Source organism: Nocardia pseudovaccinii NBRC 100343 (assembly GCF_001613225.1).
In the GTDB taxonomy this organism is placed as follows: Bacteria; Actinomycetota; Actinomycetes; order Mycobacteriales; family Mycobacteriaceae; genus Nocardia; species Nocardia pseudovaccinii.
On record NZ_BDBY01000026.1, the window covers coordinates 1 to 57,671 of the forward strand.

The 57,671-nt window shown below is 65.8% G+C and carries 51 protein-coding genes and 1 pseudogene (1 of these 52 running past the window's edge); 31 read left to right on the top strand and 21 right to left on the bottom strand.

Features of this window, described 5'->3' with window-relative positions:
• The coding region (gene rfbC / locus NP3_RS02885) for a dTDP-4-dehydrorhamnose 3,5-epimerase (protein WP_063037583.1) at window positions 1-533 on the bottom strand (533 nt) is incomplete at its 3' end.
• A 14-nt stretch (window positions 534-547) separates the two neighbouring features.
• Between rfbC and NP3_RS02890 the strand changes: the two genes are divergently transcribed.
• The 5 genes from NP3_RS02890 (at window position 548) to NP3_RS02910 (ending at window position 8,772) form a co-directional block, all read left to right on the top strand.
• Window positions 548-1,657 carry a class I SAM-dependent methyltransferase gene (locus tag NP3_RS02890; RefSeq protein WP_063037480.1) on the top strand — a complete coding sequence of 370 codons (1,110 nt, stop codon included), beginning with the start codon at window positions 548-550 and terminating at the stop codon, window positions 1,655-1,657.
• A 99-nt stretch (window positions 1,658-1,756) separates the two neighbouring features.
• On the top strand, window positions 1,757-2,392 hold the full coding sequence (locus NP3_RS02895) for an MspA family porin (RefSeq protein WP_063037482.1): 636 nt from the start codon (window positions 1,757-1,759) through the stop codon (window positions 2,390-2,392).
• Between the two features lie 184 nt (window positions 2,393-2,576).
• A complete protein-coding gene (locus NP3_RS02900) occupies window positions 2,577-4,244 on the top strand; it encodes a fatty acyl-AMP ligase (protein WP_063037484.1) in 1,668 nt (555 codons plus the stop codon).
• 14 nt (window positions 4,245-4,258) lie between these two features.
• A complete protein-coding gene (locus NP3_RS02905) occupies window positions 4,259-4,528 on the top strand; it encodes an acyl carrier protein (protein WP_063037486.1) in 270 nt (89 codons plus the stop codon).
• Window positions 4,525-8,772 (top strand): type I polyketide synthase, encoded by a 4,248-nt coding sequence (locus tag NP3_RS02910; protein ID WP_063037488.1) that lies wholly within the window; start codon window positions 4,525-4,527, stop codon window positions 8,770-8,772. The genes NP3_RS02905 and NP3_RS02910 overlap by 4 nt, the downstream gene beginning before the upstream one ends.
• Here NP3_RS02910 and NP3_RS50220 read toward each other — a convergent pair.
• The 4 genes from NP3_RS50220 to NP3_RS02930 all read right to left on the bottom strand — a co-directional run bounded on the left by NP3_RS50220 (window position 8,740) and on the right by NP3_RS02930 (window position 13,520).
• The gene (locus NP3_RS50220; RefSeq protein WP_245720779.1) at window positions 8,740-9,903 is read right to left on the bottom strand and encodes a hypothetical protein; all 1,164 of its coding nucleotides are present in this window, start codon (window positions 9,901-9,903) and stop codon (window positions 8,740-8,742) included. The two genes, NP3_RS02910 and NP3_RS50220, sit on opposite strands and share 33 nt — an antisense overlap.
• Window positions 9,904-9,935: 32 nt before the next feature.
• Entirely contained in the window at window positions 9,936-11,171 is a 1,236-nt protein-coding gene (trpB, locus tag NP3_RS02920) for a tryptophan synthase subunit beta (RefSeq protein ID WP_063037489.1), read from the bottom strand.
• A gap of 154 nt (window positions 11,172-11,325) precedes the next feature.
• Complete coding sequence (locus NP3_RS02925; protein ID WP_157124023.1) at window positions 11,326-12,165, bottom strand: glycosyltransferase family 2 protein; 840 nt, start codon at window positions 12,163-12,165, stop codon at window positions 11,326-11,328.
• 2 nt (window positions 12,166-12,167) lie between these two features.
• Window positions 12,168-13,520 (bottom strand): polysaccharide pyruvyl transferase family protein, encoded by a 1,353-nt coding sequence (locus tag NP3_RS02930; RefSeq protein ID WP_063037491.1) that lies wholly within the window; start codon window positions 13,518-13,520, stop codon window positions 12,168-12,170.
• Between the two features lie 163 nt (window positions 13,521-13,683).
• Between NP3_RS02930 and NP3_RS02935 the strand changes: the two genes are divergently transcribed.
• From NP3_RS02935 to NP3_RS02990, 12 genes and pseudogenes are all read left to right on the top strand, one after another.
• Window positions 13,684-14,586: a helix-turn-helix domain-containing protein gene (locus tag NP3_RS02935; RefSeq protein WP_169814433.1), complete on the top strand. Its 903-nt coding sequence runs from the start codon at window positions 13,684-13,686 to the stop codon at window positions 14,584-14,586.
• Window positions 14,529-15,116 (top strand): RNA-guided endonuclease InsQ/TnpB family protein, encoded by a 588-nt coding sequence (locus tag NP3_RS51365; RefSeq protein WP_084508074.1) that lies wholly within the window; start codon window positions 14,529-14,531, stop codon window positions 15,114-15,116. The genes NP3_RS02935 and NP3_RS51365 overlap by 58 nt, the downstream gene beginning before the upstream one ends.
• Window positions 15,117-15,270: 154 nt before the next feature.
• On the top strand, window positions 15,271-16,347 hold the full coding sequence (locus tag NP3_RS02945; protein WP_063037501.1) for a glycosyltransferase family 4 protein: 1,077 nt from the start codon (window positions 15,271-15,273) through the stop codon (window positions 16,345-16,347).
• Window positions 16,344-17,504, top strand: a pseudogene (locus NP3_RS02950) (glycosyltransferase family 4 protein); the annotation flags it as partial. The gene NP3_RS02945 and the pseudogene NP3_RS02950, both read left to right, overlap by 4 nt.
• 106 nt (window positions 17,505-17,610) lie before the next feature.
• On the top strand, window positions 17,611-19,023 hold the full coding sequence (locus NP3_RS02955) for a lipopolysaccharide biosynthesis protein (protein WP_084508078.1): 1,413 nt from the start codon (window positions 17,611-17,613) through the stop codon (window positions 19,021-19,023).
• Window positions 19,020-20,033, top strand: a complete 1,014-nt coding sequence (locus NP3_RS02960) for a CgeB family protein (protein WP_063037503.1) — start codon at window positions 19,020-19,022, stop codon at window positions 20,031-20,033. The genes NP3_RS02955 and NP3_RS02960 overlap by 4 nt, the downstream gene beginning before the upstream one ends.
• 76 nt (window positions 20,034-20,109) lie before the next feature.
• Window positions 20,110-21,492, top strand: a complete 1,383-nt coding sequence (locus NP3_RS02965) for a hypothetical protein (RefSeq protein ID WP_174566164.1) — start codon at window positions 20,110-20,112, stop codon at window positions 21,490-21,492.
• The gene (locus tag NP3_RS02970) at window positions 21,483-22,802 is read left to right on the top strand and encodes a Wzz/FepE/Etk N-terminal domain-containing protein (protein ID WP_063037505.1); all 1,320 of its coding nucleotides are present in this window, start codon (window positions 21,483-21,485) and stop codon (window positions 22,800-22,802) included. Before NP3_RS02965 ends, NP3_RS02970 begins: the two co-directional genes overlap by 10 nt.
• Complete coding sequence (locus NP3_RS02975) at window positions 22,799-24,154, top strand: glycosyl hydrolase family 28-related protein (RefSeq protein ID WP_063037507.1); 1,356 nt, start codon at window positions 22,799-22,801, stop codon at window positions 24,152-24,154. The genes NP3_RS02970 and NP3_RS02975 overlap by 4 nt, the downstream gene beginning before the upstream one ends.
• A 2-nt stretch (window positions 24,155-24,156) precedes the next feature.
• Window positions 24,157-25,482: a GNAT family N-acetyltransferase gene (locus NP3_RS02980; protein ID WP_063037508.1), complete on the top strand. Its 1,326-nt coding sequence runs from the start codon at window positions 24,157-24,159 to the stop codon at window positions 25,480-25,482.
• A 122-nt stretch (window positions 25,483-25,604) separates the two neighbouring features.
• A complete protein-coding gene (locus NP3_RS02985) occupies window positions 25,605-26,993 on the top strand; it encodes a glutamate-1-semialdehyde 2,1-aminomutase (protein ID WP_063037588.1) in 1,389 nt (462 codons plus the stop codon).
• Window positions 26,990-28,126, top strand: coding sequence for a glycosyltransferase (locus NP3_RS02990; RefSeq protein WP_063037509.1), 1,137 nt, complete (start codon window positions 26,990-26,992; stop codon window positions 28,124-28,126). Before NP3_RS02985 ends, NP3_RS02990 begins: the two co-directional genes overlap by 4 nt.
• A 153-nt stretch (window positions 28,127-28,279) precedes the next feature.
• On the opposite strand, the gene NP3_RS02995 is transcribed toward NP3_RS02990, so the two are convergent.
• Window positions 28,280-28,810, bottom strand: a complete 531-nt coding sequence (locus tag NP3_RS02995; protein WP_245720780.1) for a sigma-70 family RNA polymerase sigma factor — start codon at window positions 28,808-28,810, stop codon at window positions 28,280-28,282.
• 328 nt (window positions 28,811-29,138) lie between these two features.
• Window positions 29,139-29,858: a GAF and ANTAR domain-containing protein gene (locus NP3_RS03000; RefSeq protein ID WP_063824644.1), complete on the bottom strand. Its 720-nt coding sequence runs from the start codon at window positions 29,856-29,858 to the stop codon at window positions 29,139-29,141.
• Between the two features lie 330 nt (window positions 29,859-30,188).
• On the opposite strand from NP3_RS03000, the gene NP3_RS03005 reads away from it, so the two are divergent.
• Window positions 30,189-30,950 (top strand): GAF and ANTAR domain-containing protein, encoded by a 762-nt coding sequence (locus NP3_RS03005; protein WP_063037511.1) that lies wholly within the window; start codon window positions 30,189-30,191, stop codon window positions 30,948-30,950.
• Window position 30,951: 1 nt separating this feature from the next.
• On the opposite strand, the gene NP3_RS03010 is transcribed toward NP3_RS03005, so the two are convergent.
• From NP3_RS03010 to NP3_RS03030, 5 genes are all read right to left on the bottom strand, one after another.
• Window positions 30,952-31,593, bottom strand: a complete 642-nt coding sequence (locus tag NP3_RS03010; protein ID WP_157124025.1) for a GAF and ANTAR domain-containing protein — start codon at window positions 31,591-31,593, stop codon at window positions 30,952-30,954.
• Window positions 31,594-31,900: 307 nt separating this feature from the next.
• A complete protein-coding gene (locus NP3_RS03015; protein WP_063037515.1) occupies window positions 31,901-33,934 on the bottom strand; it encodes an SDR family oxidoreductase in 2,034 nt (677 codons plus the stop codon).
• Window positions 33,935-34,239: 305 nt separating this feature from the next.
• On the bottom strand, window positions 34,240-35,940 hold the full coding sequence (locus NP3_RS03020; protein ID WP_063037517.1) for a bifunctional metallophosphatase/5'-nucleotidase: 1,701 nt from the start codon (window positions 35,938-35,940) through the stop codon (window positions 34,240-34,242).
• A 99-nt stretch (window positions 35,941-36,039) separates the two neighbouring features.
• Entirely contained in the window at window positions 36,040-36,699 is a 660-nt protein-coding gene (locus tag NP3_RS03025; protein WP_063037590.1) for a cutinase family protein, read from the bottom strand.
• A gap of 183 nt (window positions 36,700-36,882) precedes the next feature.
• Window positions 36,883-37,932, bottom strand: coding sequence for a zinc-binding alcohol dehydrogenase family protein (locus tag NP3_RS03030; RefSeq protein WP_063037591.1), 1,050 nt, complete (start codon window positions 37,930-37,932; stop codon window positions 36,883-36,885).
• A 191-nt stretch (window positions 37,933-38,123) separates the two neighbouring features.
• Between NP3_RS03030 and NP3_RS03035 the strand changes: the two genes are divergently transcribed.
• Together NP3_RS03035 and NP3_RS03040 are read left to right on the top strand one after the other, a co-directional pair.
• Window positions 38,124-38,735: a TetR/AcrR family transcriptional regulator gene (locus NP3_RS03035; protein WP_063037592.1), complete on the top strand. Its 612-nt coding sequence runs from the start codon at window positions 38,124-38,126 to the stop codon at window positions 38,733-38,735.
• Window positions 38,732-40,423: an FAD-binding dehydrogenase gene (locus tag NP3_RS03040; protein ID WP_063037519.1), complete on the top strand. Its 1,692-nt coding sequence runs from the start codon at window positions 38,732-38,734 to the stop codon at window positions 40,421-40,423. Before NP3_RS03035 ends, NP3_RS03040 begins: the two co-directional genes overlap by 4 nt.
• Window positions 40,424-40,560: 137 nt before the next feature.
• On the opposite strand, the gene NP3_RS03045 is transcribed toward NP3_RS03040, so the two are convergent.
• The 3 genes from NP3_RS03045 to NP3_RS03055 form a co-directional block, all read right to left on the bottom strand.
• Window positions 40,561-41,496: an expansin EXLX1 family cellulose-binding protein gene (locus tag NP3_RS03045; RefSeq protein WP_063037521.1), complete on the bottom strand. Its 936-nt coding sequence runs from the start codon at window positions 41,494-41,496 to the stop codon at window positions 40,561-40,563.
• A 158-nt stretch (window positions 41,497-41,654) separates the two neighbouring features.
• On the bottom strand, window positions 41,655-42,908 hold the full coding sequence (locus NP3_RS03050; protein ID WP_063037523.1) for a bifunctional 3,4-dihydroxy-2-butanone-4-phosphate synthase/GTP cyclohydrolase II: 1,254 nt from the start codon (window positions 42,906-42,908) through the stop codon (window positions 41,655-41,657).
• Window positions 42,909-42,968: 60 nt separating this feature from the next.
• Entirely contained in the window at window positions 42,969-43,601 is a 633-nt protein-coding gene (locus NP3_RS03055) for a PadR family transcriptional regulator (RefSeq protein ID WP_245720782.1), read from the bottom strand.
• Between the two features lie 100 nt (window positions 43,602-43,701).
• Here NP3_RS03055 and hemC point away from each other — a divergent pair, with 100 nt between their 5' ends.
• Window positions 43,702-44,631, top strand: coding sequence for a hydroxymethylbilane synthase (gene hemC, locus NP3_RS03060; protein ID WP_063037527.1), 930 nt, complete (start codon window positions 43,702-43,704; stop codon window positions 44,629-44,631).
• A 14-nt stretch (window positions 44,632-44,645) separates the two neighbouring features.
• On the opposite strand, the gene NP3_RS03065 is transcribed toward hemC, so the two are convergent.
• The gene (locus tag NP3_RS03065) at window positions 44,646-45,791 is read right to left on the bottom strand and encodes an acyl-CoA dehydrogenase family protein (RefSeq protein ID WP_063037528.1); all 1,146 of its coding nucleotides are present in this window, start codon (window positions 45,789-45,791) and stop codon (window positions 44,646-44,648) included.
• 137 nt (window positions 45,792-45,928) lie between these two features.
• Window positions 45,929-46,771 (bottom strand): IclR family transcriptional regulator, encoded by an 843-nt coding sequence (locus NP3_RS03070; protein ID WP_063037530.1) that lies wholly within the window; start codon window positions 46,769-46,771, stop codon window positions 45,929-45,931.
• Between the two features lie 241 nt (window positions 46,772-47,012).
• Here NP3_RS03070 and NP3_RS03075 point away from each other — a divergent pair, with 241 nt between their 5' ends.
• The 6 genes from NP3_RS03075 to NP3_RS03100 all read left to right on the top strand — a co-directional run bounded on the left by NP3_RS03075 (window position 47,013) and on the right by NP3_RS03100 (window position 51,882).
• On the top strand, window positions 47,013-47,489 hold the full coding sequence (locus tag NP3_RS03075; protein WP_063037532.1) for a flavin reductase family protein: 477 nt from the start codon (window positions 47,013-47,015) through the stop codon (window positions 47,487-47,489).
• 89 nt (window positions 47,490-47,578) lie between these two features.
• Window positions 47,579-48,712 (top strand): 3-ketosteroid-9-alpha-monooxygenase, oxygenase component, encoded by a 1,134-nt coding sequence (locus NP3_RS03080; RefSeq protein WP_063037534.1) that lies wholly within the window; start codon window positions 47,579-47,581, stop codon window positions 48,710-48,712.
• Window positions 48,713-48,723: 11 nt separating this feature from the next.
• Window positions 48,724-48,951 carry a hypothetical protein gene (locus NP3_RS03085; RefSeq protein ID WP_063037536.1) on the top strand — a complete coding sequence of 76 codons (228 nt, stop codon included), beginning with the start codon at window positions 48,724-48,726 and terminating at the stop codon, window positions 48,949-48,951.
• Window positions 48,948-49,952: a ferredoxin--NADP reductase gene (locus NP3_RS03090; protein WP_063037538.1), complete on the top strand. Its 1,005-nt coding sequence runs from the start codon at window positions 48,948-48,950 to the stop codon at window positions 49,950-49,952. The genes NP3_RS03085 and NP3_RS03090 overlap by 4 nt, the downstream gene beginning before the upstream one ends.
• A gap of 7 nt (window positions 49,953-49,959) precedes the next feature.
• Complete coding sequence (locus NP3_RS03095) at window positions 49,960-50,847, top strand: VOC family protein (protein ID WP_063037593.1); 888 nt, start codon at window positions 49,960-49,962, stop codon at window positions 50,845-50,847.
• 72 nt (window positions 50,848-50,919) lie between these two features.
• Entirely contained in the window at window positions 50,920-51,882 is a 963-nt protein-coding gene (locus NP3_RS03100) for an NAD(P)H-dependent flavin oxidoreductase (RefSeq protein ID WP_063037540.1), read from the top strand.
• Here NP3_RS03100 and NP3_RS03105 read toward each other — a convergent pair.
• Window positions 51,879-52,130 (bottom strand): three-helix bundle dimerization domain-containing protein, encoded by a 252-nt coding sequence (locus NP3_RS03105; RefSeq protein ID WP_157124031.1) that lies wholly within the window; start codon window positions 52,128-52,130, stop codon window positions 51,879-51,881. The two genes, NP3_RS03100 and NP3_RS03105, sit on opposite strands and share 4 nt — an antisense overlap.
• Window positions 52,131-52,299: 169 nt before the next feature.
• Here NP3_RS03105 and NP3_RS03110 point away from each other — a divergent pair, with 169 nt between their 5' ends.
• The 3 genes from NP3_RS03110 (at window position 52,300) to NP3_RS03120 (ending at window position 54,308) form a co-directional block, all read left to right on the top strand.
• Window positions 52,300-52,662 (top strand): hypothetical protein, encoded by a 363-nt coding sequence (locus NP3_RS03110; protein ID WP_063037544.1) that lies wholly within the window; start codon window positions 52,300-52,302, stop codon window positions 52,660-52,662.
• Window positions 52,663-52,706: 44 nt separating this feature from the next.
• On the top strand, window positions 52,707-53,183 hold the full coding sequence (locus tag NP3_RS03115; RefSeq protein WP_063037546.1) for a nuclear transport factor 2 family protein: 477 nt from the start codon (window positions 52,707-52,709) through the stop codon (window positions 53,181-53,183).
• 78 nt (window positions 53,184-53,261) lie between these two features.
• Window positions 53,262-54,308, top strand: a complete 1,047-nt coding sequence (locus NP3_RS03120; protein WP_063037549.1) for an aminotransferase class V-fold PLP-dependent enzyme — start codon at window positions 53,262-53,264, stop codon at window positions 54,306-54,308.
• A gap of 79 nt (window positions 54,309-54,387) precedes the next feature.
• On the opposite strand, the gene NP3_RS03125 is transcribed toward NP3_RS03120, so the two are convergent.
• Window positions 54,388-55,461 carry an NAD(P)H-dependent amine dehydrogenase family protein gene (locus NP3_RS03125; RefSeq protein WP_063037551.1) on the bottom strand — a complete coding sequence of 358 codons (1,074 nt, stop codon included), beginning with the start codon at window positions 55,459-55,461 and terminating at the stop codon, window positions 54,388-54,390.
• 76 nt (window positions 55,462-55,537) lie between these two features.
• Window positions 55,538-56,332, bottom strand: coding sequence for an SDR family oxidoreductase (locus tag NP3_RS03130; protein ID WP_063037553.1), 795 nt, complete (start codon window positions 56,330-56,332; stop codon window positions 55,538-55,540).
• Window positions 56,333-56,422: 90 nt separating this feature from the next.
• On the opposite strand from NP3_RS03130, the gene NP3_RS03135 reads away from it, so the two are divergent.
• Window positions 56,423-57,289 (top strand): helix-turn-helix domain-containing protein, encoded by an 867-nt coding sequence (locus NP3_RS03135; protein WP_063037555.1) that lies wholly within the window; start codon window positions 56,423-56,425, stop codon window positions 57,287-57,289.
• 1 nt (window position 57,290) lies between these two features.
• Here the strand turns inward: NP3_RS03135 and NP3_RS03140 are convergent, their stop codons facing one another.
• Window positions 57,291-57,671: the end of a TAXI family TRAP transporter solute-binding subunit gene (locus tag NP3_RS03140; protein ID WP_063037557.1), read on the bottom strand. The gene runs 615 nt beyond the window's last position; only the last 381 of its 996 coding nucleotides appear in the window; its start codon lies beyond the right edge, outside the window — the gene reads right to left on this strand; the stop codon is at window positions 57,291-57,293.

Genomic DNA, 57,671 nt, shown 5'->3' on the forward strand with positions numbered 1-57,671 from the left:
TGGCGCCAACTACCGGCAGCTCGATCGCGGGCCGAGACCACGGTGACCGGCAGCGGCCAGGCGATGGCCAGTTCCGGATCGTCGTAGGCGACGCCGATATCCTCGGTCGGATCGTGCGGACGGTCGATCCGGTAGCAGACGTCGGCGGCCGCGGTGAGCGCCTGGAAGCCGTGCAGGAAGCCCGGCGGCACGTAGAGTTGCCGAAATTCGGTGTCGTCGAGTCGAAATGCCTGCTGCCGCCCGAAACTCGGCGAATCCGGCCGGATATCGACCAGCACGTCGTACACCGCGCCGTGCGCGCAGCGCACCAGCTTCGCCTCACCGCGCCTGGATCGTCCGTGCATGCCCCGGATGACTCCGCGTGCCGAACGGGATTGCGAATCCTGCACGAATGCGGCCGCCGTACCGGGTGCGCCGAGGTGGGCGTCGAACTCCGTGGCGTCGAAGGTGCGGGTGAACAGGCCGCGGTCGTCCCGGAAGGGTTCGGGCACCAGCACCAGGACATCGGCGAGATCGGTGTGTTCGATGCGCACCAGGCCATCGTGTCATGAACGGCGCGGTCCCGGGCCGCGGTTGCCGCGGCTGCTCGAGTTCCGAACTCACCCCGGTGCTCGATCTCGGCAAAGTTCCTGCCGCCGACCACTTTCCGCTCGCGGGCAGTGCGATCGAAACCACCGAGACCGCGCATCCGCTGCGCATGGATGTCTGCGGCGCCTGCGGGCTGGCGCAATTGGCCGATGACGACACCCGCACCGCTGAGCCGCGCGGTATCGAGCCGCAGGCGCTGCGCGATCAGGCCGCCGACGCGGTGGCACGGGTGGCGCGCGCCGGGCTGTTGCGCGGGCGGACCGTGCGCGAATTCGGCAGTCCGCACGGCGGTACCTGGCTGCCATTGCTCGCGGGGCGCGGGTTCGAATCCGCCGACGGGGTCGCCGATGTAGTGCTCGACTGCTTCGGCATCATGCACGAGCCGGATCAGCGGGCCGCCTTCGCGCAGCGGGCCGCGGCGACCGCACCGACGGGTCTGCTGCTGCTCCAGTACCACTCGCTGGCCACGATTGTCGCCGGTGGTCAGTGGAATGCATTGCGGCACGGGCATTTCGCGTACTACTCGCTCGGCGCACTGCGCCGATTGCTCGAGGCCGCCGGGATGAGTGTGGCGACGGCGTGGGAATTCGACCTGTACGGCGGCACCGTCCTGATCGGCGCGGTGCACGGCGCGGTCGAACCGGACGGTTCGGTGCGCGCGATTCGCGCCGCCGAAGCCGAGTACACCGATCTCGTTGCGCTACAGGGCCTTCAGCGCACGACCGACGAGCATGCCCGACTCCTGCGCCGCTGGCTCGAGGCGATGGCGGCGCGCCGCAGACGGGTGTACGCCTATGGGGCGGCGTCGCGCGCGGTCGCGCTCTTCAGCATTGCCGGAGTGCACCGCGGACTGATCGCCGCGGTTGCCGATGCCTCACCGGCCAAACAGGGCCGCCGGATGCCGGGCACCGACATCCCGATCATCTCTCCGGCCGAACTCGTCTCCGCCCGACCGGATTTCGTGCTGCTGACATTGCGCGATCTGCTCACGGAGGTCCGTGCCAGGTTTCCCGAGCTCGACGGCCGCTGGGTCGTCGACGACCCGGCTGGCCCCTCGGAAGGGCGGTGAACATATGCCGTGAGTTCGCCGTCGTAGCGGGATCGGCGTCGGCGTTGCGCGTTTTGCTGTAGAGACATCTGTTATTGGGGAACCTGAGGGGAAATACTGATGAGGGAGAACACACTCCGTAGCCGGAGTCTGCGCGCGTTCATACTGGCCTCGGTAACGGCTTCGGGTCTGGCCTTTACCACCGGCGCCGCATCCGCGGCGATCGATAGCACCAGTCAGATCGTCGATCGGCAGGATCGGACGGTCGAGGCGATTCAATCCGATACCCGGATCGATTTCGTTCCACCGCTGGACGGCAATCCGCTGACCCGCGAGTGGTTCCACAACGGGGAGGCCTCCTACCGCATCTCCGGACCGAACGCCCAGGACTGGTCGGGCCACATCACGGTGGGATACCAGGTCGGATATCCGGCCACGGTAAACGGCCGGATCCGGTTCCAGTGGTACACGCCGGACCTCGGTCTCGATCTCGGTGGCGCCGACGGATCGGTGCTCAAGCTCAACGGACTGATTCCGCGCGCGGGCGTCGAGCTCGAGGTTGGTTTCGGGCCCGGCATCCAGACCTTCGAATGCACGGGCGGCGACGTCTCCGGCTCGGAGGGCTTCATCCGGATGTCCGGCTTCCACGGTACCGTCACCGGCGTGCTCGGTCAGACGACCATTCGCCCGTTCGTGCGGGTGATCAGCGCCAACGGAGATGCGGTGTACACCTACGGCACGCTCTGGACCATCTGAGTCCGCAGTGCTCAGCAGTGTGGCGTCCGGTCATCGGGCGCCACACTGCTGTGTGGGCACCCTGGGGTGAGAATTGCCCACCCTCGGGTTTGCTGGGCGATCCCTGAGGTCTCTGTTCCGCGGGGCGCGGACACCGGAAAGTTGTTCGTGTTCCCGTTTCCGATCTCCCGGAGGAATCCCCTGTATGCAGCCGAGCTACGTTCACCAAGTCCGTCGGCAGGTATGCGAATACGGGGATACGAGGTCGTACACCTATCTGCGTGAGGTCGGTCGCGAGTTCGTCGAGGAGATCGTCACCTACCGCGAACTCGATCGCGATGCCAGGGCCGTGGCCGCTTGGCTGGCGACACGTCGAGAAGCCGAGCAGCCGGTCGTGCTGCTCTATCAGGACGGCATGGCCTTTCTACGGGCTTTTCTCGGTTGTTTGTACGCCGGTGTCGTGGCCGTCCCGGCGCCGCTGCCGCACTACGAGAGCAGCGCGCAGCGGGTTCGCGGCATAATCGCGGACTCCGGTGCCCAGCTGGTGCTCACCAGCGCCGATGTGCGACCGCTGGTCGTGGCGGCCACCACGGCGACCGTCGTCGCCACCGACGATCCGCTCGGCGACCCGGACGCCTGGCGCATGCCCGACATCGATTCCGCGACGATCGCCTTCCTGCAGTACACATCGGGTTCGACGGGCACACCGAAGGGTGTCGTCGTGACGCACGGCAACCTCATGCACAACGAGGCCGCCATCATGGCGATCGGACTGGGTGAATCGACGACCGCCGTCAGCTGGATCCCGCATTTCCACGATATGGGGCTGATCGGCCTGCTGCTCGCGGTGGTCTACGGCGGCGGGAATCTCGTATTCATGGCGCCGACGACCTTCCTGAAGCGTCCGGTCCGCTGGCTGCAGGCCATCGACAAATACCGGGCAACCATCACTGCCGCACCGAATTTCGCGTACGACCTGATCCTCCGGCGGGTCAGCGACGAGCAGTTGGCCGAACTCGATCTCAGCACCCTGACGATCGCGCTGTGCGGGGCCGAGCCGGTCCGTGAGCGGACCGTGACGGCGGTGCTCGAGCGGTTCGCGCCGACGGGTCTGCGGCCCACGGCATTCCTGCCCGCGTACGGCCTCGCCGAAGTGACATTGCTGGCCAGCGTCGGAGCGGTCGATGCGGCACCGGTCTATCTGGACTCCGAAAGCGGCGCCCGGCTCGTCGGTTGCGGTTCGCCCGCCCGCGGTCTCGATATCCGCATCGTCGACCCGGACACGCGAGAGCAGTTGCCGGACAACACGGTCGGCGAAATCTGGATCCGAGGTGACAGTGTCGCCGCAGGCTATTGGAACCGTCCCGCCGAGACCGTGGACACCTTCGACGCCCATATCGGCACCGAGGGACCATTCCTGCGCACCGGTGACCTCGGTCTGCTGCGCGATAACGAGTTGTTCGTCACGGGTCGCCGCAAGGACCTGTTGATCATCAACGGCCGCAATGTCTATCCCCAGGATGTCGAAGAACTGGTGCAAGAGCTGCATCCCGCGCTCGCCGACAGTGCCGGAGTGGCCGTCGCCGTGGACGCGGGCGGCAGGGAGCGAATGGTCGTGGTGCAGGGCGTGCAGCCCGCACGGCTCGCTGGCTCGACGCTGGCCGAGCTGACCTCCTCGATCAAGGTCGCCGTGGCACGTGGCTTCGATGTGCCCGCGCCGAATGTCGTTCTGGTAGAGCGCCGTGCGGTGCATCGCACCACCAGCGGCAAGGTGCAGCGCGGCTCGATGCGCGATGCGTTCCTCCAGCACCGCATCGAGGGCGTACTGCACGAGGATCTCGAACCGGCACTGAACCGAGCACTGACCGTCTGAATCAGGAGTCGAACTTGTTCACCACCAACACCTTTGCCCGCTCGACCACGATCGAGGGCTGGCTCGTGACGCGCATCGCCGACTACACCAACCGTGCCCCGCACCAGGTGGACCCGGCCGTGCCGCTCGCCGAACTCGGTCTCGACTCCGTTTCCGCGGTGAGTCTGTGCGGCGAGATCGAGGACCGCTGGCAGCTCGATCTCGACCCGACCATGGTTTTCGACTACCCCACCATCACCGATATCGCCGAATTTCTGACCACCGAACTCGCCGAAGTCGCATGACGGATATCGCCATCGTCGGACTGGATTGCCGATTTCCGCAGGCAGCGGATCCCAATGCGCTGTGGCAGATGCTGATCGACGGACGCGACGCCATCGCGGAGGTGCCCGCGAACCGCTGGCATGCCGACGACCTCCACGACCCCGCCGGTGGACCCGGCACCATCAACACCCGCAGCGGCGGATTCATCGAAGACGCGGACGCATTCGACCACGAATTCTTCGGCATCGCGCCGCGCGAGGCCGAGGCGATGGATCCGCAACAGCGCCTGCTGCTGCAGGCCACCTGGCGCGCCTTCGAGGACGCCACTCTCGATCCGCGAGCCCAGTCCGGTTCGCGCACCGGAGTTTTCGTCGGTGTGATGGCCAACGAGTGGGCGAATCTGCAGATGAGCGACTATGCCGCGATCACACCGCAGCACGGTTCGGGCAACGGGTATTTCATGACCGCGAACCGGCTGTCCTATCAACTCGATCTCCGCGGTCCGAGTATCGCGGTCGATACCGCCTGTTCGTCATCGCTGGTCGCCATCCATCTCGCCTGTGGTGCACTGGCTTCCGGCGAATGCGATCAGGCGGTCGCCGGTGGCGTGAACCTTGTTCTCACCCCGGCCGTCGGCGTGTTCTACACCCAGGCGGGCCTGTCCGCGCCCGATGCCCGCTGTAAACCGTTCAGCGGCAATGCCGATGGGATCGTGCGCGGTGAGGGCGTCGCCGTGCTCGTGCTGCGGCGCCTGGCCGATGCGGTGGCCGAGGGTCTGCCGGTCTACGCGGTGATCAAAGGCAGCGCGGTCAATTCCGACGGCCGCAGCAACGGCATCACCGCGCCGAACCGGTGGGCACAGCAGCAGGTCATCACCGAGGCGTATCAGCGGGCCGGTGTGCGGCCGGAAGACGTGGACTTCATCGAAGCACACGGCACCGGAACGATTCTCGGTGACATGATCGAGGTCAAGGCGCTCGGCGCCCTGCACGGGGCGAACCGTGCCGAACCCTGCGGGATCGGATCCATCAAGGGCAATCTCGGCCATACCGAGGGCGCTGCGGGCGTCGCCGGACTGATCAAGGTCGCGCTCGGCCTGCACCACGGTGTGGTCGCGCCGACGAGATTCGCCGAACAGGAAAACCCCCGGCTGCGGATGAGTCACCATGGTCTGCGCCTGGTCGCGGAACCGATGCCGCTGCACGGACCGGCGCTCGGCGGGGTCAGCAGCTTCGGGATCGGCGGCACGAATGCGCACATCGTGCTGGCGAGCGCACCCGCGAAGCAAGCTCCGACTGCGGCCGGTGGTGGCGTACTCACGCTGTCGTCGAATGATCAGGAAGGACTGCGACGCAACGCGCTTCGACTCGCCGACGCGTTGGCGACGGTACCGGAGGATCGGTTCGCACAGCTGTGCTGGACCAGCAACCAGGTCAAGTCTTCCGGCCGCACGCGAATGGCGATTGTCGCGGCCGATCGTGGCGACGCTATCGCACGCCTGCGGGGCGAACCCGAAATCGGTGTGGCACAAGCGGTCGGCACCGGTTGGATGTTCACCGGTCAGGGCTCGCAATTCGCCGGTATGGCACGGGCATTGGACGCGGCGAACCCGTCGTTCCAGCACGCCCTGTGGGCGGTCGACGATTGCATGATCGACCACCTGGGTCGCTCGGTGCGCGACCTGCTGCTCGATGAGAGCACCGATATCGACCGCACCGACCTCGCACAACCCGCCATCTTCGCGATGGAATACGCACTCGCTCGGACACTCGCCGACGCGGGCGTGCGGCCCGCATGGCTCATCGGGCACAGCATCGGCGAATTCGCGGCCGCGGCCGTCGCGGGAGTTTTCGACCTCGACGACGCGTGTCGGCTCGTGGTCGCGCGCGGACGGCTGATGCAGCAGTTGCCCACGGGCGGCGCGATGCTCGCGGTACGCGCGGCCGAGGACGGGGTGGCCGATCTCCTCGCCGAGGAACCCTTGGTTGCGCTCGCCGCCGTCAATGGTGCGGCAGATCTCGTGCTCTCGGGTCCGGTCGCGGCGATCGAGCGGATCCGCGCGGCACTCGACGCACGTGCGGTGATCACGAAGGCGCTCAATGTTTCCCATGCGTTCCACAGCCCGCTGATGGAGCCGATGCTGGCGGAGTTCGAGGCCATCGCCCGGGACTGCGTCTATCGTGCACCGAATATTCCCGTCTATTCGACCGTGCGCGGCCGCCTGCTCGATGCTTGCGAGCTCATGGACGCCGCGTACTGGACCGAACACGTCTGTGCCACTGTCAGATTCGCCGACGCGGTAGCGGGAGCACTAGGCACCGAGCCCAGCCATATCATCGAGGTCGGCCCGCGAAAGGTGCTGGCGGCGCTGGTCGGCCGGATTCGGCCCGAGCTGGCGGCGCGCTGCCTCGCGCCAAGCCCCGGACCGGGTGCGACCGGCGCCGAATTCGCGCAGACCCTTGCCGCGCTGTACCGCGACGGATTCGCCCCCGATTGGGATCGACTCTACGCATCGGCGCAACGAGTCCGTCGCCGCCTGCCGACCTACGAGTTCTCGACCGAACACCGATTCTGGGTCGAACCCCCCACCCACACAACGACTTCCACAACACCTGAGGCAACAACCACTATGGATCAATTGATCGCACTCTTCCGCGAGCAGGCCGCCGTATTGGCCAGTGTCGCGACGGGATCCACCGAGATCCGGACACCGGACACCGAGCGATCGTCGGTCAGCCCGGAGGCGGTCGCCGCCATTGTGCGCGCGGAGGTGGCCCGGGTCAGCGGCTTCCCCGCCGACCTGTTGCGGGACGACCGGACGATCACCGACGGCGTCGGACTCGATTCGATCATGCTCACCGACCTGTTCGGCGGACTCGTCCGCAAACTTCCCGGACTGACCATCGATCCGAGCTGGTTCACGGCGACGACGACCCTGGGTGATGTCATCGGCTATGTCGCGGATCAGGTCACCGGTGCGCCCGCGCCCGCCGCGCCGGAACCCGAGCGCGCAACCGTCGCGCCGGAGTATCGGATCTCCGACTTCGCCGAGGTGCGGGCGATCGCGGATCGGCTTTCAGGCGGCGAGGCGCTCGGGCTGTCGAATCCGTATTTCCTGATCAACGACGGCGTCACCCGGGACACCTCGGTGATCGACGGCGCGCCGGTGCTCAACTTCTCCAGCTACAACTACTTGGGCCTGTCCGGTCATCCGGCGGTCGTGACGGCAGTTCAGGATTCGGTCGCGCGCTACGGCAGTTCGTGTTCGGCCAGCCGCGTGCTCTCCGGTGAGAAGCCGGTGCACCGCGAACTGGAGGCCGAACTCGCCGGATTGCTCGGCACCGAGGATGCGATCGCACTCGTCGGCGGCCATTCGACGAACGTCACAATCATCGGGCACATTGTCGGGCCGGAGGATCTGGTGATCCACGACAGCCTCGCGCACGACAGCATCCTGCAGGGCTGCAAACTCTCCGGTGCGACGCGGCGGCCGTTCCCGCACAACGACCATGCGGCACTGGACCAGTTGCTCACCGATATCCGGCACCAGTATCGCCGTGTGCTGATCCTGATCGAGGGTGTTTACAGCCAGGACGGCGATATTCCGGATCTGCCCGCGATCATCGAGGTCAAGCGGAAGCATCAGGCGCTGTTGATGATCGATGAGGCGCACAGCATCGGTGTGCTCGGCGAACACGGTGGCGGGATCGGCGAATACTTCGGCGTCGATCGCGGCGATGTCGAATTGTGGTCGGGCACCATATCGAAGGCGCTGGCCGGCTGCGGTGGTTATGTGGCGGGCAGCGCCGAGCTGATCCGCTTCCTCAAATACACCACACCGGGATTCGTCTACAGCGTCGGCATGACCCCGATGAACGCGGCCGCATCGGCGGCCGCGATCCGTCAGCTGCGCACCGACCGCACACCGCTGGATCGCCTGCGGCACAACGCACAACTGTTCCTGCGCCTGGCTCGCGATGCCGGTATCGACACCGGTGACAGCGCGGACACACCGATCATCCCGTGCATCATCGGCGACTCGATGCGGACGCTGACACTGTCGAACGCGCTGCTGCGCCGCGGCATCAACGTCAACCCGATTCTGTACCCTGCGGTCCCGGAAAACCTTGCCCGCCTGCGGTTCTTCGTCACCGCATGCCACACCGAGGACCAGATTCGCGACACGGTGAAGATCCTCGCGGAGGAGTTGGCCCTGCTTCGGTCAGCTCGCTCAGCGGAACTCGCTGCTGATTTCGGCGAATAGTACCGGGGCGTCGGCACCGAAGGTGAGTGCGGCGGTATGCAGTGCGGCTATCGCTGCGGCCAAAGCGTCCGGGTTCGTCGCGTGCTCGATGACGCTCAATGCGAAGTAGGGGCGATGCACGGGACCGTTATCGAAGGGATTCGCCTGCGAACGCGTCGACTCGACGATCGTTGCGACGAGTTGCCGCGAATTGTTCTCGACGGGTCCGAACTCCTCCTCGTCCAGACGCTCGAAGGCGGACGGCATGTCATCGAACGGTGCGGGTAGCGGTTTCCCATCGCCCAATGCGGTCAACGCCTCTGCCACCCAGGGTCTTTCGGCGATACCGGCCAACTCGCACGCCTTGATCGCGCACCGTCGAGCCAGCCCTCGCAAGCTCGGCTCATCCATGGCGGCGATCGCCTCGGCGAGCGGACGGTCGAAGCGAGCCAGCTCCGCCGCCGAGAAGTATTCGCGCAATTCCGGTATCGGATCGCCGCCCCATGCCACGCGCTGGGCCGCCGCAGCCTGCGCCTCGAGGTCAGCGACCTCGACGCGCCGGGCACCGGTGGAGTCCATGACGACAATCCACTGCGGCTCCGTGGATTCCTCCGCCGCGGTCGGCTCGGGTATCGGCACGTTTTCCGGGATGCCGTATCCCGGCATATCCCACTGTCGGTGCGGCAGCAGATCGCCACCATCATCGGGCCACAACCGAATCCGCCAGATATCACCCGGCGTCGTGGTCCCCGGCCATCCGTAGTTCACGAATCCGCGACCGCTGACTTCGATCAAATAGTCGCCGGACGGTATCGGACACGGGTCTGCCCACATATCGATTGACGAAATGCTCAGTGCACCACCGGAATCCACCCGCAGTCGACCTTCGCACACCTGCTGCCAGTCGTCGCGATCGTTCGGCGGCCTGCCATCCCACACCTGCACCGCGATCGACATCTCGAAATTGTTCTGATGCGGGCTCAGCACGAGCAGTGCGGCACCGTCGCCCGCGCACGGCCGCTGCGCCAATGCCTGATCGAGCAGGTCGGGCTCGGTATCCGGATCGCCGAGACCGCCGTCTATGCAGAACTGACCGTAGTCCATCATCAGCTCGACGGTGTGCTCGGCAATTCGGTTCGCCCCGTTTGTCATTCGGCCATCCTGGCATCCGTCGGGCGAATCGGTTATCCCGGCAGTCGCTGCGCCGCGATGGCGAGATCCTTATCGCCGCGCCCGGAGAGGCCGAGTACCACGATCGAGTCGGCGGGCAGATCACCGCGTTCGGCCAGTTCGAGGACATACCCGACGGCGTGGGCGGATTCGAGGGCGGCAATGATGCCTTCGGTGCGCGTCAGCGCGTGTAGACCGCGCAGAGCCACGGCGTCGGTGGCGGTGCGGTAGGTGACGCGACCGATGTCCTTGAGGTAGCTGAGTTCCGGGCCGACGCCCGGATAGTCGAGGCCCGCGGCGATGCTGTGAGTCGGCGTGACCTGTCCGTCGTCGTCCTGCAGCAGATAGCTGTAGGCGCCGTCCATTTCGCCGGGACTGCCCGCGCTGAGGGTGGCGGCGTGAACCCCGGTTTCGACACCGAGGCCCGCGGCCTCGACACCGATCAACCGAACGTCCGGTTCATCGACGAAGGGGTGGAACAGGCCGATGGCATTGCTGCCGCCGCCGACACACGCCACGAGGTAATCCGGTAGTCGGCCTTCGGATTTCAGGATCTGCAGCCGGGTCTCGCGGCCGATGACGGTTTGCAGATCGCGCACGATCATCGGATACGGTGCGGGCCCGGCCGAGGTGCCGAACAGGTAGTGCGTGGTGTCGAGGTTCGACACCCAATCGCGCACCGATTCGCTGATGGCCTCCTTGAGTCTGCGGCTGCCGGTCTCCACCGGACGCACCTCGGCGCCGAGCAGCGTCATCCGCATGACATTGGAGGCCTGGCGATGCATATCGTGTGCACCCATATAGATGACGCACGCCATGCCGAGCATCGCGCAGACGGTCGCCACCGCGACTCCGTGCTGACCGGCGCCGGTCTCGGCGATGATCCGGGTCTTGCCCATCCGCTTGGCCAGCAATCCCTGGCCCAGTGCGTTATTGATTTTGTGCGCACCGGTATGGGTCATATCCTCGCGTTTCAGATAGACCCGCACGCCTGGCACCGCGAGCAACTCCGCGAAGCGCGGCACTTGATGCAATAGCGTGGGACGGCCGACCCGGGTGCGGAGCAATTCGCGGAGTTCGTCGCGGAATCCGGCGTCGGTCCGCGCCAGCGCATACGTCTGTTCCAATTCCAACAGCGCGGCCATCAGACCTTCGGGAACGTACCTGCCGCCGAACTCACCGAACCGCCCGCGCTCGTCCGGAAGTGTGCTGGATAGCAACGCGCCCCGCGACACATGATCAATAACCATCCACACCAACGCTTCCTGCCGCGAGTCCCCAGCAACCTGTCTACTTCGACTCGCCGCAGGGCGCGCGCCCGCAACGGATTAGTTAACAGTCTCTTTAGTTTGCCGAATCGGGATTCACCACATCGGCAGTCCGGCGAAACTGCCAGTTCATGTGTCAGACCAGCAAATCCGGGCGGTTGCGGACGGTGGCTACGGTACGGACGCGCAGGCGATGCAGTGCCGCCTTGGCGAGGCGGGCATCACCGGCGAGCACATCGCCGCGGTGAACCAGATCCGGGTAGTCGTTGGCGATGCGGTGATGGAAGCGATACATATCGGTCAGTTTGCTGACGGTGGAGGTCTGGCTGCACAGGTTGAACGACGAATTGCGCCAGGCGGCCAGAATTTCGGTCATGCCGAAGAAGGCGCCGAAGGACGAGACCCGCGCGAACAGGTCGACGTCCATGGGAAAGACCAGGTCACCGCGCAAACCGCCGACGCGGTCGTAGTGCTCGCGGTAGAACATGGCCGCCGCTGTCGGTCCGAAGTCGGCGGGGCCGCGGCGCACGATGGTGCGCGCCAAGGCACGTGGGGTCTGTCTGCCGAGCAGCCCGGCCAATCCGAGTTCGGTCTCCAGCACCTCCCCCGCCTCATCGATCACCTCGAAACGGCTGGAGGAGATGGCGATCGACGGATCGGTCATCACCTCGAGTTGGGTGGTGATCGCACCGGGACGCAGTACATCGTCTGCGCAGACGACCTTGACGAATTTCCCGGCGCAAGCTCGGATCGCCTTGTCCCAGTTGTCGCCGATGGCCAGCACGGTGTCGTTGCGCAGCAATCGGATTCGTGGATCGTCGAACGATCTCGCCACCTCCGACGTATCATCGGTACTCGCATTGTCCAGGACGACCAGTTCGAATTCCGCATCCTGATCGAGGATCGATCGCAGGGTTGTGGCTAGCGTCCGGCCGGAGTTGTAGGCCGGAACGCAGACCGACAGCGTCGTCACCACAGCTATCCCCCTGATCGTGGGACCGGCCGAACCGGTCCGTTTTCCACCAATCCGAATACGCGCGCCAAACCACTCCGGCCCGCATCGATCTGTTCGACGGCCCGCTGTTGCAGAGGATCCCGGAGCGCAGGTGCATCGTCCCACAGCTCATCCAGCGCCATGGTCAATTCCTGTTCCAGTTCGGGATCGTTCAGATGCACCACGCGCAGTCCGGTCCCGAACATCTGCGCCAGCCCGTGGAATTTGTCGTCGTAATACTCCGAGGCGGTGATACCGACCGCCGGAATCCCCTGGGACAGCGCGAAGACCGCCAGATGATAGGCACTGGTCACCAATACGCGACACCGCCCGACCTGCCGGGCCACATCCGCCGGGGTGCCACCGCGACCGACCGGTGGCAGCGCCTTGTCCGCCCCAGCCAGCAGCGGCAACGTCGAAAGCCGGTCCTCCGAGGCGTATTCGGAGATGATCAGCGGCACCAGCCCGGCATCCAACTCCGCGGCGCGAGTGCGCACCACCTGCCCGACGATCCCCTGGGCTTCGAGGCTGACCTTCGCATAATCCGCGACACGCAGACAGACGCCGATCTCGGTGCCGATCCTGGCATCGCGACTGCGATAGGCGAATTCGACCGCATCGTCACCGGTGACCAGCACCCGATCCGACTCGACGCCGAATTTACCGAGCAACTCCGGGCCGCGCCGCCCTTCGCGCAGCGCGACGAAATCGACCTTCGGCAGCACCTCCTCGGCTCGGCGGACCAGATATGGGTCGCGCATCGGTCCCATGCCCTGACCGATCAGCGCCGACGGGATGCGGCGTGCGGAGGCGTATTCGAGCAGGTTGAGGGTGCGGTGCGCCTGATAGCGGTCGACATCGGTCATATAGCCGCCGCCGATCGCGAGTACCAGCGAGGCCTGTTCGACCGCCGCCGGAATCTCCACCGGGAATTCGAGTTCCGGTGCTACCGGATTCGTCGCGGCATCATCGGACTCGCCACGACCCCGGGTGCGGATGGCGCGCAGCCGATCCTTCGGTCCATCCGTGGTCGCCCGCCACCACAATGCCGCCGGGCCAACCACTTTCGTGCCCGCGGTGCGCGATAGCACTCCAAGCCAGCCGTCGGATCCCCAGCGCCAATCGGGCCCGCAGATCGGCTCGACCTCCGGCATCAGCCCCTGTAGTACGCCGGGTTGGTGGGTCAGCACACCGATGCGCGCCCGCGGCCAATGCGCGCGGATCCGCTCGACGGTGACCACCATCATCGCGATATCGCCGCGATTGCGCAGCCAGTACTCGCCGTTCTCGACGAGCACCCGGATCTCACGTTCGGCGATATCGATGTGCTCAGTCACAGACCCCTTGGTCCCCACTGTTCTAGTCCCTCCCGCTGGTCCCCCGCGGGTCGGTCCGTGCCCGGCACGAACTCGTGTGAAATCTACCCCACTCGATCGATGTGGGCCAGCACGCCAGAACTGTCGCCGGAACTTGTCGGTGGCTTGTGCGATGCTGCGTTTCATGGTGCGGCACACCTGCTTTCAGTTCTGTCTCGACCCGACGGTCGAGCAGCACACGGCGCTTGCCCGGCACGCGGGTGCTGCTCGGTTGGCATACAACCAGTGCTTGGCTGCGGTGAAATCCGCGCTGACCGCGCGAGATTCCAATCCAGAGGTGGTGGTGCCGTGGTCGGGTTTCGATCTGATCAACCACATCAACACCTGGAAGAAGTCCGAGGCTGCCGGACGCATGTTCCCCGTCGACTCAGGCGGGGTGGCGACGGTAGTGGTGACGGGGCTGGCCTGGCGACATGAGGTGTGCCAGCAGGTGTTCGAGGAAGCCGCAGTCGACTGCGGGCGAGCGCTGGCAGGTTGGTCGGCCTCACGTTCGGGTATCCGGCGTGGACGCCGGGTCGGGTTCCCGCGGTTCAAGAAGAAAACCGATACCACCCAACGATTCCGGATTCGTAACAGGAATTCATCGCGTGGGCGGTCATCGATCAAAGTCGGGGACCGCGCAATTACCCGGTCGATCACGCTACCGGTGCTCGGAACGATCCGGGTCCGCGAGGATACTCGCCGACTGCGCCGGATGCTGGCCAGCGGGCGCGCGAAGATCCTTTTCGTCACCGTCACGCGCCGGGCGGGCCGCTGGCATGTCAGTGTGAATGTCGAAGCCGCCGATCTGCACTCGGATCGACGGCACCCACCACGCGCGCCGCAGGATCACGGTGGGTGGGTCGGGACCGATCGTGGCCTGTCGGTGTTTCTTGTCGCCGCCACCAGTGACGGCCGCGAACTCGATCGCGTCATCGACGCCCCACGCGCCCTGGCGGCGGGACTGCGGCGGCAGCGCCGCCTGGCCAAATCCGTGGCGCGAAAACGCAGGGGTCCAACAACCGGCGCCGGGCCACCGCACGATTAGCACGGCACCACACCCATGTCGCTGCCCGGCGGCGGCATTTTCTACACGAGGTCTCCACCCGCCTGGTCAATACCCACGACCGGCTGGTCCTGGAAGACCTCAATACCGCCGGAATGCTGGCCAATAGGCATCTTTCCCGTGCCATCAGCGATGCCGGATGGGGTGAGTTCGCCCGCCTGGTGAGCTATAAACAGCAATGGCGCGGCGGACAAGTACTGTTCGCGGATCGCTGGTTTCCGTCCAGTCGCATGTGTTCTCGTTGCGGAACTCGCAATCGCATACTGACGCTGGCGGATCGGGTCTTCGCCTGCGACTGCGGTCACCGCCTCGATCGTGATCTCAACGCCGCGATCAATCTCGCCGCCTGGGGCGAGAAACATCATCAAACCCAGGCCCGGGAGCCCGAAGCGCGAGCCCCGGTCATCAATGTCCGCCGACGAGACGGCGCTGGCCCACACTCCGGTGTGGGTGAAACCGTCCCGGATGACGCGGAAACCGACACCCTCACCACATCCGTGGCGGTGGTCTAGGACACCCGAAAAGGGTGGCGTTATCCAATCATCCAGTTGGATGACACGCTGTAGACTGTTGCGCGGGAAGCGAGTTCAGGTAGCGGACTCGCCCCGGCATCGCCAAGAGTAGGGGGCCGCGGTGACGCCAGCAACCGGGGCATTGCGCGTCCATATGACGGGTTCAGAATGGTTTTCGGTAGCCCCCGGCGGACTCAATCGTTATTTCACCGAACTATTCCACGCACTCGCACGGCAACCGGCCGTACAGGTTTCGGCGTCGGCATTCGGCACGACCGGTGCCGATGATCCGCCCGGCGCTCGGTCGTGGGGACGAACCGGCGGTTCGACCATCACCCGGGCCCGCTCCGCGTTTCTGGAGCGGGCCGAACTGGGCCGCGCGGATATCCTCGACCGGCACTTCGCGCTGTATGGTCCGGTGGCCTTCGCGCGTGGCGGGCGGGTGCCGCTGGTCGTGCACTTCCATGGACCGTGGGCCGCCGAGAGCCGCCTCACCGGACAGAGCGAAATCGGTGCACGGGCGAAGTATCTGCTCGAGCGGATCCGCTATGCGGGTGCGGACCGATTCGTAGTGCTGTCCAATCACTTTCGTGAAGTACTCGGCAACGACTATCGGGTCCCGGCCGACCGGATCCGGGTCATCCCGCCCGGTGTAGATCTGACCCGATTCCGAGCCGCACCGATTCCGACCGGTACCCGCCGAACCGTGCTGTGTGTGCGCAGACTCGAACGCCGGATGGGCATCGACACGCTACTGCGCTGTTGGCCGGGCGTGCTCGCCGAACATCCGGACGCTCAACTCGTCCTCGTCGGAACCGGTACCGCCGAGGGCGAATTGCGTGCCCAGGCCGCCGGTACCGGGCTGGACGGTGCGATCACCTTCGCGGGCAGTGTCGACGACCGACAACTCACCGAACTCTATGAACGGGCCGCGCTCACCGTTGTCCCGACCATCGCGCTGGAGGGATTCGGTCTGATCGCCCTGGAATCCCTCGCCGCGGGTCGTGCCCCGATCGTCACCGACTGTGGCGGACTACCGGATTCGGTACGCGGACTGGATTCTTCGCTGATCGTGCCCGCCGGGGAGGCCGAGGCACTGGGCGCGCGGATCGTGGCCGCACTGAACGGTGCACTGCCGACGCCCGAACAATGTCGCGCCCACGCGGAAACTTTCTCGTGGGATGTCACAGCGCAGCGTCATCTCACGATGTATCAGGAATTAAGGCGATGACCCCATCGAGGACGACCAAGGCCCTCTTTCTCGCGCATACCGCGGCGCCGTCGGGCGCGGAACTGGCGACGCTGCGGTTACTTGCCGCGCTGCGTGAGCCGGGGCTCATCGATGTCGCGCAGATCTATACGGAGGACGGCCCGATGGTCGAACGCATGCGGGCGCGCGGAGTCGAGACCCGCGTCGTGCGTGGCGCTTTCGACAGCCGTGCCATGACCATCGGGTCCGGGCCGGTGCGGCTGGTCGCCGGATTCATCGCCCTGCTGCGATTGGGCTGGACGCTCGGTGCGACCGCGCGCGAACTGGGTGCCGATGTGTTGATCGCCGAGAGCACCAAGGCTTTGGTGATGGGTGCGATCGCGACGCGACGAGCGCGAATTCCGCTGGTGTGGCAGGTGCACGATCGGATCTCGGTCGATTATTTCGGCCGACTGCCGACGGTCGTCATCCAGCTGCTCGGCCGACTCACGGCGCATGGTTATCTTGCCAATAGCCGAACCACCTTGCGCACCTTGCGGATCGGCCGTCGTCCGGCGGTGGTGGCCTATCCGGGTGTGGAACTCGGCGAGGATATCGAGCGCGCCGCGCAGCGTGCGCCCACCGAAGCGGTCCTCGTCGCCGTCGGCAGGCTGACGCCGTGGAAGGGCCAGGACGTGCTGCTGCGCGCCATCGCGGCGATGAAAGTGCAACCGCGACAGATCTTTCTGATCGGCGGCACCTTCTTCGACGAGGAGCCCTACCAAGCCGAATTGGCGCGCATGGCACAGGAATTCGGACTGCCGGTCACCTTCACCGGACACGTCGACGATCCCGGAGGCTATCTGCGCGACGCCGATATCCTTGTGCACTCCTCGGTACTTCCCGAACCGTTCGGACAGGTCGTGGTCGAGGGTATGCACGCGGGCTGCGCGGTGATCGCTTCCGGACCGGGCGGTCCTGCCGAGATCGTCGAACCCGGTGTCAACGGACTGCTCGTGGACGGCGGCGATCAGCGACAACTCACCACCGCGCTCGACACCCTCATCGCCGATCCGGCGCTGCGCACCCGCCTGGCCACGGCGGCCCGCACCCGCGCCAAGGATTTCGACATCGAAGCTTCGGCGCACACCGTCGCCACCTTCCTGAATTCCATAACCCAACGCAACGGTGCCGTACCCAATCGGCGGCGCTCGCGGGGCCCTACGTGGTCACGCTCCGCTACCGCCTCCGGGCCCGTCGCTCCCGCCGCGGGGGGCCACCAGAATCCGCGAGAACGGACTCCGCATGTCTGAGCACAAACATGCCGCAGGCCAGCCCACCGAACCACCGACACCGACCGCCACCGGCGGGGCCCATCGCAAGGACGAACGCGGCGCGCCCGGCGGCGGCCTGCACCGATCACACGGCCTCGGCGGGGTGCTGCGCGATATCGGCTACGTCACCTTCGGCAAGTACGGACAGTACGTCATCACGATCGTCACGGTTCCGCTGATCGCGCGCGTGCTCGGCGCACACGGCCTCGGCCTATTGGCAATCGGTATGTCGTCGTATTTCATCGGCTCGCTGCTCGTGGATCTCGGCATCACCTCGTTCCTGGCCGCGCGGGTGCACGATTCGCGCGAACGCGACGGCGAGAGCGCGCGACTGCAGATGATCAATCAATTGCGCGGCGATTATCTGGCGATCCGCGCGAGCACCCTCGGCGTCATCGGGATCGCCCTGTTGCTTTGTCTGGCGGCGAGTGCGTCGGTGCAGGTGGACATGATCCTGTTGGGCCTGTTCGCGGGCGGATTCTGGTCGGTCTCGGAGGATTGGCTGCTGATCGGGCAGGGCCGGTTCGGAGCGTCGACCGCCTATCAGGCGGTCGGCCGGGTCGGCTATCTGATCCTGCTCGTCGGGCTACTTCCCCGGATGCCGAGCGCGCAGCTCGCACTGCTATGCCTGCTGATATCGTCCGTGCCCACCGTGGCGCTGACCTGGTGGGATTCGCTGCGCACCTTCGGCCCGCCCGCGCCGCCCCGGCAATTCAAGAGCGTATTGCGGACGGGCGCACCGGTTCTCACGTCGCGGGTGCTGGTGACGTCCTACGGTCAGGGCGCGGCCGCGGTGTATTCGGCTGTGCTGGACACGGTTTCGCTCGGTCTGTACTCGGCGGGCGATCGGCTCGTGCGCGCGATCCAATCCACCCTGGATCCCATCGGATTCGCGCTACTGCCCCGCATGGCGAGGCGCAGCACCGATCACCGATTCTGGCGGCACGCGCTGCTGGCGCTGGCGGCCTGCATCTGTGTCGCCACCGTCGCGGCCGTGGCCGTCTGGCTGGCCGCGCCGCTGTTGATCCGGCTGGTCTTCGGTGATGAATTCACCGGAGCCGTCGGGCTGTTGCGGGTCGAGATCTTCATGCTGCCCGCTACCACGATCACCTCGTTCGTCACCACGGCGCTGCTGCCGGTGCGACAGGACACCACCGGTGTGCTCATCGGTGCGGTGCTCGGCACCTGTGTCGCAGGCGTCGCACTGTTCATTGCTTTTCGGACTCATTCGGTCTGGACACTCGTCTACGGCAGTGTGCTCGTCGAATTCAGTACGGCTATCTGGTATCTCGCGCGGGTCCGCACATTGATCGTGCGCGAACGCACGGCGCCCGTAGCCTCGAGTCCCGCCGTGGTGCTGATGCGCGAGGAGGGCACCGCGTGAAGATCTTGTTCGTCGGGGACGACTGGGTCGGCAGCAATGCGCGCTCGCTCGCGGACGGCTTCCGGCAGGCGGGCCACGAGGTGGTGGTCGTCGACTCCACCCCGGTCACCCTGCCGATACGACTGTCGCCGCCGTGGGTCTATGCCAAGTTCGCGCGGCGGCGCGCGCCGTGGACCGTCACCGACCTGCACGGCGAAATCGACCGTGCCGCAGCGCAGTTCCAGCCGGACCTGATCTTCGCGTTTAAAGCCGTGCACCTCGACCAGCGCAGGTTGCTGGACATCCCGGCGCGGCTGCATGTGCACTACAGCCCCGACGATGTCGCCAATCCGGAGAACATCAGTCCGGAATACCTTGCGCACGAGTCCGATTGGGATCTGATCGTCACCACCAAGCAGCACAATGTGCCCGAACTCCTCGATCGGGGCGCGAAGGCGGTCGGTTTCGTCCGCAGCGCCTACGACCCGGCGTGGCATTATCCGGCCGCGCGCGGACGGACACCGCGCTACCTGGTCGGCTTCATCGGCGTCTGCCGCCCCGATCGCCGGGCCGATCTGGTCGCGCTGGCCCGCGAACACGGTGACCGGATGCTCGTGCGCGGTCCGGGCTGGCGGCGGGTTCCGGAATTACGTACCACCCGCGCCACGGTGGGCGGCCCGGTTTACGGTTCGCGCTATTCGGCCGTGGTCGCCGATGTCACCGCGAATCTGGTGCTGCTCAACTCCGACAACCGCGACACCCACACCTGTCGCACCTTCGAGGTGCCCGCCGCGGGTGGGCTTTTCGTCGGCGAACGCACCGACGAACATGCGGAACTTCTGCGCGACACCGTCGAATGCTTCCTGTTCGCCGATCAGACCGAACTGCGCGAAATCCTGGCCTGGTGCGCGCGGCATCCGGAGAAGGCGGATGCGATCGCCGAGGCCGGATATCGGCGGATCGCCGACGGCGGGCACCGATACGTCGACCGAGCGCGCGAGATCATGGACGCACTCGAGGCTCATTCATGAGCGAGCGCAGCGAGCGAACAATCGACACAGCCGCCCAGGCGGGCATGACGGAGCCGAGCGCCAGCGAGGCGCAGTCATGACCGCCTATTCCGAGATCATCGCAATCGCGTGCGCCCTGGTCACTTTGGTGGTTGCTGCGGCGTGGGTGCCGAGCGTCGCACGGGTTTTCATCATCGCGCAGGCGGCATTCTGGTCGCTGTCCTACCTCGCCCGGCCGCTGGTACTCCTCGCAGTACAACCCGAACCGCACTACGGCGACAATGTGCCCGACCCGCGACTGGCCGTACTCGGCTACGACCGCGGCATCGCACTGGTGCTGCATCATGTCGTCTTCGGCTTGTGGGTATACGCGATATTCATTGTCGGATATGCGATCTGGTCGCGACACCATCCGGTACCCCGCGCGCCCGCGATGACCGGCAATCCGGATTTCGTGCCCGCCCTGGCCGCCATCTACGTCATCGGGCTGCTCGGTAGGGGCGCCTCCTACGCCTCCGGATCCACCGGGCACGCCGGTGATGTCGACAGCGCCAATCCGATTCTCGCCTTCGTCAGCATTCTCGCGACCGTCGCAGCGCTCGGACTGATCATTTTCATCCGACCGGCCCAGCCGCGCACCACCGCGCTGTTGATCGGTGCGCTGTTGGCCGGGGAACTGATGTGGACCGTGGTCGTCGAATCGAAGACCCCGATCCTCGGTGCCGCGCTGGCCGTGGCGGTCCGGTTCGCGATACTCGGCTGGACCAAGGCCAAGGTCGTCGGTGTGCTGGCCATCGCGGTGCTCGGCATCGGCGGTTTCGGGTGGTTGCAGTCGTTCAAGACCACCGAGGCAGGCAAGGCCGAGGCAGCGATGACCAGTTCGGCATATCCGCCTTCGGTGCGCCCGTTCCTGAGCATCCTGCGGCGCTTCGATCTGCTGGAGGCCGCGACCGACGCCTACTATCACGGCACCGGATATTGGCTGACGCCCGCCGAGGAGTTCCGCCACGCCGCGCTGAGCCTGATTCCGACCCAACTGCTCGGTGCCCCGAAATTCCAGTCGGGTACCGCATGGGCCGACGACGTTCGCGGCGCCTCGGTGGATATGACACGAGTCTCGGTGTCACTCGCCGAGGGAAATATCAACGAGGGCTATGTGATCGGCGGCTATACCGGCATCGTGGTGAGCGTCGGCTTCACCTTCGTGCTGCTGCTCGCCTGGGCCAAAGCGCTGTATTCCCGGCACTTCCCGATGGTGGTGCTCGCGCTCGCGCTGACCGGAGCCTCCTCGCTGTTCGAGCGCGGCATCCTCGGCAGCATGGAAGCGCTCGGCAAATTCCTGCAGGCCGCGGTGCTCGCGACGCTGATCTATTTGGCGGTCCAGGAATATCGCCGCCGCGCGAAACCGCGGGTCCTATCGCAGCCACCGCAACAGCCTTTGCTCGTCATCGGGAAAAGAGGTTCCGAACAATGGGGTTGATCGATTACTGGCATATCGCGCGTCGTCGCTGGATGCTGATTCTCGGTGTGCTGGTGCTGTGCCTACTCGCGGCGGTGGGTTACGCACGCAGCCAACCGACGAACTATGTGGCCACGAGCAGCGTCTACGTCTCGATGGCGACCGGAACCTCGGTCAACGATTCGTATCAAGGCGGACTGGCCGCCCAGCAGCGCGTGCGGTCGTACCTCGACTTGGCCACCAGCGCCAATGTCGCCAAGCGCACCATCGACGATCTCAGCCTGAAGATGTCGGTCGACGAACTGCGTGCCAAGATCACCGCGGCCTCGCCGCCCGCCACCACCTTGATCGTCTTCTCGATCAAGGACAGCTCACCCGAACGCGCCCGCGATATCGCCAATACCGTTGTCGCACAGTTCCGTCAGTTGATCGGCGAACTCGAGTCCATCGAGAAGGACGCCGCACCCGCCGCCCGCGCCGAGGTCGTGGACCGGGCCGAATTGCCTTCCGGAGCGAGCGGTCCGCAATCGACCCGGCTGCTCGCGCTCGGTGTGCTGGCCGGACTCGCGCTGGGCGGGCTGGCCGCCTTCGTCCGCGATCGCACCGACCGCAAGCTGCGCACCTCCAATGATCTGGAGGCGGTGCTGGCGGGCCCGATTCCCGGATCGACGCGTACCAGCGCGCCGGTGCCGATCCTCGGCATCATCGATCTCGGTCGTCCGGGCGCGGTCGAGGAAACCCGAAGGCTGCGAACGCGTTTGCAGCGCAACGGTGAGGCGACGACGGTGCTGCTGTCGAGTCTGTCGGCACGGTCGGAGCCGGAAATCGCGATGGCACTGGCCAAGTCGTTCGCCGATACCGGACGGCATGTGGTGTATATCGACGCCGACACCTCCGGTCACGGCGGATCACAGCAGATCGTCCCCGGGGTGGTGCCCGGACTGGCCGGTGTCCTGCACGGATCCTTGCCCGTTACCGATGCACTGACCGGCTGGCCGCAGGCCGGGATGACGGTGCTGCCGCTGGGCGAGCTGGATGAGCACACCTCGGATTTGCTCGCCTCCGACCGGTTCGCGGCCGTGATCGCCAAACTGCGCACCGATTACAACCATGTGGTGATTCAGGCCGCACCGGTCGCCCACGCGGCCGATGCGATCGCCCTTGCCCCGCTGTGCGAGCAAACCGTCGCGGTGGTCGAACTCGGCACCAGCACCGCACCGCGAATCCGCGGCGCGCTGGCCACATTCGGGGACAATCTGCTCACCGGCGCGGTAGCGTACAGCAAGCTCGGCACGGGTATACAGCGGCTGGTGGGGAGGCTGCGCCTGTGAGTTTCGAGGCTGTCCATCGCCGACGACTGCTGGCCGCATCCCTCGGCGCCGCCACCGCGGTACCCCTGGCCGCCTGCTCCTCCTCCGACTCCCCGGGTGTCGAATTCCGGTCACCGCATGTCACCGACGCACCGTCGGCGCGCAATGTCCGCGACTTCGGTGCGGTCGGGGACGGCGTCGCCGATGACACCGCGGCGATCCGGTCGGCGGCAGCCGTCGGAGACGCGCCGCTCGTGCTGTATCTGCCCGCAGGCCATTACAAAGTGACCTCCTGGCCCGATCTGCCCGACTACGCAACGGTTCTCGGCGACGGCGGCGATGTCACGCTGGTCACCTGCGATGCCGACATCACGCTCATCACACTGCGAAAACGCAACCGCGTGCGGTTCTCCCGCATCGGCTTCTTCCTGACCGGATCGCGCTCGACGGCGGTGGTGCTGTCGGAATCGTTCCGCTGCTCCTTCGATGGAGTGGTGATTCGCGGCAATCACCTCAGCGACAACCATCCGCGCTTCCTGCAGCAGCGCGGTGTGGTCCTCGAAAACAACACCGGTGGAACGGCATTCGTCAACTGCGATATCAACAACTTCGGCTTCGGCATCGTCACCTCCTGCATCCAGAACTACGTGACCTCCTCCAAACTCACCAGCAACTACATCGGCGTGCTCGGCACCGGCAACAACCACAACGCGGGGCTATCGCTCACCAATGTGGAATTCGTCTCCGACGAGGATCCGCGCACCACCGATCGGCATATCAGCATCGACGGTGCGGCCAATGACTGGTGGCTGACCAATGTCTGGTTCGAAGGCGCCGATACGGCGCTGTCGGTGGGCCAGCGCGACCGCGGCGGACCCGCCCAGTTCGGCATGATCAACTGCAAGGTCGCCGCGCGCACGGTCGGGCTCGACCTCGTCTACTGTCGGCAGCCGTATCTGGCCAATGTGCAATTCGACAAGGACTCCGATCGGCCGCCGATCGAGTTGCGCATCGACGCGACGGGCTGTCCGGAGGGCACCGCGGTCAACCTGATCTCCAGTGCCTCCGATGATCTCGCGCCCGGCATGTTTCCGGAGAAGTGGCACGTCATGGGGCGCGACGGCATGCACGCGCCGCAGTACAGCGGCACCATGGTCGGCCGGGCCGGGCAGGGCAATGCGGATATCTACCAGGCGCAGGCCCCCGACGGCACCGTGCGATCGGCCGTATTGTCCAGCGGTGCTTGGCTTTCCGACCACGCGGAGAGCGGGATCATCCTCAAGGACGCGGCGGGCGGCTACTGGCGTCTATCGGTCGGCACCGATGGTGCCGTGAAAACAACCTCGCTCGGCCGCCAACGACCCCGGGAGTGAGCATGTCCAGCAGTTCGTTGTCCGGAATCCGGCTCGGACCCATGACATTGCACGGTGCGACGGTCGTGCTGCGCCCGCCGCGGCTCGACGACTACGCGCAATGGCGGCGGATCCGGCTACGCGATCAACGCTGTATCGAACCCTTCTGGTCGAGTTCGCCGCTGGACTGGGATGCGCGACATACCGGAAAGCTCTGGGTCCGTGAATGTCTCAGCGTGCGTGCGGAGACGCGGGCGGGTCGCCGACTGTCCTTGGTGATCGAGGTCGACGGCAGACTCGCGGGCCAGATCGAAGTGGTTTCCATCGAATCCGCGACCGGCTCCGCCGAAATGGGGATCTGGGTGGACGCGGAGGTGGCACGGCACGGCATCGGTGGCCTGGCTTCGTCCATGGTGCTGGATTTCGGTTTCGGACTGGCTGGTCTGCAACGCATTACCGCCCCGATCTCCCCGGCGAATCTCGCCACCGCGCGCGGCGCCGCCCTCATCGGTTTCCAGCGAGAAGCGATGATGACCAGGTATTTCGATGTCGGCGGGGCTCGGCGCGACCACGAATTGTGGGCGATCACCAAAGCCGCGATCCCACCGAACGGCTTCGCGCGGCACTGGATCGAGAACCACTCGACCCAGCATCCGCAAACGCCGCAGCCCGCCCGGCCGGACGCCGACACCGATACGCCGCTGAACCGGACCACCGTACTGGCCGCCATTGCCCGCTACTGCGCGGGCCGGGCACTGCACCGATTCGATCCGCTGCGCTCACCGCCCACAACCCGCCTCACCGATCAGGACGATCCGAGGGTGGTGCTGCGCAGTCGGCACCTGCTGGACCGGACCCGGTGGCGGGCCGCGCGAATCCGTAACCGCGCCGCACTCGATCCGGAGCCGAACGCGCCGGCCGCCGCATGGGAGCGTCGGCACGGACGAATCGCCTGGCTACGCGAATTCTTCTGTGCTCGTGCGGGATTGCGATCCGAACAGGGTCTGGTGCTGGCGGTCGAGGTGAACGGCGATTACGCGGGCGAATGCCGATTGTTCGATCTGGATATGTTCGATCGCAATGCGCGCATGTTCGTGTGGACCGATCCAGCCGTCGGCGGTGAGCAGGTCCGGACAGCGGCCACCCGGCTGCTACTCGACCACGCCTTCACCACACTCGGCCTGTGCCGGGTGGCGACCGCCATCGAACCCGGCGATGTGCATGCGGCCGAAATCGCCGCGCGCGTCGGCATGGTCCGCGAGGGACGCATGCGCTGCTTCGTCGGCGCCACCGGTCGGCGGGCCGATCACGACCTGTGGGCGGTTACCACCCCTATCGCCCAGCGGTGACGGAGTTGCGCGGACACGGCGTCGCACCGGACGTACAGTGAACCGGAGAACCTATCGCGCGCAAGCCGATTCGTGCCGGGGGCCCTGTGTGCGCGTGCATCATCTCTGCCCAGGAGTTCAGCATGGACCACGTCGACCGCGGCCATACCAACCCCGACAACCCCGCGGCCCGTCGCAACCGTTTCGCGCGCAGCAACGAGCTCCAGGCGCGCCTGCACGATCTGGTACCCGGCGGTGCGCACACCTATGCCCGCGGGCCGGATCAGTATCCGGAGTTCATGGCGCCGATTCTGGTGCGCGGCGAGGGCTGTCGGGTCTGGGATGCCGACGGCAATTGCTATGTCGAATACGGCATGGGCTTGCGTTCGGTCACCCTCGGCCACGCGTATCGCCCGGTGCTCGAGGCCGTGACCAGGGCGATTGCCGACGGTGTTAGCTTCAGTCGACCCACCGAGCTGGAATTGCTTGCGGCACAGGACTTCCTGTCGCTGGTGCCGGGCGCCGACATGGTCAAATTCGCCAAGAACGGCTCCGACGCCACCACCGCCGCGGTGCGGCTGGCCAGGGCCGCGACCGGACGCACCGTCATCGCGGTCTGCGATCAACCGTTCTTCTCGGTGGACGACTGGTTCATCGGGACCACCACGATGGACAGCGGCATACCCACCGAGGCCGTCGCAGGCACGATGAAATTCCAGTACAACGACCTGCCGTCGCTGGCCGCCGTGCTGCATACCGGCGCGGTCGCGGCCGTGGTCATGGAGGCGGCGACCGCACTGCACGAACCCGCACCCGGCTTTCTCGAAGGTGTGCGCGAACTCTGCGATCGGCATCGCACGCTGCTCATCTTCGACGAGATGATCACCGGGTTCCGGTGGTCGCTGGGCGGGGCGCAGGCCATATACGAGGTGACACCCGATCTGTCGTGCTGGGGCAAGGCGATGGGCAATGGATTTCCGATTTCGGCGCTGGCGGGTAAGCGCGAGTTCATGGAGCTCGGCGGGTTGCGTACCGACCGCGATCGGGTTTTTCTGCTGTCCACCACGCACGGGCCGGAATCGGCTTCGCTGGCGGCGTTTCGGGCGGTCGCGCACGAATACACCACCGGCGATCCGATCGCACGACTGGAATACGCCGGTCGGTTGCTAGCCGACGGTGTCAACGCGATCGCCGCCGATCTCGATATCGCGGACTACCTGCAAGTGCTGGGCCGTCCCTCCTGTCTGATCTTCGTGACCCGCGATCCCGATGGGCGGCCATCTCAGGAGTTCCGCACGCTATTTTTGCAGGAACTGCTGGATCGAGGTGTGCTCGGTCAATCCTTCGTCACCTCGGCCGCGCATACCGAATCCGATATCGACCAGACGATCACGGCGTGCCGCGAGGCGGCGAGCGTGTACCGCAAGGCAATTGAGCAGGGCACGGTCGACGGATTGCTGGAGGGCCGCCCGGTGGCTCCGGCCATTCGACGCAAGGCCGAGCCCCGGCGCATCGACTCGGTGGCCGAATGAACCTGTCGCACAATGGGACCGGTTCGCCGCGGATCGCGATCGTGCACGAGCGGTTCACCGAATACGGCGGATCCGAGGCGGTGGTCGGCGAATTCGTCGAAACCTGGCCCGACGCACAGATATTCGCGCCGATTGTCGATCCCGCAGGCATCCGACCGCCGCTGACCGCGGTGCGGGGCACCTGGCTCAGCGGCGCATACGCCGCCACCGGTCGTCGCTCGCACGCCCCGCTATTGCCGTTCGTGCCACGCGCCCTTCGAGGGCTGCCCTTGCGCGGACGGTTCGACGCGGTGCTCATCAGTCATCACGCCTTCGCCACCCAGGCCGCATTCGCCACGGACGCACCGACCATCGTGTACGTGCACAGTCCGGCGCGCTGGGCCTGGGATCCGGAATTCCGCGCACAGGAGGCGGGCGGCCGGGCCGGACAGCTCGCACTCACCGCCCTCGGCCAACTCGCGCGCCGCGGCGAACTGCGCGCAGCCCCACATCTCACGCATGTAATCGCCAACTCGCACGCGGTGGCCGATCGCATCCGCGACTGGTGGCGGTTGCCCTCGACCGTGGTCAATCCCCCGGTGCAGGTCGACGATTTCACCCCCGACCCGGCCGTGCCCCGCGAGGACTTCTTCCTCGCCGCTGGGCGCCTGGTCCCCTATAAGCGCCCCGACCTGGCCATTCGCGCCGCCCAGCGCGCGGGTGTGCGCCTGGTCGTCCTCGGCGACGGACGCTTCCGCCCCCAACTCGACGCGATCGCGGGCTCCGAAACCACCTTCCTCGGTGCCACACCCTTCCAGACCCTGCTCGACATGTACCGCCGCTGCCGCGCACTGCTCATGCCGGGCATCGAGGATTTCGGCATCGTCCCTGTCGAGGCAATGGCCTGTGGCACACCGGTTCTCGCGGTCGATCAGGGCGGGTCCCGCGATACCGTCCGCCCCGGAATCACCGGCCAATTCGTCGAACACGGCAGCGATGAGCACGTCATCGCGGGCCTGGCGCAGGCCATGCGCGACTTCGATTCCACCCTCTACGATCCGACAGTAATCCGAGCCCACGCAATGACCTTCTCCCCCAAGTCATTCCGCGCTGGCATCGCCGACATCGTCGGCAACGCGATCGGATCCGGATAACCACTCGATCGGCCGAGCGAGGACGCTCCACTTCCGCCTCGAAGGTATCTCGAGCGAGGCCGGGAATTCGCCGGTTGCCGCCCGCACCGAGGACGGCTGCAGCTGGACGCTGCTGGCGCCGTTCACCGTCGGCACGGGCAGTCCTACCCGGCGCTAGTTGAGCGGTTCGGACAGGTCGGTCTTCAGGTGCTCGAGCCCTGCCCGGATCCGGGATTTGACCGTGGGGAGACCGACCCCGAGACGCGCCGCAACCTCGGGATAGCTGAGTCCTGAGTAGTACGCGAGCGCGATGGATTCGTGCTGGAGTGCGGTCAGATGGGTGAGGCTGCGACGCAGGGCGTCCCTTTCGTCGTGCCACACCGCCGCCTCGGCCACCACATCGGTCGGGGGCTGATAATCGCGACTGCCCCAGGAGTGATTGTGGTCCATGGTGGCGCGTTCGTGCCGGACCCGGTCTACGGCCTGGCGATGGGCCAGCATGCGCAACCAGGTGAGCACGGAACCGCGGCGCTCGTCGAACCCGATCGCACAACGCCATACCTCGAGGTAGACGTCGTGACAGGTCTCTTCGGCATACCCACGGTCACGGACGATCGCCAGCACCCGGCGATAGACCAGACCGCGAGTGCGGCGGTAGAACTGGGCGAAGGCCTCTTGATCGCCGTCGCCGATGCGATGTACCAATTCCGCATCGACGCCATCGGATTCGATATCAATCCGATTACGAACCGGCCGAGCGACGGACCGCAGCGTGGTTGGGAGTCGTACGGACCGATGTGAATTGTGTTCGGACCGAGATGAAACGAGCAGGATCACGATTGCCCCCAGACAAACAAGTGATGCGACATGCAGGTTGATTTCGACGTATGAAGCTGCGTCGAAGCAGACCGTCGAGGGCATGGACGGCACTGGCGGAGAACGGAATCGGCCGGGGACAGGGGCCGATAGTCCAACTTCACATTACCGCGCCGCGCGCAAATGATCATGCACTTTCGCGCAGTAATGGATTTACTCAGACGCGCAGGCCGAGTTCGACGATCCCTTTCGCCACCGCGTGTACGGCGACCCGATTCTTGCGAGCATGTGTGCGGATCAGTTCGAACGCGACCTCCGGCGTGGTCCGCCTGGCATTGGCGATCACACCCTTGGCCTGTTCGATGACGATCCGCGAATCCAGCGCATGCTGCAACTGCGCGGTCAGACGCTGCTGACGGCGTAGCACGTTGGAATTGACGATGTGGCCGGTCGCCATGCTCGCCAACAGTCCGCCCACCGAGAGATCCTGGTCGGTCCAGATCCGTGGGCTCGGACCGTACAGGCCGAGCGCACCGACCGTGGTCTCGCCGACCCGCATCGGGATCTCGGCCAGCGACGACAACCCGTGCCGGACCGCCTCGGCGGCGAACTCCGGCCAGCGCTCGCCGTGTCGACCGATATCGTCGATCGCGATGGGTTTGCCGGACCGGTACGCGTCCACGCTCGGACCGCGTTCACTGCGATGCTGACAGAGTTCCATGGCCACCAGTTCGTCCGGAGCCGCGGCGGCCATCCGGGAGCGCTCGTCGGGCGTGAGCGTCTCGTCCGGCATCAGCATGACGGTGCAGCCCGCCAGATCCAGCGCGACGATCGCACTGTTCATCAGCTGGCGCACCATCTCCGCCGTGTCACCGATCGCAGGTAGCAGTTCGGCTAGTCGCGCTGCCGCGGCAACCAGCACCTTGTTGTCAGACACCCGAATCACCCCACACGTGCGAAAGTCGGTCGTCCCCTCAAGTCCCGCGCCGCACTTGCTGACGTTTCCATGGTATGGCCAAGCGAAGTAACACACCACAATTTCGACACCACCATGCTCCTTTGAATTATCCAGCTACTCATCGGATTCCGTTGACCGGCCATCGGATAGTGGTCGACATGACTACTATCCGAATGCCACGATGGACGACAAGGCTCGACCTGACCGTGCCACAACGATGTGCCAGGTGAGGCTTATTTTCGCTGAATTCTCTCCGTTTAAATGTGCCGCATTGCGGCGAGTAGCAATCACCGCGACCGGGAGACTGCAATGGCGCCCCCATTCGACGATCGGCAGCACGACCGATCATCCGAGCCGCTGCCGGACTCGATCCAGTTATTACGGTCACTTGTGCGCGCGGTCGACTCGCTGGCGAGCGATTTCGACGTTGTCGAACTATGTCAGCAGCTACTGGAAGCGTGTACCGAAGTCACCGGCGCAAGCGATGCCGGATTGTTGCTAGCCGACCAACGCGGTGAGCTGCAAGTACTTGCCTCTACCAACGAGTCGGCCCGACTGCTCGGTTTGTTACAGCACGAGGGACCGAGCTTGCATGCCTACCGGAACAAGACCGCGACATCGGTCTCCGATCTGCGTGCCGACGCGGATCTGTGGCCGGAGTTCGCACCCGCGGCATGGGCCGCGGGATATCGCTCCGCCTATGCCGTGCCACTGCGGCTGCACCGCGACAGCATCGGCGCGCTCACAATCCTTGCCACCTCGGCCACCGCGCTGGGACAGCTGGATCTGCGCATCGGCCAGATCCTCGCCGATATCGCGGCCGTCGGCATCGCGCAACACGTGATGCTCGCACAGGGCGCGATGATCCAGGCGCAGTTGCCGACCGCCCTGAACACGCGCGTCGCCATCGAGCAGGCCAAGGGTGTGCTCGCCGAGCGCGGCGACCGCGATATGGATCGTGCGTTCCAATTCATGCGCGGACATGCTCGCACCACCGGACGACGGCTCTCCGAAATCGCTGGTGACATCGTCGAGGGGCGCATCGATCTGCGTGCGGACGCGGCGGACTGAGTCAGGTATCGAAGCGCAGCCGGTCCGCCACGACCAGCGCCGCGACCTCGGCCAGCGACAGCCCGTGCGCGAAGGCATAGGCGCGTAGCCGCGCATAAGCGTCGGGTGCGCGAATGTCCAATTGTGCGAGCACGATTCCGGCCGCCTGGTGGATCGTGCGACTGGTCAGCGGCTGATCCCACCATTGCGCGGCGGCGTGCGCGGATTTCGCCGATCCGGCCACCAGTTGCGCGATGACCAGATCGGCGATGTGCAGCCCCGCCGAAATCACGTACGGTTCCAGTTTGCCCGGTTCGGCCCGATACAGATCGAGCACCCCGAAACGCACCACTCCCAGTTGTAACGGCACCGCGACCATCGACCCCGCGACCACGGCCCCGGCCACCGCGACGCGGTTCAGTTCATCGGCGAAACCCGGCCACCGCACATCGGTTTCGGCCAGATCGGCCACCAGTACCGGCACACCGGCGACGGCAGCGTCCACGGCCGGGCCCTGCCCCGCGGTGGCCTGCACCGCCTCCACCCGCGCCGCCACCGAATCACTGGTGGCCCACGGCTGCAGCCCGGCATCGCGCTCCTGGATCAGGATCGCGGCACGCTGCACCGGCAGCACCCGCACACAAGCGCCGCACAGGGCGGTCATCCCACCGCCTTCGGCCGACAGTTTTTTCAGAAACTCGAGGGCCGACAAAAATTCATCGGTCAACTGATCGAACTGCCCCACACCATTCCTACGAGATTTCACGACCGTTATCCCTGCGACGAGTTCGACGGTCCCTTGTCCCAGGATTCGTCACCACCCCGGCACCGGACCGCAACTACGCGCAGGAAATACGGCAGGTCGGCACCGCAAGAATACGAAACACCAATCGTCCACACCAGGGCCGAACGTCCCACGCTCGCCGCAGCAGGCGGTGCGCATCGGGACGATCAGCCCATGATGGGATCTATCACCAATGTAGGCCGGGGATTACCCGGGTGACCCGCGCGGCCGGGCTCGGCAGTGCCATCAGTGGCAGTACCACCGGTGCGAGGTAGGACAGCGCATTGCGACCGGAGTCCTGATCCGCATCGTCGGTCGCGGCGGGTGCCACCGTCTTCTGCTGCTTCCCCTGCGCCGCATGGGATTCACCGAACCAGCGGAACCCCTGGTGCATGATCGTCCGCTTGACCGACGGCATCAGCAGTTCGACCGCCTGGGCGAAGGTGCCGACCGGGGTGTCGATGCGGTGCGGGCGATCCTCGATGGCGCGCACCACGATTTCGGCAGCGCGGTCGGGATCCGGCACCGGCAGCGAGCGATAGATATCGGTCGGCGCGATCATCGGCGTGCGCACCAATGGCATGCGCACGGAGGTGAAAGTGATTCCCGCATCCCGATTCTCGACGGCAGCAATCTCGCTGAAGTTGTCCAGCGCGGATTTGCTCGCCACATACGCGGCGAAGCGCGGCACCTTGGTCTGCACGGCGATCGAGGAGATGTTCACGATATGTCCGAAGCGCCGCGCCCGCATCGACGGCAGCAGCGCGAGAATGAGTCGCACCGCACCGAAGTAATTGACCGCCATGGTCCGCTCGAAATCGTGCATACGGTCGGTGGAATTGACCACCGAGCGACGGATCGACCGTCCCGCATTGTTCACCAGATAATCGACATGACCATGATCGGCGAGCACCGCGGCGACCAGGTCGTCGACACCGTCGGAATCGGTGATATCGCACGGATAGGCATGGGCGACACCACCTTCGGCCCGCACCGACTCCGCCGCGGCGTGCAGATCGTCGACACCGCGCGCCACCATCAGCACGGTCGCACCGCGCTGCGCGACGGCATGTGCGGTGGCCAGGCCGATACCGGAGGACGCCCCGGTGATCAGGACGACGCGACCGTCCAGCGGATCACCGCTGTCGCCGGGCCGGCCCCGGTTCGGATCCAGGTTCTCGGCCCAGTACTGCCACAGCCGCCCGGCGTAGCTCTCGAACGAGGGCACCGCCAACCCGGTCCCGCGCAGCTGTGCCCGCGTGGAGTCGGAGACGAATTCCGCCGCGAACGAGGCGTGCGGTGCGACCTCGGCCGGAATTCCCAACTGCTCCAACAGGAAATCGCGAACCGTCGCGACTCCCGGGATGTGAGCGAGCCCGTTCAGCGCGAACCCGCTGCCGGGCACCGTACCGATTCCGGTCGGCGCACCCGCCGCGGCAGCGAGCGCACCGTAGATATCGCCGAACGGCTGCGGCTCGGGGTTGACCAGGTGGAATGTACGTCCGTCGAGCCCCTTGCGGCGCACCAGCTCGACCATCGCGCCCGCCACGTAGTCGACCGGCACGATATTGGTCGCACCCAGATCCGGCAGCAGCATCGGCAGTTCGGCGGGCAGTGCGCCGAGGCGCGAGATGGCCGGGAAGAAGTAGTACGGACCGTCGATCTTGTCCATCTCACCGGTGCGCGAATCGCCGACCACGATCGCCGGGCGATACACCCGCCAGCGCACCCCCTCCGATTCGCGGACCAGCTTCTCCGCGGCGAATTTGGTCCGGTGGTACGGCGAGGTCAGCCGCTGGCCGAGGTCGAAATCCTCCTCGAAGAACTTGCCCTTGTGGTCACCGGCCACGGCGACCGAGGAGACGTGGTGCAGCACCGCGCCCAATTCGCGGGCCAGCTCCAACACCGAGCGCGTGCCCGCGACATTGGCCGCGTGTGCGGTCTCCTCGTCGGCGGTCATGTCGTAGACCGCACCGAGGTGGATCACGTGGTCGGCCTTGGGCGCGTCCTCGATCAAACCGAGACCTTCGGCGGTCAGATCGCCGAGCATCGGAAATGCGCGTTCGCCACCCGTCCAGCCCGCGGTGAGTTCACCGAATTTCGCCACCGACGCGGTGCGAACCAGCACATGCACAATGGCTTCGGAATCGGCCGCCAGCAGTTCTTGAACAACCCGCCGGCCCAAGAATCCGGTTCCGCCCGTCACGATGAAAGTCGTCATCGCATTTCCTCCTGCTGTCGCACTCGAATTGAGTTGTCACACATGCGCGCCCAGCATGCAGCAGTGAATGCGGACATCATTGATTTCGGCTTCCAGCCAACAGTTTGCTGAGCCAATGCAGGGACACCGTTGCCCTACTGGTGGGTAACTTTAATCGGCGCAGCTAGCCTCGAGCAAGCGAACGACGGCCAAGGGCGATGTGTGAATGGTCACCAATGGGCGTCGCTAATATTGTGTGTTACAACAGTTTTCAGATAATGCCCGAACGCGAAACCTTAATCGGGACACCGCGTTTGCCCAACGGCTCAGCGCTTCCCGGCGCGGGCGGGCGGCGATTCCAGCGGGGGGCGGCCATTCAGATAGGTCTCGAAAGCATCAAGATCGATGGGTCCGACAGTCTTGTCGGTGCTCTCGGTGAAGACCGTGAAACCGTCACCGCCCGAAGCCAGGAAGCTGTTGGTGGTGATGCGGTAGGTGGCGACCGGGTTGAGGGGTTGGCCGCCGATACGCACGCTGTCCGCGACGACCTTGCTGCCCTTCGGACTCGACTCGACATAGGTGTAGGTGAGCCCGGCGGGCGAGAGCACGGTCGCCTTGCCGTTGCTCCATTGCTGCTCGAGCAGACGCAGGATCTGACTGCCCGTCATGGTGACGGTGACGACCTGATTGCCGAATGGCTGCACGCTGTAGATATCGCCGTAGCTGATCTGACCGGACTTCAGATCGGTGCGTACCCCGCCCGGATTCATGAAGGCCGCGACCGCCGCCGCTGGTGCGGCCGCGGTGACCGAGAGCATCGAGTCGGCGATGACATCGCCGAGCGGCGATTCGCCGGAGCCCGCCGGTTCGTGTGGCAGCGACGCCGCCGCGATGCCGACCGGCCGCTCCGCGCGCGGCTTGGCCTGCTCGGCATAGAAGTCGATCAGCGAGGTGGTGGCCGCGTCCGGAGTGACCTCCCGGGTCACCACCCGGTTGACCGCCGATGCCTGCACACCGTCGGCGCCGAAGCGCAGGGTGACATCGGTGATCAGCCGACCGTAGGAGGCGGCCTGGGTGACCACCTTGCCGTCGATGGTGCAGACATACGGCTGATGCGAATGTCCGGTGAACAGCACCCGCACCGCGGGATCGACACCGCTTGCCAATGCGGTGACCTCGGGGGAGATATTCGCACAACCGTTGTAGTCGACCGCCGCATTCTGGGCTGTCTTCTGCACACCACCGTCGTGCACCAGGGCGACCACCGTTTGCGCACCGGCCGACTTCACCTCGGGGACATAGCGATTGATCGCCGCGACCTCATCGCCGAAGGTGTAGCCCCGAATGCCTTCCGGCAGCACGATACTCGCCGTCTCGGGGGTCACCGTGCCGATGACACCGATCTTGTGTCCGCCGACCTCGAGCATCATCCACGGTCGCAGCGTGGGCGGTAGCTTACCGTCCGCACCGGTGACATTGGCGGCCAGAAAGGGAAACTTCGCTCCGGTGAACGGCGCGCCGGGCGAGCATCCGGCGAGCGCGCACCCGCCCTGCTGCAGTCGCGCCAATTCGACGACGCCGCTGTCGAATTCGTGATTGCCCACCGAGGATGCGGCCAGCCCGATGGAATTCAGGAAGGTAATGGTCGGCTCGTCGTGGAAGAGTCCGGAGACCAGCGGACTCGCGCCGATATTGTCCCCCGCCGACACCACGGCACTGGCCGGATACGCCTTCTTCAACCGAGCCAGATGGGTCGCGAGGTAGGCGGCACCGCCCGCGTCGTGTCCGGCGATCTTGCCGGTGGAACCCGTGGGTGGTTGCAGATTGCCGTGGAAATCGTTGAGCCCGAACAGATGTATCTCGTCCGACTGCGCGCCGCGCAGATCGTCGGTCGAGATGAGCGGGATCACCCCCGGTGCCGTCGAGGTGGTCGGGTGACCGCTGTCGGATGCGGTACCGCACCCCGCCACCAGGGCGATGCTCACGAGTCCCGCAATGATCATGCCGATGCGACGGTGCGCTCTCATACTTCTGACTGTCCCACGCCCGGGTGCCATCGGCATGAATCTCGTGCGAACACACCGACGGCGGGGTCGATGCTCGACCCCGCCGCGCGGATTTCCCGGTTATACCCGGCCCGCCGCGAAGTCCGCGGCCGGCCAGAATGCCCAGCCGTAGTTCGTGTGCTGGCTCGGGTCGAAGCCGCCACCGCAGATCGGATCACCACCGGTGCAGTAATCGGCGGTCTTCCAGGCGTAGTTGCCGGGGACGCCCCAGCCGATCAGGCGGAGGGGATCACCGAACAGCAGAACCGCGGAGACCTTCCATTCGAGATCGCCGGGGAGCACGTAGATCCCGGGCAGCGCGGTCACGATGCCGGTGCCGACGACACCGTGCACGACGGCCGCGCCCTGCGAGTAGCCGACCAGGATGAACTGCTGATCCGGGCACATTTGCGACTGCCGAATGACATGGTCGGTCATGTCCTGGGTACCTCGGCTCAGCGACGTGGGGTCGAGCAGGTCCGCGGGATAGTCCACCCGGTAAGCGCTGCTGCTCACCGGAAGTGCTTGGAGCAGAGTGTCATACAGCGGATCGCCGACGACGGAGCCCAGCCACCCGGGTTCCCCGGTGCCTCTGGCGACGACCACATCGACCGCGGCACAATCCGCCCGTGCCTGCGCGGCGATGCTGGTCACCACCCCCGCCGTCGCGACGAGCAATAGCACAGCGAATACTCGTGCCAGCCGCCACTTCTCGAGGATTCTTACCTTCCGGATTTCCATCGTGATCACCTCTCACGCCGTTGTGAGAAGCCGAGTGACGATTGTCAGCGACAACTGTCACCCGGCTATATCCGTGAAGGTAAGAACGATAGAGAGTTGCGTCAAGCAACTCAGCTGAAGCGAGACCGGTTCAGCGCTGAATCGTGTCCTGGAATCTGTTCCCGCGCACGATGATTCGGGCGCCTATGGGATGAGAACCGCTGCGCCGGTGAAACGTCCGTATGCGAGATCCGCGAGGGCTCGATCCGCCGTACCGAGGGAGTACCCCGTTGTGGTCACATGTATACGGTGTTCGCCCGCCAGCGTGAGGAATTCGCGCGCGTCGGCGCGGGTATTGGCAGTCACCGAGCGAATCTCGCGCTCCTGGAACAGATGCCGCTGATAGTTCAGTGCCGGGATATCGCTGAGATGGATGCCCGCGACGGCGAGAATGCCGCCGCGATCGAGCGCTTCCATTGCGGGCAGCACCAGCTCGCCGATCGGCGCGAACAAGATCGCCGAATCCAGTTGCACCGGAGGCCGATCCGCCGCACCCTGCACCGAGGCCGCGCCGAGGTCGGCGGCCAATTCGCGCGCGGCCCGATCCCTGGTCATCACATGCACCTCGGCACCGCGCGCCAGCGCGACCTGTGCGGCGATATGCGCGCTGCCGCCGAAGCCGTAGATCCCGAGCCGTCCACCCCTCGACAGATCGGCGCGCTGCAGCGCCCGATAGCCGATGATCCCGGCACACAGCAGCGGCGCGGTTTCCATATCGCTGTATCCGCCGGGCAGCTGGTGGGCGTAAGCCGCTGGGACAGTGGCATATTCGGCGTAACCGCCGTCAGCGTCCCAGCCCGTGTACTCCGAATTCGGGCAGAGATTCTCCGCGCCGCGCAGACAGTACCGGCAGATTCCGCAGGTGTGGCGCAACCAGGCAATGCCGACGCGATCACCCACCGCGAATCCGGGAGCCGAAGAGCCGAGTGCCCCAGCGGATCCCGGTCCCTGCGCCACCACCTCCCCCACCACCTCGTGCCCGGGCACCACGCCGGGCCGATGCACCGGCAGATCCCCCTCGGCGACATGCAGGTCGGTGCGACAGACCCCGCAGGCCAGTACCCGCACCAGGAGTTCACCGGCCGCGGGCTCGGGCACCGCTTCGCGCACGAAGTCGAGCGGTCCGCCATCTATCGGTCCCGGCCGTCGCACCCGCCAGCCGGTCATGCCCGTGGTCGCCGCACTCGCATTCATGCCGATCACTCCTCACCCGACAGGGAGAACGGTCTCTTCGGATTATCCCTGCCGACCGCGCTGGTTCACCCGTTCCGCCGAAGGCGAGTCGGCCTTCTGATACATTTCTGTATTGAATACATTCCTGTATCGAATGGACCGGATGCCCGAGGAGGTGCACCTTGGCCTCGACCACCGATGCGGAGGCCCCGATGCGCCGGGTGACCCGTCGGCGCACCGAAACACGTAAACGCCTGCTCACCGCCGCGTATCAGGTCTTCGCCGAAGAGGGCTTCGGCCGCGCCTCGGTGGAACGCGTCTGCGAACGGGCCGGGTTCACCCGTGGCGCCTTCTACTCCAACTTCACCTCGCTCGACGAGTTGTTCCTGGCCATGTGGGAGCAGCGATCGGCCGCCATGATCGCCGGTATCCGCGCGACCCTCGACGGCTTCTCGATCGACGGCGTCGCCGATATCCGCGCCGCGGTCGAACGCTTGGACCGCGCCGTGCCGATCGACGAGGACTGGTTCCGCATCACCGCCGAATTCACCTCGCACGCGCTGCGCACACCCGGCCTGCGGCAGGTGATGGCCGGACGCGAGGAGGCGATCGTCGCGGCGCTGATGCCGACGATCGTGGCCGCACTGGCCCGCGTCGGCCGGACCGTGCCCGATCCCGTCGCGCTCGGACAGGCCTTGGTCGCGGTGCACGACGGCACCGCCGTTCAGGTGCTGATGGAACCCCGCAGCCGCAAAGTGCGCATGCGACGCACCGACCTTTTCTGCCACATCGTGCTGGTCTACAGCACCGAAACCGAAGGATGACCATGACCGACCCGAGTCCCGAATTCACGCAAGAGGCAGATGTCATCGTCGTCGGTGCGGGCCTGGCCGGGCTCGTGGCGACCCACGAACTGGTCAAGACCGGCCGCAAGGTGCATGTGCTGGACCAGGAGAATCGCAATAACCTCGGCGGCCAGGCTTTCTGGTCGCTGGGCGGATTGTTCTTCGTGGACAGTCCGGAGCAGCGCCGCCTCGGCATCAAGGACTCCTACGAACTGGCACTGCAGGATTGGTTCGGTTCGGCGGGTTTCGATCGCGAGGACCAGGACTACTGGGCCCGCCAGTGGGCGCGGGCCTATGTGCGCTTCGCGGCTACCGAGAAGCGGGACTATCTGCACGAGTTGGGTTTGCGGGTGACGCCGCTGGTCGGTTGGGCCGAGCGCGGTGGCGCCTTCGCCGATGGGCACGGCAATTCGGTGCCGCGCTTCCACCTCACCTGGGGTACCGGCCCCGAGGTGGTGCGGGTATTCCAGGAGCCGGTGCTCGAAGGTGAGCGCCACGGACTGGTCGGCTTCAGTTTCCGGCATCAGGTCGACGAGTTGATCGTCGAGAACGGTGCGGTGGTCGGCGTGCGCGGCAGTGTACTCGAGCAGACCGATCTGGAACGCGGTCGGGCTTCGTCACGAAAAGTAGTCGGCGACTTCGAATTCCGCGCCAAGGCGGTGATCGTGACCTCCGGCGGTATCGGCCACAATCACGAGCTGATCCGCCGCAACTGGCCCACCGAACGGCTCGGTCCGGCGCCGGAGACCATGATCTCCGGTGTGCCCGCACACGTTGACGGGCGGATGCTCGGCATCTCCGAGACCGCGGGCGGCGCCATCGTCAATCGCGATCGCATGTGGCACTACACCGAGGGCATCAACAACTGGAATCCGATCTGGCCCGATCACGCCATCCGGATCATCCCCGGTCCGTCCTCGCTGTGGTTCGACGCCAACGGAAAGCGTTTGCCCGCACCGTGTTTCCCGGGCTTCGACACCAATTCGACGATGAAGGAGATCCTTGCCACCGGCTACGACTACTCCTGGTTCGTGCTCACCCAGGCGATCATCGAGAAAGAGTTCGCGCTATCGGGCTCGGAGCAGAATCCGGATATCACCGGTAAGGATCTCAAACTCACTCTCAAGAGCCGAGTGGCCAAGGGTGCGCCCGGTCCGGTCGAGGCGTTCAAACAGCACGGGGTCGACTTCGTGGTCGCGAATACCTTGCGCGAGTTGGTCGATGGCATGAACAAGATCGCGCGCGGCCCGCAGTTGGACTTCGACGAGCTGGAACAGCAGATCGTCGCCCGCGATCGCGATGTCGCCAATAAGTACTCCAAGGACGCGCAGCTGATGGCGATCAACAATGCGCGCCAGTACTTCGGCGACAAGGCGGGCCGCGTGGCCAAACCGCATCGCATCCTCGATCCGGCCAGCGGGCCGCTGATCGCGGTGCGGCTCAATATCTTGACCCGCAAGACCCTCGGCGGACTGCAGACCAATCTGGATTCGCAGGTGATGCGTCCGGACGGCACACCGCTGCCGGGACTGTATGCCGCGGGCGAGGTCGCCGGATTCGGCGGCGGCGGTGTGCACGGCTACAACGCACTGGAGGGCACCTTCCTCGGTGGCTGCATCTTCTCCGGCCGCGCCGCCGGACGAGCCCTCGCAACCAAACTGAGCTAGTGCTCGCTTGCTGCGGTATCCGCCTCCGGCACCTCGCCGAGCGTAGTGATATGGCGGTCGAATTCGGCGTGGGCGACCACCATTCGACTACGTTCGACGGAACCCAGGGCCCGAGCAGAAGCTATCTGGGCACGGTGCTAGGTCGCACAGCCCGGCGCGGCGACGCTGGAGGGTGGTTGCGGTGTCCTGGCCGGGATCTCCGGTGTCGGCACTGGTTCGGGGGCGGGCTCGGTATAGAGGCTCATGCCGGTGTACCGCTGGCCCTGCTCCAGGGATATCCCGGTGATTTCCGCCTGATGCCCGTGGACATCGGTCACCTGTGCCGAGAACGGTCCCGACCCGGCGCCGCTGATCGTCCAGTAGTTGTCCATGCCGCGATTGAGCTCCTGCCACGGCCCGCCCATCGCGGACCGTAGTGCCACCCGCTGGATGGGGTTTCCCGATCCGGTAACCAGCATTGCCAGCCAGGAGGCCGAGGAGTCCGGCTTCAGCTCGTAGATCAGCTCGGGCGCGGGAAGCGGATCGCGGACCACGGAATATCGAATCTGCGCGACGCCGTCGGAGCGATCCGCGATCTGTTCGAAGGCCGCGGTGCTCAAATCCAGTTGTCCCGGCGCACATCCTGGGCACCGGTCGGCGATCAGCACTCGGACGTCACCGCGCGGGCCGTGCACATCGAGATACGCACCGCACAGATCGGCGTGCCCGTACTCCCGAGTGGAGACGCCCACATAGAAGCCGCTCGTCGGCAGTCCGGTGAACGAACACGCGATTCCGGGGCCGAACACGTAATACCGTGCCTCGCCCGGGCGTGTGGACGGCGACGCGTCCACCGTATGCCAGTTGGCGACTCCGGTGCTACTGCCCGCCACCATCATTCGCGAGGTATCGGTCCCGGTGTCCGGCACCGAATGTGTGGCCTCGCACGACGACTGCGGCTCGGGTCCGGCGGCCCAGATCGTGACCGCGACCGCGGTCAGTAGCACGCCAGCGGACGACCACAACCACCGGGAGCGGAAATGCTGCTGTTGGATCGGTATTCGGTGCACCGCTGTCCCCGACTTCCGGCTCACCCAACTCGCGGACTCTCGATCCTGACTCCATCAGGAAAGCAGGCCGACCCGCGACGCATGACTCGAACGAAAAATCTCCGTAGTGAAACATGCACATGTCGGCAATCTCACGGCAAATAGCCAGCATTGGGCGACGAAGATCGGAAAAGATTTCGTTGCTACGAGGTGGCCCTTGCCTGTTCGGCGTCCACACCCGAGAGTTGATGGTCCATCCGATCGCGCTTGGCGCGCAGGTAGCGGATGTTGTGTTCGGTCGGCGTCGCCTGCAGCGGCAGCCGCCGCACGACCGTGACCCCGTACTGTTCCAACCCCGCCTGTTTGGCCGGGTTGTTACTGAGCAGCCGAACCGAACGAATGCCGAGATCGGCGAGCACGTGCGCACCCGCCGCATACCCGCGGGCATCGACCGGCAACCCGAGGGCGAGATTCGCTTCGACGGTGTCGGCGCCGCGATCCTGTAATTCGTACGCCCGCAGTTTGTTCAACAATCCGATGCCCCGCCCCTCCTGTCCGCGCAGGTAGACCACCACGCCACTGCCCTCCTCGGCGACCGCGCGCAACGCGGCCTCGAGTTGGTCGCCGCAGTCGCAGCGCAGCGAGCCGAGAGCGTCACCGGTGAGGCATTCCGAATGCAGCCGCGCCAATACGGATTCGCGACTCGGTTCACCGAAAACCAGTGCGAGGGTTTCGGTTCCGGAGATCTCGTCGCAGTAGCCGATAAGGCGGAATTCGCCGTATCGAGTCGGCAGGCGGGTCTCCACGATCCTGGTCAGGGTGGGTTCGGCCCGGTGGCGGTAGGCGATCAGATCGGCGATCGAAATGATCGGCAGTGCATGGGTTTCGGCGAAGTCGAGCAGTTGCGGCAGACGGGCCATCGAGCCGTCGTCGTTCACGACTTCGGCAATCACACCTGCGGGTCGCAGTCCCGCCAGCCGGGTCAGGTCGACAGCGGCCTCGGTGTGTCCGGCGCGGCCGAGTACACCGCTGGGATGCGCGCGCAGCGGGAAGACGTGGCCGGGCCTGGTCAGCTGGTCCGGCGTGGTGCGCGGATCCGCCAGGGTGCGCACCGTGCGGGCGCGGTCGGCGGCCGAAATCCCGGTCGTCACACCGGAAGCCGCATCCACCGACACCGTGTACGCGGTTCCCTTGGGATCCTCGTTGATCGGTGTCATCGGCGGCAGCTGGAGCCGATCCAGATCCGCGCCGGGCAACGGTGCGCACAGCACGCCGCTGGTGTGGCGGACCATGAAGGCGATGGCTTCGGGCGTGGCCAGTGCGGCGGCGAGGACCAGATCGCCCTCGTTCTCCCGATCTTCATCGTCGACGACCACAACCATGCCGCCCGCGGCCAGAGCGGCGAGCGCCGTCTCGATCGTGTCCAGCGAACGCTGCTGTGCGAATTCGATGCGCATATGACTAGTAGAAGTATTTCTATTAGTCATATCAAGCGCCATCCCACTCAGTGAGCGGGATCAGGAAGCGCGGCGTCCCCTGCCCTTCGCGGACTTCTTCGGAGCGGTCTTTGTCGCGAGTTTATCCACGTCGGCGAGCAGCGCCTCGGCGAAATCCCGCTCGGCCTCGTAATGCCGTATGCACCAGCGCAATACCGCGCCCGGATAGGCCCAATCCGGATTCTCGTCGGCGCCCTCGGCATCGACCTCGGCGAGTTTGCGCATCCGCTCCGCGTATCCGATGTGCTCGGAAAGAATTTCGCGCAATCGGTCCGGTTCGGCGAGATGCCCCAGCCAGGCGCGCAACATGACGCTGTGCTTGAGCACCGGCGCCTCCACCGGCGCGTGGTTCACCCACTGCGCCGCCGCCGCGCGACCGCTCTCGGTGATGGCGTACATGCGCTTACCGCGCACGCCGTCGTCCTGCAGCACCGTACGCGAGGTGGCGTACCCGTGTTTCTCGAGGCGTTTGAGCTCGGCGTAGATCTGACTGAACGACGGGCTCCAATAGAAGAATTGCAGGCTCCAGTCGGCCCATTTCTTCAGGTCGTAGCCGGAGAGTTCGTCGGCGTGCGAGAGCATGCCGAGCACGGCCCAACTCGTCGTCGGCAGGTCGGGAACTTCGGCGCTCGCCACAGACTTCGCTTCGGTCACGATAGGACTATACCGCTTAGGCATATTTCGGGTGCAAAGTCCCGCTGAGTGGGACACGCCCCGGTGATCGGGGCGCGAGCGCCGGGAGTAGTCTCGCCGCATGTCGCGTACGCGCATTATTCGGATCGGCACCCGATCCAGCCCGATGGCCCTGGCTCAGGCCGAGCAGGTCGCCGGATTGCTGGCCGGGCTCGGGGTCGAGAGCGAGCTGGTCAAGGTAACCACGGCGGGCGATCGGTGGATGGGCGATCTGTCAAAGCTCGGGGGTAAGGGCGCCTTCGTCAAGGAGATCGATCGAGCCCTGCTCGATGACGAGGCAGATCTGGCGGTGCACTGCCTCAAGGACATTCCCGGTGATATTCCGGTGCCGGAAGGGCTCGCCTTCGCGGGTTATCTGCCGCGCGAGGACGTGCACGATGCGGTGATCACCCGAACCGGCGCGGCGCTGGCCGAACTCCCCGAGGGCACGGTCGTCGGCACCAGTTCCGTGCGCCGGACCGCACAGCTGCGGCTGCACTATCCGCATCTCGCGGTGAAGCCATTGCGCGGCAACGTCAATACCCGATTGGCGCGCCTCGAAGAGGGCCATGTCGATGTGCTGATCGCGGCCGTATCGGGGCTGCACCGCGTCGAGCAGGCGCACCGGATCACCGAAACCCTCGACCTGGACACCATGTGCCCGCCGATCGGGGCCGGCGTGATCGCACTGCAGTGCCGCGACGACGACGTCCAGCTTCTCGATCTCGGTGCGCGCCTGGACGATCCGGCTACCCACCGGCACGCGGATGCCGAGCGCGCGATGCTGCACGCACTGCAGGGCCACTGCAACTCCCCGATCGCCGGACACGCGACGACCGACCCCACCGGACGACTCACCTTGCACGGCAAGGTCTTCAACCTCGACGGCAGCCAGTGGCTGGACGCCAAACACTGGGGCGTCCCGGAAGACCCGAGCGCCCTCGGCTTCTTCGTCGGCGCGGACCTGCTGCGGCAGGGCGCACGCGCGATCATCGACTCGATCCCGCACTGAACCGGTTGGGGTGTTCAGTCGGTGAAGCCGTCCATCATGGACAGCACGCGGAGCATGACTTCGTCGGCGCCGCCGCCGATGCTGAGCAGGCGGCTGTCGCGGTAGGCGCGCGAGGTCCAGGTTTCTTCCATGTACCCCATGCCGCCGTGCACCTGTAGGCACCAGTCGGCGACCTGGCGGCCGAGGCGGGCGGCCTCCAGTTTGGAGATCGTGGCCATCCGGGTGACATCGGTGCCTGCCATATAGGACTGGGCGGTGGACTCGGTGTAGACGCGGAGCATGTCGACGCGGGCGGCGAGTTCGGCGTAGGTGTACTGCAGGTATTGGTTCGCGGTGAGCGGGTGACCGAACAGCTTTCGGTCGCGGGCGTAGTCGCGGGTGGCCTCGAGTTCGATGGCGCAGGTGATGGGGACGCTGTAGGAGGCGAACATGCGCTCCATCACGAACTGCGACATCTGCTGTTGGAAGCCGCGACCGATTTCACCGATGGTGTTGCGCACCGGAACTCGGACATTGTCGAAGGTGAGCAGGCCGGTGTCGGAGGCGCGCATTCCGAGCTTGTCGAGCTTGCGGTCGACCCGGAAACCCGGAGTACCGGTGGGGACGACGATCTGGCTCATGCCGCGGTAACCGCCCTCGTCGGAGGTGCGCACCAGGGTGCAGAGCCAGTCGGCCTGAACGGCATTGGTGATGAACATCTTCGAGCCGTTGATCACCCAGTCGTCACCGTCGCGCCGGGCGTGCGTGCGAATCCCCGCCACATCCGAACCCGCCTCCGGTTCGGTAACCGCTACACCGCAGACCAATTCGCCGTGCATGGCGGGCGCGAGAAACTCCTGTTTGAGTTCTTCGCTGCCGTGCGCGTGCAGCGACGGCGTCGCCATCGCGACCTGCACCCCGAGCGCCATCGGGAACGAGCCGTGAGCGACCCGCCCGAGTTCCTGGCACAGCACCACCGTGAACAGATGGTCCGCGCCCTGGCCGCCGTAGGCCGGATCGTATTCCAGCCCCAGCATCCCGAGCTTCGCCATATCGGCGAAGACCTCGTGCAGCGGCATCCACTCCGCCCGTTCCCACTCGTCGACCCGCGGATTGATCTTCTGCTCGACATACCGCCGAACCAGCGCCCGGAACTCCTGATGCTCATCGCTGTAGATCACATCGCCCTCCTCAATGAGGTCCCACCCCCGACGCTAGCCGAGCGTCACACCGCACGCAGGCAGGTCCCGCTCACAATTCGACGCGACCACGGCCCAGACCTCTCGCCCCGACCACAACGCCATGTAACAGACCCGAATCACCGCCACCGAGCGTGGCGCGGAAACAGCGCCCGCCCCGCCTCGTGCGCAACCTCGACCAGCACCCGCGCCAAACGCGCGGTATCCAATGCCGTTCGATCCCCACCGATTTGACCGGACAGCGAGAGTGCGCCGGTGGCTGCTCCGCGCCCGCGGATCGGCACCGCGACGCAGGAGATCCCGGTCACCGACTCCTCGTTGTCCACGGCAATTCCCTGCCGATGCCGGATCCGGGTCAACTCGCGGTGCAGTTCGGCCCGGTCGCAAATGGTCCGCGGCGTCAATTGCGGCAACCGGTCCCGGAAGGAGGTCTCGATAATGCTCGGCTCCAGCGAGGCCAGTATCGCCTTGCCGAGGGCCGTGCTGTGCGCGGGCATCCGGCCGCCCAGGCGGGTCGGGATGCTCGCGGTGTAGCGGCCACCGGCCTTGTCCAGGTACAGCACCTCGCGTCCGTCGAGCACGCCGAGGTGGCCCACCATGCCGGTCCGCTGACACAGCTCGTGCAGCAGCGGACTCACCACATCGCGAATCTCATTGTGATCGGCGGCGAGTCCGCCGAGTTCCAGCGGACGCAAGCCGAGGCGGTAGCCGCCGGGCGCGTGCGCCAACCAGCGCAGCCGGATCATCTGGTCCAGGATGCGGTGCACTGTGGACCGCGGCAGGCCGGTTCGCTCGGCCAATCCGAGCAGCGTCAGAGTCGGTGTCGAACCGTCGAAAGCGTCTAGGATCAGCGTCATTCGCTCGATCATGGAAACCGGCGGCTGCGCGGGCCGGGTGGTCGGACGACCCGGACCCGATAACAGCTCGTCGGATCCCGGACCGGTCAGCACCTCGACCGTCATGGCGCACCTCCATTGTGTAGCTCATACAGCTTAGAAGTATTTCGATTAGGCATGTCCGTTTTCGGCATACCTGCTTGTGTCCCCAATCACAGTGCCGTCACGCGGACGGCGTCGAATCCCGAAAACTACGGAGATCGCTACGGATCTTCTCGGTAGCCGGAACCAACCATTGACAGCCCACCGCGCACGCCGCTTACCTTCATGGCGAAACGGAATATTTCTAGTCGAAACTAGGAGCGCTATGGCCGTCGTGCTCGACTTCAAGGCCGTCCTCGGCCGGTTCGCCACCGGAGTCACCGCGATCACCGCCCTGGACGGCGCGCAACCCGTCGGGTTCGCCTGCCAGTCCTTCTCCGCACTATCGCTGGATCCGCCTGCCGTGGCCCTGTTCCCGGCCCGGACCTCCACCACCTGGCCGCGGATCCGCTCGGCGAGCAAGTTCTGTGTGAACGTACTCGCCGCCGATCAGGAACAGGTATGCAGACAGCTCGGCCGCAGCGGACCCGACAAATTCGACGGACTCGACTGGACCCGCTCCCCCAACGGTTCGCCGCTGCTCGACGGATCCATCGCGTGGATCGATTGCGAGCTCGGCGGCGAGCTGGACGGCGGCGATCACACCATCGTCATCGGCCATGTCACCGCACTGGGCGCGGGCCGCGAGGCCGATCCGCTGCTGTTCTACCGCTCCGGATTCGAGCGCCTTACCACTGCCTGAGCCGTCTCCCGGCCAGTGAGACCACACCTTTGCGCGTCCATCGGCGCGCCGAACCATCGAAACGACAGCCCGACGAACGTGGAGGAACCATGACCGACGATCAGGTGCGCGTGATCGACACCGGCACCCCGCCCACCCGATATGCCCGGGGTTGGCACTGCGTCGGCCTCGCCGACAGCTTCCGCGACGGCAAACCGCACACCATCGAAATCTTCGGCACCGAACTGGTGGTTTTCGCGAGCGCGGACGGCGCCCTCAATGTGCTCGACGCCTATTGCCGACATATGGGCGGCAACCTCGGCGACGGCATTATCAAGGGCGACACCATCGCCTGCCCGTTCCACGATTGGCGCTGGCGCGGCAATGGCCGTTGTGCCGCAATCCCTTACGCGCGCCGCGTACCACCGCTGGCCCGCACCAAATCGTGGATCACCCTGGAGCAGAACCGGCAGCTGTTCGTCTGGAACGATCCCGAAGGCAATCCGCCGCCCGCGGGTATCACGATCCCCCGCATCGAGGGCGCGTTCAGTGACGAGTGGAGCGATTGGACCTGGAACCAGATCACCATCGAGGGCGCGAACTGCCGCGAGGTCATCGACAATGTGGTGGATATGGCGCATTTCTTCTACGTGCACTTCGCCTTTCCGACCTACTTCAAGAACGTCTTCGAGGGCCACATCGCCAGTCAGTACATGACCTCGATCGGACGCGCGGATGTGCAGGGCGAGCTGGCCAAGGAGGCGGGCGCGGAGAACACGCTGTATTCGGAGGCGCAGTATTACGGGCCCTCCTACATGATCGATTACCTGGTCAACGAATCCAGCGGGCAGCGGGTCGAATCCGTCCTCATCAACTGCCACTACCCGGTTTCGCCCACCAAATTCGTGCTGCAGTACGGCGCGATCGTCAAGAAGCTGCCCGGCCTGTCGCCGGAAGATGCCGATGCGATGGCGGTGCGTTTCGCCAATGGACTCGGGCGCGGTTTCGAGCAGGATGTGGCGATCTGGGAACGCAAGACCCGCATCGACAATCCGCTGCTGTGCGAGGAGGACGGGCCGGTCTACCAGCTCCGGCGCTGGTACGAGCAGTTCTACACCGATATCGCCGAGGTCGAGACGAAGATGACCGACCGCTTCGAATTCGAGGTCGACACCACCCGTGCCGTCACGGCGTGGGAGGCCGAGGTCGCCGAGAATCTGGCCGCGCAACGCGCGGACGCCTGAACGGATCGGTAATGGATTGCATCACCTGCCATACCTGCCGCAATCGGGTGTCGGTGGTCAAATTCAGCCCCGCGCACACGAGTGTGCAGTGGAGTTCCATCGCACGCGCGCACTGTGCCGAGTTCGCTCGTAACGACGGCGGGCCCGTGCGCGGGTGTGCGGCATTGCGCGACAGCATCGAAAAGGCTGTCAGCGCGGGCGAAGTCGGGCTGAGCACCCGTGATGGGGATCTGCTGTGAGTGCGGCGGTAACGTTTCGAGTTGTTCGAGTAACCGCCGAAACCCAGGATGCGGTCTCGCTGGAGCTGGTCGCCGAACCGGAGGGTCACCTGTCCTATCGGCCCGGCCAGTTTCTGACACTGCGGATACCCAGCGAACGAACCGGTTCGGTGGCGCGCTCGTACTCGCTGTCCAGTGCGCCGCACGAGGGCCGACTCGCGGTCACCGTGAAGCGGACAGCGGGCGGATACGCTTCGAACTGGCTGTGCGACAACGCTGTTCCCGGCATGACAATCGACAGCTTGCCGCCCGCGGGCATCTTCACACCCGATTCGCTCGACGCCGATCTGCTCTTATTGGCCGCGGGCAGTGGGATAACGCCGATGCTGTCCATCCTGAAATCGGTATTGGCGCAGGGCACTGGACGGTGCACGCTGATCTACGCCAACCGCGACGAGGAATCGGTGATCTTCGCCGATGAGCTGAGGTCATTGACCGCCGAGCACCCGCACCGGCTCGTTGTGCTGCATTGGCTGGAGGCTGTTCAGGGCTTGCCATCGGTGCCCACGCTGACCACCCTGATCACGCCGTGGACCGGCCGCGAGCTATTCGTCTGTGGCCCAGCACCTTTCATGGATGCTGTCGTCACAGCCGCCGACAACCTGGGCATGGACCGGGTGCACGTCGAGAAATTCGTCTCGATCTCCGGCGATCCCTTCGCCGAAACCGAGGTCGAAGACACCGACGACGCTGCCATCGTCGAGGTCGAACTCGACGGCGCCACCAACGAATTCGCCTGGCCACGCAATACCGTTCTGCTCGATGTGCTGCTCGCGCGCGGTATGGCGGCTCCGTACTCTTGCCGCGAAGGCGCCTGCAGCGCCTGTGTCTGTCGTGTCGTCGACGGCGAAGTGAAGTTGCTGCGTAACGAAGTTCTGGAACGCGCAGATCTGGCCGACGGCTATGTACTCGCCTGCCAGGCGGTTCCGGTTACCGATGCGGTCCGGGTCACCTATGAATGAGGAGAATATGGCAATCATCAGCTCGCTCGGCTATGTGCGGGTCGCGGTCAGCGATCCCGATGCCTGGCGCACCTTCGCCTTCGATGTGATCGGTTTCGCCGAGGGTACCGGGCCGGATCCGGACGCCATCTATCTGCGCATGGATGAGCACGTCGCACGATTGGTCCTGGTACCAGGCGAAACCGACAAGGTGCTCGCCATCGGCTGGGAGGTCCGCGACCATCGCGCACTCGCCGCGGCACGAGAAGCCGTGGCGAAGGCCGGAATCGAAGTCACCGCGCTCACCGTGGCCGAGGCGGATGCCCGCGGTGTGGAAGAGGCGATCACCTTCGGTGATCCCGCGGGCACCACCGTCGAAATCTTCCACGGACCCGTCCTGGACCATAGTCCGGTCGTCGGCAAGTACGGAAACCGTTTCGTCACTACGGGACTCGGCCTCGGCCACGCGGTGCTGCCGGTGCCCGATCTCGACGGCGCCTTCCACTTCTATACCGACGTCCTCGGATTCCTGCCGCGCGGTGCGTTCCGGCTGCCCGCACCGCCCGAATACGGTCCGGTGCGCATCCGCTTCCTCGGTGTGAATCAGCGCCACCACAGCTTGGCGCTGATCCCCTCCGGCGGTCAGGAGGGGTCGGGGCTGGTGCACGTCATGGTCGAGGTCGACAGCCTCGACGATGTCGGCCGTGCGCTCGACCGGGTGAACAAGGCCGGATATCACTTGTCCTCGACGTTGGGCCGCCATACCAACGACAAAATGATCTCCTTCTATGTCCGCACTCCCGGCGGCTGGGATCTCGAATTCGGCACCGAGGGCATGCTGGTGGACGAGAACACCTACACCGCGGAGGAAATGACCGCCGATAGCTATTGGGGTCACGACTGGGATCGGGGCTGACAAGATCACGGGCGGCGACCGGCGGCCTGATACCCCTTGACTATCGTCGATAGCGACGGAAGGGGTTTTCCGATGGCACTGCGCACCGAGTTCACCGGCCTGTTCGACATCGAACATCCCATAGTGCTCGCACCGATGGGTGGCGTCGCGGGCGGCGCGCTGGCCGCGGCGGTCTCCGAGGCCGGTGGACTCGGCCTGATCGGTGGCGGCGGCGGTGACGGGCGGTTACTCGATCAGGAATGTGCGTTGCTCACCGCTCGCACCGAAAAGCCCTGGGGCATCGGCCTGTTGAGCTGGGCCATCGATCTCGATACTGTGCGAAGGACGGTGGCGCGCCGACCGCACGCGATCCTGCTGTCATTCGGCGATCCCACCCCGTTCGCTGCCGTGGTCCGGGAATCCGGGATTCCGCTGCTGGTCCAGGTCACCACCACGGACGAGGCGGCCCGCGCCCTGGAGGCCGGAGCCGATGTGCTGATCGCGCAGGGCGCGGAGGCGGGCGGGCACGGCGGCGGGCGGGCGACGCTGCCCTTCGTACCCGCGGTCGTCGATCTGGCGGCGGGTACGCCGGTGCTGGCCGCGGGCGGCATAGCCGATGGACGCGGCCTCGCCGCCGCACTCGTACTCGGTGCGGCGGGCGCGTTGATCGGTACTCGCTTCGAAGCGACACACGAATCGTTGCTCTCGGCCGAGGAGGCCAAGGCCATCATCGATGCACGCGGCGGCGATACCGAACGCAACCGCATCATCGATATCGCCCGCGAATCACCGTGGCCCGCCGAGTACACCGCCCGCACCCTGCGCAACCGATTCCTCGACGAATGGGCCGGACGGGAGACCGAACTCGCCGCCGATCCCCTTGCCCGGCAACGTTATCGGGCTGCTGCCGAGCAAGGTGATCTCGACTGTGCGCCGATCTGGGCGGGCGAGAACGTCGACCTCATCGGCAGTCTCGAATCCGCCGCGGACCTGGTGCGGCGCATCGGCACCCACGCCGAACAGGTCTTGCGGCGAGCCGCGGCGCAATGCGACTAGTCGGCGTGTTCCCCGGTCAGGGCACGGAGCAGTTCACGGGTGTAGCGCTCGGCGAGTAGCGGCAGGAAGTTGTCGATAGTGGCGTGGTCCGCGAGGTAGTCGTAAGCGGAGTACAGCCACCGTTCGATCGCTTCGTCGCGGGTGCTGTCGAATTCGCGCTCCAGACGGCGCGCGGCAGCCTTCAGCGCGCACTGCTGGTCGAGGGATGGTTCGTGAATGGGCGGGTGCGTAACAGGACCTTCGGTCATTGCGGACTCCTGGTCGGGAACCTTCAGTGCAAAGGATGCGGTCGAAACCGTGTCCACTCGATCGAGTACCCGATGGGTCGACGGCGACACCCGGGATACGTCATGGACGCACCCATAATCTCGCACTACCCTTTCGACATATGCCAATAGCCTCACGAAGGTGACCGGAATGAGCGAGCGCAGCGACCGAACAACAGACACACGCGAGAACCTGCTCTGGGTGCCCGATGCCTGCACATTGCCGACAGCGGAGCAGCCACTGCGCGTGGCCGAATTCACCGATCTCTTTGCGGCCGCGCTTCGTAGGGTCGAACGCATCGCCCCTACCCGCCTGCGGCTGGAACTGGCGGCATCGCACGAAGGCACGGCCCGCGACCTCGCCGCCAGCGAGAGCTCCTGCTGCGGATTCTTCGACTTCGATTTCGCCACGGCAGGCCCGGATGCCATCGCGATGGACATCGAAGTGCCCGCGAGCCGGGTCGACGTACTCGAGACGTTGGCGAACCACGCGACGGCCGCCCAAAGTAAGTAGAACAGGTTCTTGTCTGAGGCCCCGGCAAATGCCAAGCTGAACGGATGGATCTCGCCGCCATCGAAGCCGTCCGCCAGCTCAAGTACCGCTACTTCCGGACCCTCGATCTCAAACAATGGGACGACTTCCGGGATACCCTCGCCGTCGACGTCGCCGGTCGCTACGGCACCCACGCCCTCGGTGAACCGCTGACCCTGGACGGTCGCGACGCGGTCACCGCATTCATGCGCGAGAACCTCGGCCCTTCCGTGGTCACCAGCCATATCGCGAACCATCCGGAGATCACCGTGGACGGCGAAACGGCGACGGGCTCATGGGCTTTCGAAGACACCGTGATCGCTACCGAATACGGCGTCCTCATCCGCGGCGCGGGCTACTACTCCGACACCTACCGACTCGATCCGGACGGTCACTGGCGCATCACCTCGACCAGTTACCAGCGCATCTACGAATCGATGCAGGCCCTCGCCGACACCCCCAGCTACCAACTGCTGACGAACATGTGGGCGACACAGAAGTAGGACAGCGCGCCGGATTTGAGGCCACTATCTTCCCGGTGGCACTCGACCGGAGCCACAGCGGCGGCGGAGGGTGGGAATATGTCCTCCCTTGCGCCCGCTGAATTCACGACCGAGACCGCCTACCTGAACACCGCTTCGCACGGGTTGCCCGCCGCGCGAACATTGGCGGCACTGCAGGAGTTCAACGCGCTCTGGGCGGCGGGCCGTGCCGCACCGACGACGCGGGATCATCTGGTACCCGAATTGCGGACCGGATTCGCGCGACTGCTGGCGGGCGCTTCGGCCGACGATATCGCGCTCGGCGGCACCGTCGCCGGGTTGATGGCGCCGGTGGTCGCCGCGCTGCCGCCGGGGGCGGAGGTACTGCTCGCGGAAGGCGAATTCTCCTCCGTCTCCATGCCTTTCGTACACCGCGGCGACCTGAATGTCCGGTTCGTGCCGTTGGAGCGCATCGCCGACGAGGTCCGGCCCGAGACCGCGTTGGTCGCGGTCAGCGTTGTCCAGTCGAAGGACGGTCGGACCGTCGATCTGCCGACGCTGCGCGCGGCAACTCTGGCGCACAACGCTCGACTGCTCGCCGATGCCACCCAGGCCGCAGGTTGGGTGCCGCTGCGTTTCGTCGACGCCGACTACTGGGTGTGCGCGACCTTCAAGTGGCTGATCGGTGCCCGCAGCGTGGCCTTCTTCGCCGCGCCGCCGGAAGCGGCCGCACAGCTGCGCCCGATCAGCCCCGGCTGGTATGCGGCGGCCGATCGCTGGGCCGAGCTGTACGAACCGATCGCGCTGCCGACCACCGCCCGGCGTTTCGATTCGACACCGGACTGGCTCGGCGTCATCGCCGCATTGTCCGCACTGACCTTGATCGAAGAGCTGACCGTCGACAAGATCGGTGCGCACAACCGCGAACTCGCCACCCGATTCCGAAACGGGTTGGTGGAGTTGGGGTTCCAGTCGGTGCCAGCGGATTCGGCGATCGTCGCCGTGTCGGGCGCGGGCGATGCGGCACCCCGATTGGAGGAGGCAGGCGTGCTCACCTCCGCCCGGGACGGCGGCCTTCGATTCTCGTTCCACCTCTACAACAGCGCCGCCGATGTGGACCGAGCGCTCGCCGCCCTCGCCCAGTAAAGCGGCACACTGTCGAGCTTCGCATCCCTCCCGGGGGTGCGAAGCTGCTCGGAGGTAAGGCGACGCGATTCCCGGGTAGCTACGCCGGGCGAGAAGCGGGGGCGGTGATGAGCGGAAGGTCGAGGGCCGTGAGGATGCCCGGTGGTGCCTGCACCACGGCCGGGACGGCGTTGACGATGCGCATGGCAGTCGCCAGCAGGGTGGCGTGGTTGTGGTCGCCATTGCGGCTCGAGGTGACCAGATCCATGGCGTAGCTCGGCTCGCCGGTGATCTCGACGCGATAGGAGCCCTCGTGATGAGCGGGCTGCGGCCAATCGGGGCACAGATCGGAACGCAGGCGCGTGACGTGCTCCAGAACCGTCACGGGCTCGTCGCCGACCATCCCGCGAACCTCGAAACGCAGTGCCGCGGCCGTACCTTCGGCGATATGGCCGGTGGCGATATCGAAGGATTCGGGAGCGGGGATGCGCTCGTAGGTCTGGGTAACCGCGTCGAGGGTGACACCGATGCCCGCCGCCAACTGGCGCACGGTGCCGCCCCACGCGAGCGATAACACCCCGGGCTGCAACAACATCGGGATCTCGTCCAGCGGTTTGCCGAACCCCATGATGTCGAACATGACCTCGCGGTTGTCGTAACTGGCGTAGTCGACGATCTCCAGACACCGCAGTTGGTCGATGCGCAGGCAGGTGCCCGCGAGCGCGAGCGGCAGCAGATCATTGGCGAACCCGGGATCGATGCCGTTCACCCACAGCGACGAATTGCCCTGTGCCGCAGCCTCTTGGATCGGCTTCAGCAATTCGTCGGGCAGCACGCCGTACGGATACTGGAAGAACACCGGCGCGCACGCCACCACATTGATGCCCGCGCTGAGCAATCTGCGCAGATCCTCGACGGCCTCCAGCAGCCGATTGTCCGTCATCGAGCAGTAGACGACACAGTCGGGTTTCGCCGCCAGGATCGCCTCGGTGTCCGTCGTCGCGGTCACACCGACCGGATCATCGAGTCCGGCAATGGTTCCCGCATCGAGCCCGTCCTTCTTCGGACCCGACACCCATACCCCGGCCAGCTCGAGATCCGGATTCACGATCACACCGGCCAGCGCATGCGCACCGACATTCCCGGTGCCCCATTGGACTACGCGGTAGCTCACTACTCCACCTCGCTGACGCTCGGCTCCGCCGTGCGCCACAGCGCACTGTGCTGATGGTTCACTCGCCGACGCTCGCTCATGACAGATCCGGAAGCGGGAGATCGAGATTCGGTGCGATCAGGCCGCCGTCGGGTTCGAGCACCTTGCCCGTGACGTACTTTCCGGCGGGCGACACCAGATACAGTGCGGCGGCGGCGATATCCTCGGGCTCGCCGATGCGGTGCAGCGGCGTCTTGGCCTCCAGCTCGGTGCGCATCGCATCATTGCCCGCCACGATCTCCAGCGCCGAGGTCAGAATCGACCCGGGCGCAATGGCATTCACCCGGATGCGCGGATTCAGGTCCATTGCCGCCAACCGGGTGTAATGCGCCAGTGCCGCTTTCGCCGTTCCGTAGGAGACGAAGGCGCGGCCGGGCAGGCGGCCCATGGTCGAGGTGATATTGAGAATCGAACCGCCACCGGCGGTTTCGAGGATCTTCGGCACCGCCGAACGTACCAGCGCATGCGCATTGGTGACGTTGAAGTTGAAGGCCTCGACCAGCGCATCCGGTGTCGTATCGAGCAGGGGGCACGGCAGCGCACCGCCGACATTGTTGACAACGATATCCAGCCGCCCGAAGCGTTCGACAGCCGCGGCGGCCAGCCCGGCGGTCGCCTCGATATCGCTGAGATCCGCGGGCACCACGTGGGCCTGACGCCCCGCCGCCGCTACCCGCTCGGCGACCTCGTCCAGCTGACTCTTGGTGCGGGACGCGATGACGACATCCGCGCCCGCCTCCGCGAAGGCCACCGCGATCGCCGCGCCGAGGCCGCGGCCCGCGCCGGTGACGACGGCGACCTGGCCGTCGATTCGGAATCTGTCCAGGATCATGAGAGCTCCCACTGTCGAATATTCGACGCTACACTGTCGTAATATTCGTCATCGTAGAGCTGTCCCGCCGAGCCGCACAAGAGGTTGCACATGCCCGACCGGTCCCCGTCCCCGCCGACCCGCCGTGTCATCGACATCGTGTCGCTGCTCGCCGCGACGCCGGAGCCGATCAGCGTCGCGGGCATTGCGGACCGGCTCGATATCGCCCGCGCGACCGCGACGGCGATTCTGGCCGAACTGGAATCGGCGGGCTGGGTGCGCCGCGACGCGAGCCGCGGATACGGTCTCGGTCCGACGCTGGCGAATCCGCACGGTCCCGCACTGCCGCACGCACTCGGCGATATCCTCGCCGAACTCACCGTGCGGACCGGCTACGGCGCGACGCTGAGTCGTATCGAGCCCGATCACCTCACCGTGCTCGATGTGCGCCACGGACCCGAGCGCGTCGTCCCCGGCATACCCGTCGGCCATCGCATCCCGATGCAATTTCCGGCGGGGGCGAGCGTGATGCCGTGGCGTTCTGCGGCAGAGCAGAACACCTGGCTGGCCACCGCACCCGACTCGGATCGACGCGTCGCGAGCGGGCTGCTCGCGCTCGTGCGTGATCGCGGCGTTGCCCTGTTCCGCCCACGTACCGATGATGCGGGCACGGTCGAACTCCTCGCCGACCTGCTCAGTGCGATGGGGACCGAACTCGTGCAGCCGCACCTGCGTACCCGCGCCCTGCGTCGCCTCGCGTTTCTCACCTCGCGGCCGTTCACCAAGGCAGAACTCGACTCCGACGCCGAACTCCCGCTGAGTTACCTCGCCGCACCGGTTTTCGATGCGAAACGTACTGCCACGTATGAAGTCCAATCGGGGCCGCTGCGGGCATCGACCACCAAATCCGAACGCGACGAATTCATCGGCGCCACAGTCGATATCGCTCGGGCGTTGACCGAAGCGTTGGCCTCCTGAGCTATTTCGTCAAGGCGTGCGCCGCACCGCGGTGCAGCGGCACCGGTGCGGTAATCGTCGCGGTATCGCGGCTGATCCCCTTCGCCGCCGAATTAGCCTGTTCCAGTTGGGTTTTGCGGTCGAACAGCGTCTTGGTGAGTATGCACGCCAGGTTCGCGTCCAGATCGTCGCGCACCAGCAACAGGTTCGGCACGACGATGGTCTTCACATCGGCCGACAGTCCGTAGACGGTGCCCGGAATCGTGCCTTCCTCGTAGACCGGGTTGACCGCGTGCATACTGCCGGTGAGTTCGGATATATCGAGGAAACGCACCTTGCCCTTGTCGGAGGTCAGCAGATCGGTGATACCGGGTGTCGGCAGGCCGCCGGAGAAGAACATGGC

What these genes read in the sequence shown, in the direction of transcription:
- NP3_RS02890 (WP_063037480.1), top strand. Translation starts at nt 548, where the DNA reads ATGAACGGCGCGGTCCCGGGCCGCGGTTGCCGCGGCTGCTCGAGTTCC.
- NP3_RS02895 (WP_063037482.1), top strand. Translation starts at nt 1,757, where the DNA reads ATGAGGGAGAACACACTCCGTAGCCGGAGTCTGCGCGCGTTCATACTG.
- NP3_RS02900 (WP_063037484.1), top strand. Translation starts at nt 2,577, where the DNA reads ATGCAGCCGAGCTACGTTCACCAAGTCCGTCGGCAGGTATGCGAATAC.
- NP3_RS02910 (WP_063037488.1), top strand. Translation starts at nt 4,525, where the DNA reads ATGACGGATATCGCCATCGTCGGACTGGATTGCCGATTTCCGCAGGCA.
- NP3_RS50220 (WP_245720779.1), bottom strand. Translation starts at nt 9,903, where the DNA reads ATGACAAACGGGGCGAACCGAATTGCCGAGCACACCGTCGAGCTGATG.
- trpB (WP_063037489.1), bottom strand. Translation starts at nt 11,171, where the DNA reads ATGGTTATTGATCATGTGTCGCGGGGCGCGTTGCTATCCAGCACACTT.
- NP3_RS02935 (WP_169814433.1), top strand. Translation starts at nt 13,684, where the DNA reads ATGGTGCGGCACACCTGCTTTCAGTTCTGTCTCGACCCGACGGTCGAG.
- NP3_RS02945 (WP_063037501.1), top strand. Translation starts at nt 15,271, where the DNA reads ATGACGGGTTCAGAATGGTTTTCGGTAGCCCCCGGCGGACTCAATCGT.
- NP3_RS02955 (WP_084508078.1), top strand. Translation starts at nt 17,611, where the DNA reads ATGTCTGAGCACAAACATGCCGCAGGCCAGCCCACCGAACCACCGACA.
- NP3_RS02965 (WP_174566164.1), top strand. Translation starts at nt 20,110, where the DNA reads ATGACCGCCTATTCCGAGATCATCGCAATCGCGTGCGCCCTGGTCACT.
- NP3_RS02970 (WP_063037505.1), top strand. Translation starts at nt 21,483, where the DNA reads ATGGGGTTGATCGATTACTGGCATATCGCGCGTCGTCGCTGGATGCTG.
- NP3_RS02980 (WP_063037508.1), top strand. Translation starts at nt 24,157, where the DNA reads ATGTCCAGCAGTTCGTTGTCCGGAATCCGGCTCGGACCCATGACATTG.
- NP3_RS02985 (WP_063037588.1), top strand. Translation starts at nt 25,605, where the DNA reads ATGGACCACGTCGACCGCGGCCATACCAACCCCGACAACCCCGCGGCC.
- NP3_RS02990 (WP_063037509.1), top strand. Translation starts at nt 26,990, where the DNA reads ATGAACCTGTCGCACAATGGGACCGGTTCGCCGCGGATCGCGATCGTG.
- NP3_RS03005 (WP_063037511.1), top strand. Translation starts at nt 30,189, where the DNA reads ATGGCGCCCCCATTCGACGATCGGCAGCACGACCGATCATCCGAGCCG.
- NP3_RS03010 (WP_157124025.1), bottom strand. Translation starts at nt 31,593, where the DNA reads ATGACCGCCCTGTGCGGCGCTTGTGTGCGGGTGCTGCCGGTGCAGCGT.
- NP3_RS03015 (WP_063037515.1), bottom strand. Translation starts at nt 33,934, where the DNA reads ATGACGACTTTCATCGTGACGGGCGGAACCGGATTCTTGGGCCGGCGG.
- NP3_RS03020 (WP_063037517.1), bottom strand. Translation starts at nt 35,940, where the DNA reads ATGAGAGCGCACCGTCGCATCGGCATGATCATTGCGGGACTCGTGAGC.
- NP3_RS03025 (WP_063037590.1), bottom strand. Translation starts at nt 36,699, where the DNA reads ATGGAAATCCGGAAGGTAAGAATCCTCGAGAAGTGGCGGCTGGCACGA.
- NP3_RS03030 (WP_063037591.1), bottom strand. Translation starts at nt 37,932, where the DNA reads ATGAATGCGAGTGCGGCGACCACGGGCATGACCGGCTGGCGGGTGCGA.
- NP3_RS03035 (WP_063037592.1), top strand. Translation starts at nt 38,124, where the DNA reads ATGCGCCGGGTGACCCGTCGGCGCACCGAAACACGTAAACGCCTGCTC.
- NP3_RS03040 (WP_063037519.1), top strand. Translation starts at nt 38,732, where the DNA reads ATGACCATGACCGACCCGAGTCCCGAATTCACGCAAGAGGCAGATGTC.
- NP3_RS03050 (WP_063037523.1), bottom strand. Translation starts at nt 42,908, where the DNA reads ATGCGCATCGAATTCGCACAGCAGCGTTCGCTGGACACGATCGAGACG.
- hemC (WP_063037527.1), top strand. Translation starts at nt 43,702, where the DNA reads ATGTCGCGTACGCGCATTATTCGGATCGGCACCCGATCCAGCCCGATG.
- NP3_RS03070 (WP_063037530.1), bottom strand. Translation starts at nt 46,771, where the DNA reads ATGACGGTCGAGGTGCTGACCGGTCCGGGATCCGACGAGCTGTTATCG.
- NP3_RS03075 (WP_063037532.1), top strand. Translation starts at nt 47,013, where the DNA reads ATGGCCGTCGTGCTCGACTTCAAGGCCGTCCTCGGCCGGTTCGCCACC.
- NP3_RS03080 (WP_063037534.1), top strand. Translation starts at nt 47,579, where the DNA reads ATGACCGACGATCAGGTGCGCGTGATCGACACCGGCACCCCGCCCACC.
- NP3_RS03085 (WP_063037536.1), top strand. Translation starts at nt 48,724, where the DNA reads ATGGATTGCATCACCTGCCATACCTGCCGCAATCGGGTGTCGGTGGTC.
- NP3_RS03095 (WP_063037593.1), top strand. Translation starts at nt 49,960, where the DNA reads ATGGCAATCATCAGCTCGCTCGGCTATGTGCGGGTCGCGGTCAGCGAT.
- NP3_RS03100 (WP_063037540.1), top strand. Translation starts at nt 50,920, where the DNA reads ATGGCACTGCGCACCGAGTTCACCGGCCTGTTCGACATCGAACATCCC.
- NP3_RS03105 (WP_157124031.1), bottom strand. Translation starts at nt 52,130, where the DNA reads ATGACCGAAGGTCCTGTTACGCACCCGCCCATTCACGAACCATCCCTC.
- NP3_RS03110 (WP_063037544.1), top strand. Translation starts at nt 52,300, where the DNA reads ATGAGCGAGCGCAGCGACCGAACAACAGACACACGCGAGAACCTGCTC.
- NP3_RS03115 (WP_063037546.1), top strand. Translation starts at nt 52,707, where the DNA reads ATGGATCTCGCCGCCATCGAAGCCGTCCGCCAGCTCAAGTACCGCTAC.
- NP3_RS03120 (WP_063037549.1), top strand. Translation starts at nt 53,262, where the DNA reads ATGTCCTCCCTTGCGCCCGCTGAATTCACGACCGAGACCGCCTACCTG.
- NP3_RS03130 (WP_063037553.1), bottom strand. Translation starts at nt 56,332, where the DNA reads ATGATCCTGGACAGATTCCGAATCGACGGCCAGGTCGCCGTCGTCACC.
- NP3_RS03135 (WP_063037555.1), top strand. Translation starts at nt 56,423, where the DNA reads ATGCCCGACCGGTCCCCGTCCCCGCCGACCCGCCGTGTCATCGACATC.